Origin of the sequence: Microbispora sp. NPDC049633 (assembly GCF_040675265.1) — a bacterium.
Lineage (GTDB): Bacteria > Actinomycetota > Actinomycetes > Streptosporangiales > Streptosporangiaceae > Microbispora > Microbispora maris.
In genome coordinates this window covers 1-43,651 of record NZ_JBFAOO010000051.1, presented here as the reverse complement: position 1 = coordinate 43,651, position 43,651 = coordinate 1, and the positions used below count along the sequence as shown (strand labels likewise).

The following is a 43,651-nucleotide window of genomic DNA, read 5'->3' as shown; positions in this document are numbered from 1 at the left end:
CGCACGCCATGGGAGGTCGCCCGCGACGTGGCGCAGGGCATAGCCGAGGGCACACTCCCCATCGGTAAGGGTGCGGACTTCCTGATCCTCGAACTCAGGGACAGGTGCGACGGTCCCGAGGAGATCTTCTGGCTGATGATGCTTATCGACGACTGGGAGGCAGTCCGGGCAACTCCACCGAGCGACGATGAACTCCGCCGGCAAGCACGAAAGATCGCGGACGTCGCGACCGACCGGCTTGAGGCGTTCAAAGATCAGGACTCGTAGAGGTGGGAACCACGCCAGCCAAGGGTCTCGGATCACTCCGGGGCCCTTCGGCGTTCCCGAGGTCGGTCTCATCCCGCAGACATCGCGGGAAGCGCGGCACGACCTGGGGAAACGCGACCAACATCATCCCGCGTATATCCCGCGACTGGCGACAAGTGGCGGCTCTCGGCGGCGTACGGCTGCATACGCGATCATGGCGGGATCGCGCAGAATCCCAGGTCAGGGGCCAAAGATACTGGAGAGAGGAGCGCGCCCTGAGGGATTCGAACCCCCGACCGTCGGATTAGAAGACAGTCGCGCCGCGTCGCGTTGACCTGCGACAACTGCTCAAAATGTCCGATTCTATCCGCCCCTTGGGTAGGCATTGGGTAACGATCAAGGCTGTAGAGCCCGCGGGGGAGATCGAGAGACGCTTGAGGGTTGCGGCTTGCCCGTGAACAGCTGTCAGCGTGCATCTCATTGCTTCCAATGTGTTTTTGCAGTGTGCAAGGGAGGGCTTCAGCCGCCGGTCTGTACGTATCCATACGTCCGGGCGGCCGTTGCCCGATCGAGGCGGTAGTGTCCTACCAGGGGCGACCATCGCTTCCGAATCGTTCGAGACATCCGGATCGCCTTGCGGCTGCAACAGGAGGATGCGGTGCACACCCTAACCAGCAAGCGCGTTGCAAAGTTTGCTCGTGATTTCGGCTTTGAGGGCCCCGAATCTGAGTTGTTCGAGCGCTATGTCGCAGCGAACTACCTCTTCCAGTACCTCCGAGATGACGTGGATTCGATCGAGCGTTCCATTCTCGGCGGCGGCAGCGATGAAGGCATCGATATTGGCGCAGTGATTGTGAACGGGCAACTCGTGTTCGAGCCCGAGGAAGTCGACGAGCTGATCTCTGAGCAAACCGCAAACTCTGCCAAGGTGATCTTCATCCAAGCCAAAACGAGCGAATCGTACGACTCGAAGCTTATTGCGAAGTTCCTCCACGGGGTCGAGGCTGTCACCAAATACGGGATGAAGCCGGGAAGCATCGCACTACCTCCACGGCTCGTCGACGTTGGGAACCTGATCGACAGGATTGCCGAGAATGGCGATAAGTTTCAGGACAGCCGGATTCCTTGCGAACTTTACTACGTGACGACCAGCTCGAACGATGGCAAGAGCGTGCAAGGGGAGCTTCAGATCACCGAGGCTCTTGACCGCATCCGTGGTATCGGAGCTTACGCTGAAGGCCTTAAGCTCCGAACCCACGGCCATGAAGAGCTTGCGGCGAAGCAGAAGGAGCGCTATGGCCCGCAGAACATTCAGTTCAACTTCGAAAAGCGTCAGACGATCCCTGCCACGGAGCGAGTAAGCGAAGCGTACATCGGTCTGGTCTCAGCGATGGAGGTGATGAAGCTCCTTAAGGATGAGTCCGGTGACATTCGGCCCGGCATATTCGACGACAATGTGCGTCTAGATCTCGGCTCTCAAAATCCCGTGAACCGTCGGATCATGGACACTCTACAGTCGGGCGAGCGCGAGCATTTTCCGTTCCTGAACAACGGCTTGACAATCATCGCGACCGATCTGCGTGGCCTCGGAGATCGATTCTTTATCTCCGGCTACCAGATCGTGAACGGCGGCCAGACCAGTCACCAGTTGATCCGTTGGTCTGAATCCAACGAGATAAGGAACGCCCCGCACCTCATGGGAGACGTTTGGATCCCTGTAAAGATTGTCAGTTCCCGTGATCCCGGCGTTCGAACGAGCGTCGCGATCGCGACTAACCTTCAGACCGCGATCGGCTCGACCGATATCCAGGCGAGTTCGCAAGTCGCGAAGGATGTGGAAGAGTACTTCGCGCAGTCCGGCACAGATGGCCTCCGCTATGAACGACAGAACCGTGGCGCGGCACTTGAATTTGCACGCACACGTGTCGTCACGACACCAGAACTCAATCGCGCTGTTGCCGCAACGCTATTCGGGGAGTCATCGCGCGCGATCGGATCGCCGAAGGACCTCGAAGTCGAGGGCTCGTTCGTGTGGGGCGAATATCCTGTCGAGACCTACTACTACGCCGCGTGGATCATCTATCGGATCGACAGGTATTTTGCGCGAACGCCTGAGTCCACCGTCCTGAAGGCCGCAAAGTACCACATCGCGATGGTCGTGTCGGTTCTGGTGAACCCTGAGTTTATCGCAATGTTCGAGGCTGCCGACATTGAGGGTACGAGCAAAAAGCTCAAGAAGCCCAAAGGGCTCAAGTTCCGTGTCATGGAGAAGCCTCTGTCGGAACAAATCGAAGCGGCCATCGTTACGGCTGCCGAACTTGCAGCCGACGCGTTCAAAGCTCCGCTTTCTGAGGGGCGAAGCCTGCGCAAGGACGACGTGCGAAGCAGACGCAGCCAGGAGGTTCTTCTGGAAAAGGCTAAAGCCGCAGCCAAACCAACGTCTTAGACCTAGTGGCGGGCAGGAAAACTAAGAGCTTGCCCCCGTCGCCGACGCCATGGCTTCAGGTCGGCCGCACGCCCACGGTGCAACGAACTGAGGGCTTCTTGTCTCGCCCCTACTGTCGTAGGCGAGGGGTACTCTGCGGCATGTGACGATCACAAGCGGCACGAGTGGCCGACAGAGCAACCCCGCATGGGAGTGGGATGAGATTGTTTTGGCGTGCGATCTTGTGCGCTCATACGCATGGCGAGGACTCCGGCCCGACCATCCCAAGGTGCAGGAACTATCGAGGCTGTTGCAGCTAGGTCCCCTGCACCCGCCCGAAGTCCTTAGTAGCACGTTCCGGAACCCGGCCGGCGTGGCTCGGAAGACCTGGGACATTGCCACTCAGCACCCGGACTATACGGGTAAGCCGACGAACGGTAACAAGCTCGACAAGATGGTTCTGCAAGCCTTCATCGAGCGGCCTGCTGAGATGCATGCAGCAGCAGAAGCGATCCGGAAAGGGTTAGAGAGCGGCGCATTGCTAGACCTACCTCCCGTAGAGGAGGAAGATGGACAGGGTGCCAGCGCGCCGGAAGGTCGCTTGCTACTTCGACAGCATGTAGCCAGGGAACGTAATCCAAAACTGCGTGCAGCAAAGATTAAGTCGGTGCAGGATCGCGGTGACGCTGTTGCCTGCGAAGTATGTGTTCGATTTCGAGCACACTTACGGTCCGCGTGGAGCGGGGTACATCGAATGCCATCACATAGTTCCTCTGCATGTGTCAGGCCCCGTTACAACAAAGCTCGACGATCTGGCGTTGGTGTGCTCCAACTGTCACCGAATGATCCATCGTTCAGCTCCGTGGCTCACCCCATCTGAATTGCGTAAACTCGTGAATGTGAAGCGCAGCAGTTAGGCGCTATTTCGCGGCTCGTACTCCCTAAGGCTGCACTGGAGGATCTGGATGGGAAGATTGGAGAAGGAGCTACTAGAGGGGCGATATTATCGAACATATCTGCTAGCAAATCTGATAGACCAGATTGCTGCCAACCCGTTTGCGTACCTCAATGATCTAGAGGCGATATTTGCAGATGAGGGTATATATCCGTTTCTTGCATCATTTCAGAAGCATAGTGCATTGCATCGCTTTGCGGGAAGCGTGCTCTGGCAGTACTACTACGATCGTGTAACTCTTGTGGAAAGCGCGATACAACAGTTTCCGAACATGTCTCTCGCCGATGAGGTTATGTGGGTGTTGCCCGTAGAGGCGGCTTGTGAGGCGTATGAGATCGAGCATCCTACCTTCATTGAGTTCCGCAAGGAGACTAACTTATCTGAACTTACCCCTGCTATGTTGAGGCATTTTCGTAGTTGCGACGATCACAGATGCGGTGAGTGTGGACGCTTATCGGATGAGTATGGGGATTACTGGGATGAGTTGAATCTACGTGGATATGTAGATGAGCTTCTTGATCGGATCTCAGAAGAAGTCTTCTTCGTGATGTTCGGCAATCGCTCTTTTCTGGCCAATCTACACAAGCTGCTGGCAGGGTATGTGCAGGATGCTGCCTACAGCGAGGAGCCGGAGATTCAGAAGTTGTTTACGCATACAAAAGCTGGTTCGAGACTCAGGCGCACGCAAATCCCGGTCTGGGCTAAACGAGCTGTCGAGTTTAGGGACCGAGGTAGGTGTGTATATTGTCAGCGCCAGCTCGGGACTCTGCACACTCCTATTAATCATGCGAACTTCGATCATATTATTCCGCTTGCTAAAGGCGGCCTAAATGATGTCACCAACTTGCAATTGTTGTGCGACGATTGCAATAACGAGAAGCGACACAAAGGACTGGAACCTGGGCGTCTGTATGAGAGGTGGTATCCGGCCTAGGGGCTCTCAGGGCGTCTCTGTGGACGTCTGCTCGCCCGGCACTTCGTGATCACCAGCTGGCTGTGTCCCGGTGTGGCAGGCGTCCGGATGTGGTGGGTGCTGTCGGCGACGACTGCGAAGAGTTCGCCATGGACAAGCTTGCCGCGAGTCTCCACACTCTCCGCGCCGCACTCAGCTCCCCCATGGGGAAGCCGGCGTGGAATCACCGGGAAGCGTGACACGGGCAGGCCCAGTGCGAGAAGCTCGTTGCATGGTGCCTAAGCTGACCATGACAGCGCAACGATGGGATGAACTCACTGTCCTGCTGAAGGATACGCAGCGTCTTCAGGCCGAGTATCCCAAGGTGGCCGAGTACCTAGATATGGCGGAAAGGCTGTCGGGAACTGGCGACGTTCAGATCGACGCGGCGTTCGACTTGCGGTTCGTGCACTACATGACTGGCGGAAGCGCTGTGAGCCCGAACCCGTACTGGGACATAGTTGAGCCTTTCGTGTCGGAGTGTGAGGGTCGCCGCGTGGTGAATGGGGGTCGAGCGGAAGGAAGCGCGCGACTTGCCTATGCACAGATGATTTTGCAGGCGACCTATGCCTACGCAATCCCTTCTCCGCAGACCATCGAATGGATATGCGGTTTCTGTGCTGATCTCCCGATCCTGGAACTAGGGGCTGGTCGGGGGTACTGGGCCGATCAATTGTCGCGCTCAGGGCTGACTGTCGAGGCATACGACGTGGAGCCGCCGGACAAGAACGAGAACAGCTCATTCCCTGGAGCTGCTGGGCAGGCGGATGTATGGTACCCCGTCGGTGATCTCAACGGGTTCGCGTCTCGTAACCAGACAGCGGATTACGTTTTGTTTCTCTGCTGGCCGCCCGGCTGGGGAGACAAGATGTCATATGAGGCGCTGACGGCGTTTGAGGAAGCAGGGGGCGAAAGGCTCATCTACATCGGAGAGCCGAAGGGCGGTAAGACCGGCAACGACGCCTTTTTTGACGCTCTTTCGGCACGCTGGAGGTTGGACTCCGTAGATCCACACTTCGTTTCCTGGTGGACGGAAAGGGACGCCGCGCAGGGCTGGGTTCGGAGCTGAGGGCGTAGCAAAAAGAGGGGGTGCCACCCGTTCGGCACCCCCTCTTTTATTTGCGGCTGTTACTTCAGGGCCATGCGGAACACGAATGCCTCGTAGCGGTCCCGCGGATAGGAGACATCGGAGATCATGATGGTTCGGTCGTCGGCGGTGAAAAACCGCTGGTGAACCGTCTTGACGAGATCGCCGGGCGTAGTGCGCAGCCATTCGGCATGCAGCGGTGTCGGTAGCTGGTCAGAGATGGTCTCTTCTAGGAAGGCCGCTCCCGATACACCGACAACGTCCGCCGGCTGGTAGGTGTCAGAGATCGAGATTGGTCGCCCATCCTCAGTGGCCCGAGTGATGACGTGGGTGACTAGCTCACCCTCTGAGACGCCGAGAGCCTCTGCAAGCTCGCTGGTAGCAGGGATCTGTCGAGTCTCCCGTCCTACCTGAACGTCTCGATCGGATTCGTTCCCGAACGTGCGCTCAGCAGTCTCCATCTGCCGCTCAGGAGAGACGCGAACGAGGTTGGGTCGGTCTGCGACGAAGACGCCGCGTCGCCGTACGGACCGAACAAGCCCCTGGCTCTGGAGGAGTTCGAGGGCCTTCCGCACCACGATCTCCGAGACGCCGTTCTCTTGGGCAATCTCCTTGTAGCTCGGTAGTTGCGTGCGGGGCGGGAGCCCTCCGCTGCGGATACGCCGGGCGTACTCGCCTGCGATACGGACGTAGGCCGGTTCTGGCACTTGTCGATCAACCCCTTCGGCTGTTCTTCGCTGACGCTACCAGCGTATACGCATCATCGTATACCTAGGGGCTTGTGCGTATACGTAACTACGTATACGCTGCTCCTCGTGAGCCGCTCCACACGGGAGAGGTCACCCGGAAGCACCTCGGAAGGCGGTCCGACGGGACCGCGCGCCGACGCCGACGGAACTGCTCTGACCGACGGGCCAGACGCACCCGACGCCTGACAACTCAAGACGTGGGCCACCGCCTCCCCGGCAAAAGGCGGCCCGCGGAGGGCTGCGTCCCTGCGCATCACCGATCACATGGTTTGGCCTGGGGCGTGCAGCCTCAGGCCCCAATCTCTGCATCCCTGAGGAGTCCACCCAATGGCGAGACATGTCGCGGCAGAGGCGACGAAGCGGGGCGGTTGCCTGCTTCCGCTTCTGATGTTCGTGATCGTGGTCGGCGCGATCGTCTACGGGATCAACGACCCGGTCGGCGCTGCACACGCGGTCAAGGCCGCTTTCCGTGCCCTGGTCACTTTCATCGAAGCGCTGACCACCGATTGATCAAGCTCCGTCCGAGAGCGAGTCGCCCCTGCTCTACCGGCCCGAATACAGCAGCCAAGGAGTGCCCCGTGTCAACTACCCGTTCCGCTGACGTGCAGGTCTGCATCAAGTCGTTTGGCTACCTGCACGGCGATCCCCCCGCGGCTCATCTGACGATCGACCTGCGGCAGCACTTTAAGGACCCGCACGTCTCGCCGGAACTGCGGTACATGACCGCGCACGATGAGCCGGTCCGTACGACGGTGCTGAACACGCCCGGCATCGCCGACCTGATCGAGGCCGCGGCAACCGCTGTCACCGCGTTCCTGTCCGGCCCGAGCGCCGGCCCCGTGCTGGTGGCCGATGGCTGCGCCGGCGGGCGGCACCGTGCCCCCGTCTTCGCTCACCTTCTCGCCAACCGGCTGCGCAACAAGGGTCTGACCGTAGCCCTGCACCACCGCGACCTGGACAAGCCCATTGTCGAGCGCTGAACGCGCACCTACCGCCCCGACGGTCGTTAGGCGGGGTTCGACTCCCCGCCGGGGCACTCGGCCAACCGGCCGGCACCGTCGCAATCCGAAGGGATGAAGGACATGGACCGTGAGGGCCTGTTCCGCCTGGACAGCACCAAGGACATCAAGGACTGGATCACCAAGGCCGCCAAGTCCACCAACGGCACCGCCGACCTGCGCCACGAGGGCATCGACCTCGCCCTTGACGAGCTGGAGCGGCGCGGCGAGCTGCGCTGACGCCCAATCCACACGTCCGACGCCGGGGCGGCTCCCATCCGCCAAGACGTAGCCGCCCCGGCTCTCCTCATCACCCATCGACTGAGCCAAGGAGCGATCCCATCATGACCCACCGCCCCGCCCACCCGTCCCTGATGTCGCTTCCCCAACTCGAAGCGACCTGGGGCGTCCGTGGTGAGACGCCGCTGCCGGAATGCGCCTATGACCCCGAGCTACACACCGGCCCCCGTCTGGCGATCGAGACCGCGGACGAGCGCGCCGCCCGCGAGGCCGTCGCCCGGGAGATCTGCCAGGGGTGCCCGGCCCGGCTGTTGTGCGCCGCCTACGCCCTGAAGGTCCGCCCCTCCGCCGGCGTGTGGGCAGGCCGCAGCGCCGGGGAGATCACCGCGGATGCCGTCGAGTTCGACGCGCTGACCGCCTCGACCCGGGCGGGGGTGGCCTGATGAGCGACGCCGCTACCTTCGCCGCCGTCTTCGCCGCGTTGTTCGCCGCGCACAGCTTCGGGGACCACTGGGTGCAGACGCACAGCCAGGCATGCCGCAAGGGCGCCCCCACGGCCGCCGGGCGGCTCGCCTGTCTCCGCCACGTGGCCACCCTCACCACGACCAAGGCATTCACACTCGCCGCCGTCGCGGCCGTCACCGGTATTGCCCTCACCCCGCTGATGGTCCTGCTGGGTCTGACGGTGGACGCCGTTTCGCACTACTGGGCCGACCGCCGCGTCACCCTCGCCCGGCTCGCCGACGCGCTCGGCAAGGGCGACTTCTACCGGATGGGCGCGCCCCGCCCCGGCACCGACGACGCCCCGCACCTGGGCACCGGCGCCTACGCCCTTGACCAGTCCTGGCATGTGGCCTGGCTGTTCGTCGCCGCTCTCCTCATCGCTGCCTGACCCCCGGAAGGACCCGATCACCATGGCCAAGCTGTTCAAGACCCGCGCCGACGCCATCACCTGCAACTCCGACGAGGCCGCCCGCGCCTGGCGTGAGGCCGCCAAGGCACAGAAGCGGGGCGACGCCGCCGCCGCTCGCACGTGGAACGAGTGGGCCAAGGACTGCGACGAGACCGCCAACCGGTTCGCCGCCGGCGACTACGACGACGTGATCACCAACCCCTGACCGGAGGGACATCGGCCATGTCTCGTATCCGCGCTGCGTTCTGGGACCCCGCCGGTAAGCGGTACGGCATCCCCACCTACCCCTGGCGGATGGCCCCGGCCCATCTGCTCACGCTGCGGCAGCTCACCGCGATGGGGCTGCGCCCCGGCGGGCAAGGCGTACAGGCTCAAGTGCTGTGGCGCTCGCGCCGCTACGGCGCGCCCGGCGTCCGTGCCGCCTACCTGTACGACGTGCGTTTCGCCCTGCCGAAGCGGTCGCCGTCTCCGCGGCAGCGTGCCGCGCTGGCCAAGGCGAACGCCGCCCGCCGCACCTGCCCCGAGTGCGGCCGTGACGCCGGCTACGTCCTGCCCCGCCACCTAGGCACGTGCCTGGACTGCGCCGAAGGAGTGGCCGCATGACCCCGCGAAAGCTCGACACGAGCAAGCGGCCCGGCATCACCGTGCATGGGGCCAAGCTCCCCACCTACCAGAAGTCCGACGAGAGCTTCCTGGAAGCCGCTCGCAAACGCGGCATGACCCGATCGAGCCGCGCCGGCACCGACCGCCACCCCAAGGGAGGGCAATCGTGAGCACCACATCCCCCGTGCCCGAGCCGACGCCCGAGGACATCTCGCGCGGTCTGGCCGAGATCGAGCGGCACCTGATCGCGTCGGCGCCCACCGCCCCCGTCCCGCGGGATGCCGTCGAGCGCGTCGAGCCCGTCGGCGAGCCGTGGAGCGGGCAGACCCGGCGCGTGCAGCGGTTGCGCGCCGAGGTGGCCGAGGCGCACCAGTTGGCCGCGCTTCAGGCCGACGACGCCCCGCTGCTGCTCGACACGCCGAAGGTGCGCAAGCGGCGCAAGGCAGCGCATGAGGCCGCCCGGCTTCACGCGCTGGCCCAAGACCCCGCGATGCGCGCCTGGCAGGCCGACCGGATGCGGCGCGTGCTGGTGACCGCCGCGCTGGTGTCGCTGGCGCTCGCGCTCGGCTGGTCCACCGCCGGCGTGCAGTCCTTCGCCGCGGACGGCGCGCCGCAGTGGTCGCCCGGCTGGCTGTTCGCCTGGTTCGTGGAGCCGTTCATGTCCCTGGCGCTGCTGGTGGTCGTCGGTGCCCGCGCCTATCTCGGCACCCGCGGCACCCCGCTCAACGACCCGAAGCTGGTCAGGATCGAGTACCTGTTTTTGGGGCTGACGCTCGGCATGAACGCCTGGCCGCACCTGCCTGGCGTGGCCGACGACTTCAGCGTCTCCCGGCTGGTGCTTCACGTGCTGGGGCCGATCGTCGCGGTCGCGATCGTGACCGCCCTGCCGATCATCCTCGCCGCGTTCACCAACCTCGACCACGACCCGCACCGCGGCGGGCTTACCGGCCTTACGTACAGCGCAAACACCCACGATCCGGTAAGGGCACCCGCCCCGGAGATCGCCCACCTGATCGCCCGGGCGCGCACGCTGATCGCCACTGGCGAGCTACCTGCGAACCCCAGCGCCTACCGGCTTCAGCGCATCCTGCGGTGCGGCATGGACGACGCCCGCGCCGTCCGCGACGCGCTCGCCGACCCTTCATGACCGAACGGGCGCGTACCAGCGTGGTCACTCCGCCAAGAACGCCCACGCCGGACGCGCCCGCACCCCGCCACAACTGCACAAACGAGGTGACCTCATCATGACGCACACCCCGCACGAGCCCAACGGCCACGGCGCCACCCCGCCGGCCGACCTGCCGCCGACCGTGAACGGCCCTACCGGCGACGACGACGGCAAGGGCGCGGACATCGTCCACCTGGATGCCGCCCGCGCCGGACGCCACCCCTACCCCTCTACCACGCCCGGCGAGGACGAGAGCGAGGCCGCGCCGACGCTGGAAGGTCGAATCATCCGCGTGGACCAGCCCGGCGGCGAGCGGCGCGACTGGCTCACCGAGCTGGAAGAGCGCGCCCGGACCCGCCGGCCGATCGTGCCGCTGTGGCTGCGCTCCCGCAACGACGCCCTCGACACCCTGCGATGGGTCGGCCGGCACAGCGCCTATGTGGCGGCCTTCCAGGTCACCCGCGCCCCGCTGTACGCCGGTCGGCTGGCCGCACGCTCGCCCCGCGGCCTCGCCCGGCTGGCCGGCGGGATGGTCAAGTGGACCTTCGACCTGGAAGGCGAGCCGGTACGACTGGCCACGGTCCGCAAGGCCGACCCCGAGGCGTACCTGAAGCTGTCGCGGCAGCGGGATGCCCGCGTACGGCTGCGCGTCCCGATCACCCTCGCCGTGCTGGTGACGCTGCTGATCGTGGGCATCATCGTGGCCAACGCGCCCACGCTCGCCCAATGGGCGGCGCTCGCTGTGGCGCTTGGTGTGCTGGGCGTCGTCGGCAAGCCCGCGGACCGGCCGCTGATCGACCGCGCCGTCACGCCCACGATGGTGGAGAAGCTGACCAGCGACATCGTGATTCGGTCCCTGATGGTGCTGGGCATCTCCGGCATCACGCAGGCCATGTCGAAGAACCCCAAGGACGCGATCCGGTTCGTGGCCCCGATCACCCGCGATGGCCCCGGCTGGCGCGCCGATATCGACCTGCCCTACGGCGTGACCGTCACCGATGTGATGGACAAGCGCGACCGGCTCGCCTCCGCTTTGCGCCGCCCGCTGGGCTGTGTGTGGCCCGAAGGCGATTCCTCGATTCACGAAGGGCGGCTGATCCTGTGGGTGGGCGATAAGGACCTGTCCAAGACGATCGTGCGGTCCCCGCTGGCCAAGGCCGCCAGCCACGATGTGTTCAAGGGCATCCCGTTCGGCAACGACCCGCGAGGCCGCCTCATCACGGTGCCGCTGATCCAGCACAACGTGTTGATCGGCTCGCAGCCCGGACAGGGAAAGACCGCCTCGGTGCGCGAGCTGGCCGCCGGCATCGTGCTCGACCCCACCACCGAGGCGTGGTTCCACGAGCTGAAGGGCACCGGCGACCTGGACCCGTATGAGAAGGTCTGCCACCGCTACATCTCCGGCATCGAGGATGAGGCCATCGCGTATGCCGCCGACTCGCTCGCGCTGCTGCGTAAGGAGGTCATGCGCCGCGCCGCCGCGCTCAAGGCGCTGCCCGCGGACCTGTGCCCGGACAAGCGCGTGACCCGGCAGATCGCCGACAAGCGCAGCCTCGGCTTGCATCCGCTGGTGTGCATCATTGACGAGTGCCAGAACCTGTTCGCCCACCCCGACTACGGGCCGGCGGCCGGCGAGGATGCCGAGTTCATCATCAAGCTAGGCCGTGCCCTGGGCGTGGTGCTGATCCTGGCTACCCAGCGCCCTGACAAGCGGAGCCTGCCCACCGGGGTGTCCGCGAACGTGTCCATCCGGTTCTGTCTACGGGTCGGTGGCCAGCTCGAAAATGACATGATCTTGGGCACGTCGGCCTACCAGAGCGGCATCCGCGCCACCATGTTCGTCCCGGAGAAGGACGCCGGCACTGGCTACCTCGTGGGCGCGACGCCGATGCCGAAGGTGGCTAAGGCCGCCTATCTCGACACCCCCGCCACCCAGCGGATCGCCGACCGCGCCTACGCACTGCGGCAGGCCGCCGGCACATTGTCCGGCCACGCCGCCGGCGAGCGCCCCGAGGTCGTCACCCCGAGCTTCGACCTGCTCGCCGACATCGCCGCCGTGGTTCCCGCCTCCGAGGCGAAGGTGTGGAACGAGACGGTTGTGGACCGGCTGGCCGACCTTCGCCCCGACGCCTACGGCCCGTGGGCGGAGCTGGAAGGCGGCGCGAAGACCGGACAGCTCACGACCGCGCTCAAGCCGTACGGGATCAAGACCATGCAGGTGTGGGGGACCCCGGAGGGTGGCGGCAAGGGTGCCAACCGCATCGGCATCGCCCGCGCGGACATCATCACCGCCCTCACCGAGCGTGACAAGCGGAAGGGAACCGAGGCCGCTTCATAGGCCGCGGATCGCCTCTAGATCTAGAGGCCGCCCCATCTAGGTCTAGAGGCTTCCCTAGACCCCGAAACCCGGAACGACCAGCGACCTAGCACCTAGAGCGCCACCTGCGAAAACCCCGGAAACCCGCCCTGGAGGCCCCTGTGGCTCATCTCATCGCTCTGCTAGTCGTCTGCCCACCTATGGTCACTATCGGTTATATCGGCTTCTGCCTTGCCTCGCCCTGGGGGACCTGCGTTCGCTGCGCTCCCGGCGGCAAGAACCGCACCTGCCGCGCCTGCAACGGCACCGGAATGCGCCCCCGGATTGGCTGGCAGCTCTACACCTACGCCCGCCGGCTGCACCGCGACGGCACCCGCTGACCCTCACTCGACCCCCGCGGCGCGCCGGATCGCGCCGCCCCTCGCCCGATCCCATCGAGGTTGGAAGGAAGACCCGCTTATGTCCGGCGAGACCACGATCACGATCATCGGCAACCTGACCAACGACCCCGACCTGCGGTATACCAACACCGGCACCGCCGTGGCCGGATTCACCATCGCGACCAGTTCCCGCACCTACAACAAGCAGCTTGAGCAGTGGGAGGATGGCGAGGCGCTGTTCATGCGCTGCTCGGCATGGCGCGACCTCGCCGAGCACGTCTGCGAATCGCTGACCCGCGGAACCCGCGTCATCGCCACCGGCCGCCTGCGCATGCGCACCTACGAGACGAACGACGGCGAGCGCCGCACCGTCATCGAGATGACCGTGGACGAGATCGGCCCGTCCCTGCGCTTCGCCACCGCCAAGGTGACCAAGACCGCCCGCACCCGCGGCGGCAGCGCCGGCGGCCCCGAGCGTGACCCCTGGGCGAGCACCGCGGCCCCCGCCTCGACCGGCGCGCCCGCCGGCGGCACGTCGGGCGGCTGGGACGGCGACGAGCCGCCGTTCTAACCCGAGGACCGGCCGATGGACCCCGAGGGCATCGTGACCTACCGAGGGCGGCGCTACCGGATGTGGAACGGTCGGCTGCTGCTCGACTGGGCCAAGCCCACCGCCCGGCCCGTCCTGCGTCACCGCACCGGCTGCGTCCTGTGCTGCGACGTACGCGTGACCGCCGGCCCCGGCTCCCCGCCCCGGCACCCGCCCGGCTGCACGAACTGCGTGGCCTACCGCGGCCCGCGCCCGGACCCGTGCCGCTACTGCGGAAAGACCGCCCACTTCCGCGACGACGACGGCCAGCCCGTCCACAAGGTCTGTTTCGAACAGGCCATCACCACCGCGATCCTCACCACCCCTGAAGGGCAGATCGCCGCATGACCACCCCTGCCAGCCCCGCGGGCGCGCTGCGTGTCCTGGACACCTACTGCTGCCAGGGCGGCGCGACCCGCGGCTACCAGCTCGCAGGCTTCCACGTGACCGGCGTGGACATCGCCCCCCAGCCCCGCTACTGCGGCAGCGAGTTCTACCAGGACGACGCCATCACGTTCCTGCGCCGCCACCGCGCGTGGATCCGCGCCACGTTCACCCTGGTCCACGCCTCACCGCCGTGCCAGGCCCACACCCTGGCCCAGCGCATCCGCGGGCGCGACCACCCCGACCTGATCGCCCCCACCCGCGACGCGCTCGAAGAGATCGGCCTGCCCTACGTCATCGAGAACGTGCCCGGCGCACCGCTCCGTGATCCGGTCCTGCTGTGCGGGGCGATGCCCGCCATGGGACTGCGGACCTACCGGCACCGGCTGTTTGAGACCGGCGGCGGGCTCACCCTCGCCCAGCCCGAGCATCCCGAGCACGTCGCGCCGCTGGCCAAGATGGGCCGTCCCGCCCGCCCGCACGAGTTCCGGCACTACGTCGGCAACTTCTCCGGCGTGCAGGACGCCCGCGCCGACATGGGCATGCCCTGGGTCAACCGTGACGGGCTTCGCGAGGCCATCCCGCCCGTCTACACCCTCCACATCGGGCGCGCACTGCTCGCCACGCTCGCCGCTATCGACACAGGAGACAGGGACCGCATCGCCGCCTGACCACCCACGCGATCCCCCACTTGGTGGCCCTACCAGCCACCCCGCCAAGGCCACCAAGTGGGGGACGGCCCGTCCCGCCCTCGACCACCGCCGCCCCGTCACCCACGAGCAGAGAAGGGAGCACTCTGTGAGCCGTGACCTGATCGCCGCGGCGCTCGACTGCGCCGCCCGCGGCTGGCACGTCTTCCCCATCACCCCCCGCGGCAAGTACCCGCTGCGCGGCTTCACCGCCTGGGAACAGCACGCCACCACCGACCCCGACGTGATCGCCCGGTTCTGGGAGCGGCGGCCCTGCAACATCGGCGTCGCCTGCGGCCCCTCCCACCTGGTGGTGATCGACCTCGATCAGCCCAAGCCCAGCGAGCACCCGCCCGCCGACCACGCCAACCGTGGCCTGGCCACCGGGGAGGACGTGTTCCGCAATCTGTGCGAGCGGCACGGCCAGCCCTACCCGGCCGACACCTTCACCGTCACCACCCGCCGCGGCGGCACACACCTGTACTTCACCGCCCCACCCGGCATCACCCTGGGCAACACCAGCGGCGACAAGGGCAACGGCCTCGGCCCGCTGATCGACACCCGTGGGCGCGGCGGCTACGTCGTCGGCCCCGGCAGCTTCGTTGCCCTGCCGGACGGCACCGGCACCTACACCATCACCAACCCGGCCCCGCCCGCCCCGCTGCCCGCCTGGCTCGCCGAACGGCTCGCCACGCCACCGACCGCGGCCCCTTCGAGCACGCGCCCGCGCCTGGGTGACCTCGACCACCTCGACCATGCCCGGCTGTCCCGCTACGGCCGCGCCGCCCTGACCGGCGAAGTCGAGCGCGTCGCCGGCGCACCCGTGGGAGGCCGCAACCGGGCGCTCAACCTCGCCGCCTGGAAGCTCGGCAAGCTCATCGCCCGCAACGTCCTGCCCCGCGAGGTGGTCGAACACGCCCTGACCGAGGCCGCCAAAACGGCCAACGCCCACGGCGACCCCAACAGCCCCCGCGAGATCGCCGCCGTCATCGCCGCCGGAATCATCGCCGGCATGCGCGGATGACGGCCCGGACGAAGGGAGAACCACCCATGACCCGACCCGCTCAACGCGCCCCCGATGGGGCGACACTGCTTGACCAGTTGCGCGCCGCCCTGGCCCGGTACGTCATCCTGCCGACCCCGGAGTCTGCCGATGCCGTCGCGCTGTGGATCGCCGCCACCCACGCCCAGCCCGCATGGGCGCACGCCCCCCGCCTGGTCATCCGCGCCCCCGAAAAGCGGTGCGGCAAGTCCCGGCTGCTCGACGTGGTGGAGGCCACCTGTCACGAGCCGTTCATCACCGTCAACTCAAGCCCGGCCGCGGTCTACCGCTCCATCACCGACGACCCGCCGACGCTGCTCGTGGACGAGGCCGACACCATCTTCGGTCCCAAAGCCGACGCCAACGAAGACCTCCGCGGACTGCTGAACGCCGGCCATCAGCGCAACCGCCCCGCCAAGCGCTACGACGCCGCGACCAACCGCGTTGAGTCCATCCCCACCTTCGCCATGGCCGCGCTCGCCGGCATCGGCGCGATGCCCGACACGATCGAAGACCGCGCCGTCGTCATCCGGATGCGCCGGCGCGGCCCCGGCGAGACCGTCGCCCCCTACCGGCACAAGCGCGACCGGCCCCCGCTTCGCCAGCTCGCACACGACCTGTCCGTCTGGCTGCGTGCCAACCTGCCGACCCTGGAGAAAGCCGAACCCCCGATGCCGCTGGAAGACCGCGCCGCCGACACCTGGGAACCCCTGGTCATTGTCGCCGACCACGCCGGCGCCCACTGGCCCGACCGCGCCCGCGCCGCCGCCCTGGCCCTAACCGCCGAGGCCGACGACAACGGCCAGACCTCCACCCGCATCCGCCTGCTGGCCGACTGCCGCACCGCCTTCGGCGCTGACACCGCCCTGCCCACCGCCGTCCTGCTCGAACGGCTCAAGGCCGACCCGGAAAGCGGCTGGGCCGACTTCGGTCCCACCGGCCTGACACCTATGAAGCTCGGCACGATCCTGCGCGAATACGACATCCGCCCGGCCACGATCCGCTTCCCGGGCGGGCAGGCCAAGGGCTACCACCGCAGCGATTTCGCCGACGCCTGGGAGCGCTACTGCCCCACCGCGGAACCCCTCCCCGAGGCCGCCGTGGTCCCGATTGAGAGGGGAAGCCGTACCAGCCGTACCAGCGTCAACATCGCAGGTCAGAGCGGTACGGCTTGAATCCCTGGTACGGCTCAAGCCGTACCACTGAAAAAGCCGTACCAGCCCTGACCAGCAAAAACGAGGCTGGTACGGCTGGTACGGCTACCCCTCGCAAAACTGAGCCACACCCACGAAACAACCTTGGCACGCTCGCCGGGACCACATCACCCAGGCGTCGCCCTACTTCCCGCCGACCCTGACCCGGAAGGACACGCGACCCATGGCCACCAGCACGGGAACCAAGCCCCTCACCGTTCCCCAGGTCTGCGACGAACTCGGTATTTCCCGATCCACCTTCTATGAGTGGCGCGCCAAGCGCCGCGCACCCAAGTGCATCACTTTGCCCAACGGAAGCCTCCGCGTACGCCGTGCGGAGCTTGACCGCTGGCTCGCATCCCGAGAGGACGCCGCTTAATGGCGAGCACCACCTACGACGTGCGGATATACAAGACCGAGATCCGTAAGAACGCAGCGGGAAAAATCACCTCATACCGCGTGCGGTGGACGACAGCCGGTAAGCCATGGAAGAAGAGTTTTCAGAAGAGCGCCCAGGCGGACACCTACCGAAGCAATCTTGTAACCGCAGCGCGGGACGGCGAGGCATTCAGCCTACTGACTGGCGAGCCTGTGAGATGGGGCAGGACCGCCCAACCAGAAATGAGCTGGTACGAATTCGCCTGCCGGTTCGCCGACTTAAAATGGAAATCCGCCTCAGCCAAGTACCGGCAAGACATCGCCCGCGCCCTAACCGCCGCCACCCCAGCCCTGCTCAATAGCGATAAGCGGAAACCGGATGACCTGGTTCTCCGCACGGCCATGCGCCGGTGGGCCTTCAACACCAAACAGCGGGACCACGCTGTCGGCGACATTGCCGACGCGCTCGCCTGGCTCGCTAACAACACCGCGCCCGTGTCTGCGCTCGCTGAGGCCGCGACCGTCCGGACCATGCTCGACACCGCCGGCACTCGCTTGGATGGCAAGCAGGCAGCCACCAGCACGATTCGGCGAAACAAGACCATCTTGCAAAACGCCCTAGACTACGCCGTGGAATTGCAGCTCTTGACTGCAAATCCCATGAAGTCGCTCAAGTGGAAGCCACCCCAGGTCACCTACGAGGTGGACCGGCGAAGCGTGGTCAACCACTCCCAGGCCCGCCGCTTGCTCGCTGCGGTCGCAGATCAGAAACCGAGCGGCAAGCGCCTGGTCGCGTTCTTCGCCATCATGTACTACGCCGCTCTGCGCCCCGAGGAAGTCGTCAACCTCCGCGAAGACAACGTCATGCTCCCCGATCTCGTCTGGAACCCCGAGACCGAGCAGATGGAAGAATCCGCAGACGCTTGGGGAGAGCTCCACTTCGCCAGCGCGGCCCCCTTCGCCGGCCGCGAATGGACCGACGACGGCAGCCTCCGCGAGGAACGACCACTCAAGCATCGGGCAAACGGCCACGCCCGCACGGTCCCGTGCCCGCCCGAACTCACCACGATCCTCCGTGCTCACCTTGCTGAGTTCGGCGATGGGCGCGGGGGACGACTCTTTACGGGCGTGCACGGAGGAGAACTGCCTGGCATCACCTACAGGCGTGTGTGGAGTAAAGCCCGAGAAAACGCCCTCAGTGCGACAGAGGCACGATCACCGCTTGCTAAGCGCGTCTACGATCTCCGGCACGCCTGTGTTTCTACCTGGCTTAACGCCGGAGTGCCGGCTACCCAGGTCGCGGAATGGGCAGGCCACAGCGTAGAAGTCCTCCTGCGGATCTACGCAAAGTGCATTGTGGGGCAAGACGAATTGGCCCGTCGCCGCATCTCGGCAGCCTTGAGGGACTGACTGGCCAACTTTGATGCAGGGTCACCAGATACTCTGGTGGCCCTGCACGTGTAGTGAGAACGGTAGTCGCAGCTTCGCCTTAACTCTATCCGTGCCCATGACGTATGTGCGGACTAATCGCTCTTGCTGGAGGGCAAGCTAGGAGCTGTCTCTTCATCTAGCGTCTTTGTGAATGCAGCTACTCGTTCTTTAACTGCTTCTAGCTTCTCGTCCAATTCCTTCGGTAGGATGCCTTTCTCGAAGCTCTCTATTATCAATTTATGTCGATCGGCGGCCCAGCGGCGTGGGTAGATGAGGGGATGCTCCGGTACCTTTGGCGTTGCTTTGAACTTCGGTGTAGCGTTGAGTCCTGATAGGTGCTTAGAGAACACCGATAGATCGCGCTCGAACGCGGCTACTGCTTCTTCGCAGAATACTATCAGGCTGTGTATTTGGTTGGCGTTGACGACGAAGGTAAGGGCGCTAAGTTCGGAAGAGGTGTGAACTAGGATTGACGCATAGTCCGTGGCCTCTAGAATTATCTCGCCTCGCGTATCCAGATGACATTTGAAGAGAGGGCTGGTGGTTAGCACGACGGGGATTACTAGGGTGGGGATAAATTCTCCGGCTAGTACGCCATGCGCTGCCGACGCTGCTTGGCGTACTGCATCGAATGCCCGTGGTTGACCACCGTTTTGCCGCTTATGGTCGCTACTTTTTTCGACCACCGTGTAGGCTAGATCGGTGAAGTTGGTGAATAGAGACATGTCCTCCATTACGGCTTGAGCGCATACTGCTATCTCTATGTCTTCTTGGCGATCCGTGTAGTTCAAATTGTGGGGTACGTCGGCGGCGACGAGGCTTGCGTCATACGCTAAACCTCCCTCTGGGTCGTGTGCGAAAAAAATCCAAGGGGCTGTGGTTGCCTTGCATTCGATGGCTAGTCTTAGGTTTGCGTAATGTGTGACTATATCGCCTCCATTTCGTTTCCCAATTGTCCAATTCGCAACTATGTCGGTTTCTCTGACGGTGCCTTCGATTGGGTCGACATAGGGCATAGATACTTCGACCGATGCCTGCGATCGGTAAAGCTCGCGCGCAGCTCTCATTTCAAGCGGGTAACCGCGTTGCGCCAGCCACTCAAATATCTGGCCCTTCAAGGAGTCTGTGTCTGTCATCGTGATTCCCCTCGTAGGACCGTTCGGCTTTCGATGAGTTGCCGTAGCTCGCCTGGGGTAGGCCACGGCGGCTGTCTGTGGATCATTCTGTGGCAGTTAGAGCACAGCAAGGCCAAGTCATCAAGCTTGGTTGTCGTGGCTCCTGACGCGTGGAGTGGGACAACGTGATGGCATTCGATGTAGCCAACTCCGCGAGGGCCATAGACATGCTCGAAGTTAAATCCGCAGACCTCGCAGGCGAGTTCGTCGGCGCATGCTCGCACTGTCGCGATCTTTTTGGCACGCAGCTTGCCGTTGCGCTCCCGCGTCACGTGCTGGCGAAGCAGCAACCGCCCTTCTAGGGCGCTGATTTCCTCGTCTCCTTCCTCGTCCACGGGCGGGAGATCGAGTAGTGCACCGTTCAGGAGCCCTGTACGGATTGCCCGTGCCGCTGACCGCATCTCTCCTGGCCGCTCCATGAAAGCTTGCAGGACCTGTTTGTCTAGCCTGTTGCCGTTCGTTGTGCTGCCTGTGTAGTCCGGGTGCTGAGTGGCGATGTCCCACGTCTTCCGGGCCACCCCTGCTGGGTTGCGGAACGTCCCCTCACGCTCGGCAAGCGGGTGCAGGGGGAGCAGTTGCAGCAGCTCAGATAGCGCTAAGACCTCAGGATGTTGCGGACGTAGTCCACGCCACTCATTCGAAGCGACCAGGTCGCATGCCAGGACGATCTCATCCAACGCCCATGGTGGATTGCGCTGCCGGCTGCCGTCTTTGTCTGTGCTTGGTGTCTGCACAGGCGGCAGATTACGTGGCATGGGCGACGAGGGGCACGAGATTACCCCGTTGGCATCCGCCAGGGGACTGGCCGGCAAGACCTCTGGCGCGACTCGTGGGCACGCATTGGGCAAGAGCACCCGCAGGCAGTGATCGCCAATCGTAGACAGCCGGACAGGATGAACCCCCGCGACACCGCATCAGTGCAGGTGAGCGGGGGTTTCCGCTGTTGAAAGGGAGCGCGCCCTGAGGGATTCGAACCCCCGACCGTCGGATTAGAAGTCCGATGCTCTATCCAGCTGAGCTAAGGGCGCTCGTGCCTAATTCTGCATGATCCGGGGACCGGGTACACACCCGGTTTCCCGGACATGGGCCGGAGCGCGCCTCGTGCGGGCCTCCGAGCCTGGTGGCCGTGCCCGTCAAAGAGCCGCCCGGCCTGCGCCGATGCGCTCAGGTGCTCGCCTTGAGGAGCCGGTTCAGCGCCCGCCGCCGGCACTCGCCGTGCTGTCGCGGAGGAAGGCCAGGATGGGTTCCGCGTGCCCGCGCAGGCCGTGCGGAGCGTCGGGGAGGTGGCGGACCGTGGCGTGGGGCACCAGGCGCCGCAGGCGGCGCTCGGTGTCGCGGGAGTCGAGCAGGACGTCCCGGCCGCCGACGATCACGAACATCGGCATCGCTAGGCCGCCGAGGGCCTCGTCGCCGAACACCGGCAGCCTCTCCCTGCGCGGCCTGAAGTGCCGGGCGATCTGGGCCGCGTAGTCGAGATACGCCGCGAAGCGCGGGTCGGATGGGGCATCTCCCATGACCATGCTGAGCAGCCGCCGCCGTCCCCGCTCGCCGAACAGGAGCAGGAACAGCGCCCTGAACGCGAAGCCCGCCTTCTGCCGGCCGATGCCGCCCGGGCACAGCAGCGCGAGCCGTTCGACCCGGCCGGGGCGCCGGATCGCGTAGTCCACGGCGAGCCAGCCGCCCAGCGAGGCCCCCACCAGTGACACCCGCGACAGTCCCAGCCCGTCCAGCACGTCGTCCAGCCACAGCGCGTACGCCTCGGAGTCCAGCGGGGGACGTGAGGGAGCGCTCGGGCCCGGCTCGCCGATGAGGTCGACGGCGTAGACCCGGAAATGCGGCGCCCAGGTGGCGACGTCGCCCAGCCACATCACGCAGGTCGTGCTGGAGCCGTGCAGCAGGAGCAGCGGCGGGGCGTCCGGAGGGCCGGAGGTGATGACGGAGGTCTCGCCCTCCCGGGTCGGGATGCGCAGGCGCTCGCTCGGGACCGGCCAGCGGGTGAGGAGCTCCTGGTACCGCTCCCGCAGTTCGCGCTCGCCCTCGCCGGTGACGTAAATGTCGGTGGCAGTCATGCCCGCCTTCCTTCCCTAAGTTTCTCTATGGGAGAGTAATAGGGAATGTTGCATAACGATAGGGAGTTTCTCAACGCGTGGACGATCGTCCGGGTGGCGAGACGTTTTCCCGTACTTCGTGCCTTCGGGCGGAAATTTGATCGCCTGCGAGGCTAAAATCCAGCGCCATGTCCGTACGCGAGATCCCGCTCATCGGAGACGTCTCCGAGGGGGTCGTGCGGGTGGGGGCGACCGTGCGGCGGCCGATGCGGCCCTCGTCGCCTGCCGTCCACGCGTTGCTGCGGCATCTGGAGGCCGTGGGGTTCGACGGTGCGCCCCGGTTCCTCGGGACCGACGAGCGGGGCAGGGCGATCCTCACGTACGTCGAGGGCGTGGTGCCCGCGCATCCCCTGCCGGCGTACGCGGTGAGCGAGGAGGCGCTGACGGCGGCGGCCCGGCTGCTGCGGCGCTTCCACGACGCGGCGGCGTCGTTCACTCCGCCTCCCGGCGCGAGCTGGGAGGACGGCTCGGCGCCGGAGGGACCCGCCGAGCTCGTGGGGCACTGTGACGTCACCCCCGCCAACGTCGTCTTCCGGGAGACGACACAGGGACTGCTGCCGTACGCGCTGATCGACTTCGACCTGGCCAGGCCGACGACGCGGCTGTTCGACGTGGTCACCACGGTGCGGCACTGGGCCCCGCTCGCCGACCCGGTGGACCGCGACCCGCTGCAGGGGTCCCTGGACGCGGCGTCCCGCGTCCGGCTGTTCTGCGACGCGTACGGCCTGTCCGCACGGGACCGGCTCATGCTGGTGGAGACGGCCAGGATCCGGTTCGGCCGCTCCTACGCGCTCATGCGGGACCGGGCCCGGACGCTCGGCGGCGGCTGGGCGCGCATGTGGGCCGGCGGCGCGGGTGGGCGGATCAGGCGCGCCGCCGCCTGGCTAGACGCCAACGAGGACGCCATCCAGGGGAGCCTGCTGCCGGGCTCCTGACACGGCGTACGGCAGAATGCCCGCGTGATCCGGATCATGGACGGTGCCACGGCGGCGGGGCTGCTCGCCGGGGCCGCGATCGACGCCGCGGTGGGCGATCCCCGGCGCGGTCATCCCGTGGCGGTGTTCGGAAGCCGGGCCGCCGCCCTCGAGAAGCGCATATATCGGGACTCGCGGTTAGCCGGCGTGGCCTACACCGCCGTCTGCGTGGGCGCCGCCACGGCCACCGGGGTCATCGCGGAGCGGCTGACGCGGTCGAGCCCGGTCGCGCGGGCCGTGGTCACCGCCGCCGCGACCTGGGCGGTGCTCGGCGGCACGACGCTGGGCAGGGAGGGCGCGCTGATGGCCCACTCGCTGGAGGAGGGCGACCTGGCCGCCGCCCGCGCGCGTCTCCCGCACCTGTGCGGGCGCGACCCGTCCGGGCTGGACGCGGCGGAGCTCGCGCGGGGCACGGTCGAGTCCATCGCGGAGAACACCTCGGACGCCGTCGTCGCTCCGCTCGTGTGGGGTGCGGTCTTCGGGGTGCCCGGTCTGCTCGGCTACCGCGCGGTCAACACGCTCGACGCGATGGTGGGCCACCGGTCGCCGCGCTACGGGAGGTTCGGCTGGGCCTCCGCCCGGCTGGACGACGTGGCCAACTACCTGCCGGCCCGGCTGACCGCCCTGCTCACGGCGGGCCTCGCCGGCCTGGCCAGCGGTTCCCCGCGTCGCGCCGCGGCCGTTCTCGCACGGGACGGGCACCGCCATCCCAGCCCCAACTCCGGCCGCTGCGAGGCGGCCTTCGCCGGCGCCCTCGGCGTACGTCTCGGCGGGGCGAACGACTACGGCGGCAGGGTGGAGCACCGCCCGGAGCTGGGCGACGGCCCCCGCCCGGCCGTCTCCGACATCCGCAGGTCCGTACGGCTGGCGCGCGCGGTGTCGTACGCGTCGGTCGGCCTGGCCGTCGCCGCCCGGCTCGCTCTCAGCCGAAACCACCGAAGGGGCCGATGATGGGTGCACTCGTCCTGCTGCTGGTCTTCGCCGTCGTCTTCAGCGTCGGGGTCGCGGTGATCATCGTCGCGGTGCTGGCCCTGCGGGCGTCACGGCGGCCCGTGCCGCCACCGCGAGACCGGAATGATCCGTCCCAGGATTGGTAGGTTCGATGGCATGGGCCGAGAAAGCGGAGAGAGCGGAGAAAACCGGGTCCTGCTGGTCTTCGACGGTGACTGCGCCTTCTGCCAGACGTGCGTGAACGCCGGGCACCGGTTCCTGCCGTACATGCCCGCCGTGCGGGCCTGGCAGGGCCTCGACCTCGGCGCGGCGGGCCTGACGCGCGAGGAGGTCACGACGTCCGTGCAGCTCCTCGGGCCGGACGGGCTGCGTGCCCACGGTGCGCGCGCCGTCGCGCTGCTTCTCGCCCTGCAGCCGGTCGTGGCCTGGCGCGCCGCCGGCCGGGTGATGCTGACGCCGCCGGTGAGCTGGCTCGCCGAGGCGGGCTACCGGCTGGTCTCCCGCTACCGCCACCTGCTGCCCGGCTCCACCACCTGCGGCACGTCCTGACCTCCGCTTTGCCGAAGGTGCGAACGAAGAAGACCGGCAAGTGTCCGGAAGCGGGCATACCCCGCGCCTGACGGGAGCGCCACCATTGCGGCATGACAGCAGTGGTGGAGACCGAAGGACTGACCAAGTTCTACGGTACGAGACGGGGCCTCGAGGACCTCACCCTCGAGATCCGGCCGGGCGAGGTGTTCGGCTATCTGGGCCCCAACGGCGCCGGCAAGACGACGACGATCCGGCTGCTCCTGGACGTGATCCGGCCGACGTCCGGCCGGGCGAGCGTCCTCGGCGCCGATACCCGCGATCCGCGCGTCCGCGCCCGGATCGGCTACCTTCCGGGTGAACTGGCCCTGGAGGGCAGGGAGCGGGCCCGCGAGTACCTCCAGTTCCTCGCCGACGTACGCGGCGGGGTGAACCGCGGCAGGATCGACGAGCTGGCCGAGCGGCTGGACGCGGACCTGTCGGCCAGGATGGGCGAGCTGTCCAAGGGCAACAAGCAGAAGGTCGGCCTCATCCAGGCGTTCATGCATGAGCCCGAGCTGCTCATCCTGGACGAGCCGACGAGCGGGCTCGACCCGCTGGTGCAGCAGGAGTTCCTGGCCATGGTCCGGGAGGCGCGCACGGCGGGCCACACGATCCTGATGTCGTCGCACGTGCTCGCCGAGGTGGAGCACGTGGCCGACCGCGTGGGCATCGTGCGCGCGGGTCGTCTCGTCGCCGTCGAGGACATCGCGGCGCTGCGCGAGCGGGCCGTACGGCATGTGGAGCTCCACTTCGACGCGCCCGTACCCGCCGAGTCGTTCGAGGGTCTCCCCGGCGTACGGGACGTGGTCGTGCAGGGCGCGAGCCTGCGCTGCACGATCGACGGCAGGCCGGACGCGCTGATCAAGGCGGCGGCCCGCCACACCGTGGTCCACATGGTCAGCGCGGAGCCGGACCTCGAGGAGATCTTCCTGACCTACTACAGCGAGGAGGAGGGCCGTCATGCCCACGCTGGTGCGTAAGAGTCTCAGGGAGTATCGCCGCGCCCTCATCGGGTGGACGGTCGGGCTGTGCGCGTTCCTCACGATGTACATCTCGATCTACGCGAGCATGATGAAGGATCCCGCGACGTTCAGCGCGCAGGCGATCGCCAAGTATCCCGGCGCGTTCAGAGACCTGATGGGCGGCATGTCCGACATCGCGACCGGGCGTGGTTATCTGCAGGCGGTCGCCTACCAGATGCTCGGCCCGCTGCTGTTCACCATGTGCGCCGCGATCCTCGGCAACCGGGCCATCGCGGGCCCGGAGGAGGCCAAGACGCTGGAGCTCACGCTGACGCTGCCGGTCGACCGCAGGCGGCTGCTGCTGGAGCGCTGGGCCGCGCTGGCGCTCGGCCTGCTCGCCGTGGCACTGGTGACGCTGGCCGTCGCCACCGGGGCGTCGTCCGCCGCCGGGATGGACGTCCCGTTCGGGAGCATCCTCGCCGCGCACACGGGACTGTTTTTGCTGGTGCTGTTCTTCGGGACGCTCACGCTGGCCGTGGGCGCGGCCTTCGGGCGCAAACAGGTCGCGCTCGCCGTGGTCGGCGTGTGGGGCGTCGCCGGCTACGTCGTGGAGACCATGGGCAGGAACGTCGACGCGATCTCCTGGCTGCGCTGGATCTCGCCCGTCCACTACTACCTCGACGGCAGGCCGCTCTACCAGGGCTGGCCGTACGGTGACTACCTTGTGCTGCTGGGTGCGACGGCCGTCCTGCTCATGACGGCGCTGCTCGCCTTCGAACGGCGTGACGTAGGAGTCTGATGGACAGCGTTCTCGCTCGCGTGAGCGAGGCGACCGGGGTGCCCGCCGACTTACTCGGCGGGTTCCTGTCGGTCCTGGCCGCGTCGGCCGCCACCGGCAGGCTGCCCGGCCGCGCCGACATGGACGGCCTGCGCGAGTGCGGCGCCCTCGCCGCCGAGCGCGGCATCCCGCTGCGGGTGCTCGCCGACGCCTGCCTGCACGCCGCCGAGCTCACCGCCGGTGGGGCGTTCGGCGCCGTACGCCGGGGCGTGGCCGCCTACATCGAGGGCTATGAGGAGGCCCAGCGCGCCGCCCTCCGGCAGGAGGAGGAGGCCCGCCGCCTGTTCGTCGACGACCTGCTGCAGGGCAGGGCGGACGCCGAGCGGGCCGAGCACTTCGGCCTGCGGCTCGCCGGGGCGTACGTCGTGACCGTGGCGAGGCCGGGCGTCCCGGTGGCGCCGGGCGACCCGATGGCCGCGCGGATCGAGCAGGCGCTGGTGGCCCGGTTCGGCTCGCACAACATCCTGGTCGCCGTCCGCGACGGTCTGCTGGTGTGCGTGTCCCCGGCCGCGCTGACCGCCGCGAGCGGCGAGTTCACCCACCACGTACGCGCCGCGCTGACGGACTGGCGGGCCGGGGTGGGCCGCCCCCACCAGGGCCCCGGCGGCATCGTCACCTCCTACCGCGAGGCGGCGGGCGCCATCGACCTCGGCGAGCGCCTCGGCCTGCGGGCCCAGGTGCTGAGGGCGGCCGACCTGCTGGTCTTCCCGGTGCTGCTGCGCGACAGGGAGGCGATCGTGGACCTCGTCTCCACCGTGCTCGGGCCGCTGACCTCCGCGCGCGGCGGGCCCGAGGCGCTGCTGGAGACGCTGGAGGCCGTCTTCGCCTCCCAGGGCAACCACACGGCGGCGGCGCGCAGGCTCGGCGTCAGCACCCGGGCGATCACCTACCGGCTGGAGCGGATCCGGAGGCTGACCGGTTTCTCGCCGAGCGACCCCACCCAGCGGTTCACGCTGGAGACGGCCGTGCTCGGGGCCCGCCTCCTGGAGTGGCCGGCTCACCCTCTGGCCTGATCGGATCATCCCCCGCCACTTTCAACGTATAGGCGACGAGGGGGCTTGCGGCAAGACCCCGGTGACGCCGCAGAATCGGAGGCCGTCAGCCGGATCGCCCGGTGCGGCACACGGCCGCGGGCAGGCTCACGTTCGCCATGCCGTCACAGGGGAGTGCACATGCGCGTGCTGTTGTCCACGATCGGAACGCGGGGGGAAGTCCAGCCGATGGTGGCGCTGGCCGTGGAGCTGCGGGCCCTCGGGCATGAGGCCCGGCTGTGCGTGCCGCCCGACTTCCGCGAGTGGATCGAGCGCCTGGGATTCCCCGTCGTGCCCATCGGGCCCGAGCTGCGCGCGGTCGCGTCGGCCGCCCCACGGGTCCAGGCTCCGCCCACGCCCGAGCAACGCCGGCGGATGATCGAGGGCACGATCGCCGTCCAGTTCGCCACGATCCCCGCGGCGGCCGAGGGCTGCGACGTCATCGTGGGAGGCGGGGCCATGTCGATGGCCGCCCGCTCGGTGGCGGAGCAGCTGGGGATCGGCTACGTCTACGTGAGCTACTGCCCGGTCACGCTGCCGTCGTCGCACCATGCGCCCGTGCCCGTCTGGGGGCAGGGCCCGGCGGACGCGACGGCCGGCAACCGCGCGCTCTGGGCCGAGGACGCGCGGCGCTGGAACGGCACCGTCGGCGCCGCGCTCAACGCCCACCGGGCGTCGGCCGGCCTGGCTCCGGTCACGGACACCAGAAGACACATGTTCACCGACCGGCCCTGGCTGGCCGCCGACCCGGCGCTGGGGCCCTGGCCCGAGCCCGCGGACATCGACGTCGTGCAGACGGGCGCCTGGATCCTGCCGGAGCGGCGCCCGCTGCCACCGGAACTGGAGAAGTTCCTCGACGACGGCGAACCGCCGATCTACGTCGGCTTCGGGAGCATCCGGGCGCCCGAGGGCATCGCCGCGGCGGTGACGGACGCGGCCCGCGCACTCGGCCGCCGCGTGGTCGTGCTCCGCGGCTGGGCCGGCCTGTCCCCGGCGGACGACGGGCCCGGCTGCCTGGCGATCGACGAGGCCGACCAGCGGGCGCTGTTCCCCCGGGTCGCCGCCGTCGTCCACCACGGCGGCGCGGGCACCACGACCGCCGCCGCGCTGGCCGGGACGCCCCAGGTCGTCCTGCCGCAGCACTACGACCAGCACTACTGGGCGCGGCGGGTCGGCGAACTCGGGATCGGGACCGCGCACCCGCCCGCCGCGCCGACCGCCGAGTCGCTCACCACGGCGCTCAGCCAGGTCCTCGGTCCCGGCGTGGCGGCCCGCGCCGGAGCCGTCGCCCGCGAGGTGCGCACCGACGGCGCCGCGGCCGCCGCCCGGCGGCTGGTCGCCATGGGGGCCGAGGGGACGCTCAGGGGATGAGCAGCACCTTGCCGGTCGTCCGCCGGGCTTCCAGGTCGTCGTGGGCGCGCCGGGCCTCGGCCAGCGGGTAGCGCTGGGAGACGTGCACCTTCACCGCGCCGGAGGCGACCCAGCCGAGCAGGTCGTTCGCCCGGGACAGCAGCTCCTCGCGGGTGGCCGTGTAGTGCCCGAGGGTGGGCCGGGTCAGGAACAGCGACCCGGCCGCGTTGAGCCGCTGCGGGTCGAACGGCGGGACGGGCCCGCTGGCCGCGCCGTACAACGCCATCATGCCGCGCGGCCGCAACGACGCGAGCGATCCGTCGAACGTGGCGGCGCCGACCCCGTCGTAGACGACGTGCACCCCGGCGCCGTCGGTGAGCTCCTTCACGGCCTCGGGGAAGCCCTCGTAGCCGACGACCTCGTCGGCGCCCGCCTGCCGGGCGAGCTTCTCCTTCTCGGCGCTGGAGACCGTGCCGATCACGCGGGCGCCGCGGAGCTTGGCCATCTGCACGAGCAGCAGGCCCATGCCGCCGGCCGCGGCGTGCACGAGCACGTCGTCACCCGACCGGATCGCGTACGTGGAGTGGGTCAGGTAGTGCGCGGTCAGCCCCTGGAGCAGCACCGCCGCCGCCAGGTCCGGCGACAGCCCGTCGGGGAGCCGGATCGCCCTGTCCGCCGGGACCACGGCCCTGGTGGCGTATGAGCCCATGACGCTGGCCCAGGCGACCCGGTCGCCGGGCACGATGTCGGTCACACCGGGCCCGACGGCCGTGACCGTGCCGGCGCCCTCGTTGCCGGGCACCAGCGGCAGCGGCATCGGGTAGCGGCCCTCGCGGTGGTAGACGTCGATGAAGTTGACGCCCGTCGCCGCGACCTCGACCAGCACCTCACCGGGGCCGGGCTCGGGGTCGGGACGCTCGGCGTACTCCAGCACCGAGGAATCACCGTACGCGGGGACGACGATGGCATGCATGCGCGGCTCCTGTCTGGTCTCTCCTGAATGCCCTCAACCGGCCGGTCCCGGCGAATTGTTCCGGGCCCCGGTACGGCGGGCCTCAGAAGCCGGTGAGGGTGATCTTGCCGATCGCGGTGCCCGATTCGAGGATGCGGTGGGCCTCGCGCAGGTTGGCGGCGTTGACCGGGCCGAGGTCCAGGTTGGCGGTGGTCGTGACGACCCCGGCGTCGACGAGCCGCGCCACCCGGTCGAGGATGCGGTGCTGGTTCACCTGGTTCGGGGTCTTGAACAGCGAGTGGGTGAACATGAGCTCCCAGTGGAAGGCGATGCTCTTCGGCTTGAGCACGCCGATGTCGAGGGAGTCGTGGTCGTCGATGGCGACGATCCGGCCGAAGGGGGTGAGCGCCTCGGCGTAGGCCGCGAGGTTGCGGTCGGTGCCGGTCGTGCTGAAGACGAAGTCCACGCCGTCCGGCGCGACCTCGGCCAGCTGCTTGGCCAGCGGCGCGCGGTGGTCCACCAGGTGGTGGGCGCCCATCCGGCGGGCGAACTCCACGGTCTCCGGCCGGGAGGCCGTGCCGATCACGGTCAGCCCGGTCAGGGCGCGTGCGAGCTGCACGACGATGGAGCCGACGCCGCCCGCGGCCGCGGTCACCAGCAGCGTCCCGGTCTGGTCCGCGTCGTGGGGCAGGGCGTCGCCGCGCAGGCCCAGCCGCTCGAACAGGCCCTCCCAGGCCGTGAGGGAGGTCAGCGGCAGCGCGGCGGCCTCGGTGAAGGACAGCGTGGCGGGCTTGTGGCCGGCGATGCGCTCGTCGACGACGTGGAAGCGGGAGTTCGCGCCGGGCCGGTCGATCGCGCCGGCGTAGTAGACCTCGTCTCCGACCTCGAAGAGCTCCACCTCGCCGCCCACGGCGACCACGGTGCCGGCGGCGTCCCAGCCGAGCACCTTGGGCTCGCCGCCCGGATCGCTGTTGCGCCGGACCTTGTAGTCCACCGGGTTGACGGCGACGGCCTCCACCCGGACCAGCAGGTCGCGCGGGCCGGGCTCGGGCACCGGCAGCTCGACGTCCAGGAGGCTCTCCGGGTCGTCGACGGGAAGGCTGCGCCGGTAGGCGACGGCGCGCATGACGGCGGGTACGGCGGACAGGGTCGTGCTCGGGTGCTCACTCATGAGGTCCTCCCACATTGCAGGCGGCCGGTGCGGATCGCACGGCGGCGCGGTGACTGTGGGACGGTACCCGCCGGAGTCTGGTTACCCGCAAGGGATACGAGTACCCGATGGGAACCGTCCAGGCGGCAGGTCTAGCAGGGCAGTGTCCGTCGCGCAGTGCCTCGCCGGTGAACGTGAGCAGGCCGGCTACTCGGGCGGTGGCCGCGGGGTGCCGCCGGTCTGCCGGCGGACCTAGAACCACCCAGACCGCGCGCTCGCGAAGCCCCTGGGGGTGCTTGGTACTCCAGCCTCTGCGGGTACTCCCGCTCGTCGGCACCGGTCGGCATCGTCGGTCCGCGCCTGAGGCAGGTACAGGTCCACCATCAGCACCGCCCTATCCTGCCCGATGCGCTCCACCACAGCGACGCCACCTCAAAGATCACTAAGTGCTGCCGCCGTACTAGTTGAGAAGGCGGTTCAAGCTGCACCGGAAGAGATGGGCTCTCATGTCACAATGCGGCAGGCTGACGGCGAGCTTCGTGGTCAGCCTTCGCCGTCGGCCGGGCGCCGCTGAGCTGCCGGCCACGTGGCGGGCAGCTGCGGCACTTCGGGCAGCCCTACAGCTCCTGCCACCTTCCCTCGCCCCATAGAACGCCTCCCATCGGGATACCAGCGGCCTGATAGGTCGCGAATATCCTTGCGTCGCGGATGAAGTTGAAGTTGGTATAGATGTGGAATATGTTGACTTCGAGGTCGCAACTACCGCGTAGATCGCTGATGTCGTTGTAATACAGCGTGCCCCCAGTGACGGAGAATACGTTGAGCACGGGTCCGTACGCGTTTCCCTCGAATCTCTTCGCGATCCCCTTTGTCTCCAGCCTCACGTTCAGATGAAGCAGCAATCCCTCGACCTTGGCCAACGCCATAACGCTGTGCCTGAACGCCGATAGGTTGACGCGCTCAACGCCGCTGGGTGGCGACCATTGAGTATCGAATTTCGAGAGAATGGTTTCGAGCCATGCTTTGTCGTCGATGGCGCCGTAGAGGCCTTCGAGTTCCGGTCCGGTGGCGCGTGGATGGATCGATTGGAAATACGCCACGAACTTGTTGAACAGCGCGTCGTCGCGCGCCTCAGTGGATGCCACGGGTTTCCCTCCTGAGATCCTTACCGACGATATGCGCGCGATTCATGAGTATCATAAGGATCGTGCCTCTGCTAGAGGCGTAGGTTGACCCCGAGCTTTTCCGGCGGCCCAACGGCGCAGGCCGGTCGGTTCTGCCAATGAGATCCGCCGCCTGTTCGCCCTGTGGACCCGGCCACCCACCAACGAACGGCACGTCCGCCGCTGGTCCCTGTGGCGGAGACGTCACCAGACCCACGCTCGCCAATCCCACTACCAGCGACAACACATCAAAGATCAATGAGTGCGGCCGGAGTATTGGCCGGAGCCGGCGATCGGGCGCTGAACAGTGACCCGAAGAGACGGCCAGTGCCGCCGCCGCACATGCTCTCACTCAAGTGTGCCAAGTCGGGAGTTTGCGATGCGCATGGTGGTGCTCACTAACGTGAGCGAGCGGATCGACGAAGCCGCTCACAACCGATCCACGCCGAGCCCGGCATGAGCGGTGAACTAGTCGGAGCCGGGGAAGCGGCCTATGTTGCGCTCCACCCACGTCCGCAGGTGGGCGAGGGGGACGTTGGCGTCCCTGCCGAGCGAGGTGAGGCTGTATTCCACGCGCAGCGGCACCTCCGGATACACCTCGCGATGGACGAGGCCGTGGTCTTCCAGGCGGCGCAGCGTCTGGGTGAGCACCTTGGGACTGACGCCCTGGAGGCGGGCGCGCAGCGCGCCGAAGCGCCGGGGCCCGTCCTCCAGGGCGCCCAGGGCCAGCGCGCTCCACTTGTTGGCCAGCAGGTCGAGCATGTCGCGGCACGGGCAGGCGGCGGAGTAGACGTCCTTGGGGCCGTCGCACACGGTGTTCATGCCGTGAAGATATCCAAAAGGAACTTATGCCCCTGGGGGAACCGGTCCAGAGGCCAGCCGGCGAAGCAGCGGCAGGTCGACGCTTTCCAGCGTCGGCACGGTCGTCACGCCGCTCGCCGTGACCGGGAGGCCGACCGCGATGACGGCGCACCCGGCGGCCCGGGCCGAGGCGACGCCCGTCGGGCTGTCCTCGATCGCCACGCACGCGGCGGGGTCGACGCCGAGCCGCGCGGCGGCGGCCAGGTACGGATCGGGTGCCGGTTTGTTCCTGGCGCTGTCCCCGGCGGCCACCGACAGCCGGAAGCGGTGCCCGCCGACGGTCTCCAGCACCAGGTCCACGACCGGCCGGGGGGACGCGCTGACCAGCCCGGCCGGGACCCCGGCCGCGCGCAGGGCCTCCAGCAGCGCGACCGCGCCGGGGAGCGTGGTCACCCCGCTTCCGAGCCGGACGGTGAACGCCTCCGTCAGCATGGCCTCGACGGCCGGTGCCCCGGGACCCCCGGGACCCCCGGCGGTGTCCAGCGCGGCGGTGATGTGCAGGGCGGCGTCCTCGACCGACAGGCCGTACAACGCCTTCCGGTCGGCCTCCCCGAGAGGGGAGCCCAGGCCGCAGGCGACCTCCACGCAGGCGTCCCACCACAGGCCCTCGGTGTCCACCAGCGTGCCGTCCATGTCGAACAGGACCGCCGCCGGGCGCTCTCTAGACGACATCGGGTTCGGGGACCGCCGCCGCGGCTCCGGTCTCCGTACGGGCCGACACGAGCACGGGCCGCTCGACCAGCCCGACGCGTACGGCGGTGCCGGGCGCGAAGCGCGCGGAGTCGTGCCCGGGCACGTCGGCGAGCACCTCGGTGCCGTCGCCCAGGCGGACCCGCAGCCGGGCGGTGGAGCCGCGGAACGAGGAGACCATGACGATCCCGTCGCCCTCGCCGTCGGGGGTGACCAGCACGGCCTCGGGCCGCACGAGCACGTCCGCCCGCGCGGCGTCCGGGGACGGCCCCTCCACCGGCAGCGTCTGGCCGAGGACCGTGACCCGGTCGCCCGACACCAGGCCGGGCAGGTGGTTCATCGCCCCGACGAACTCGGCGACGAACGGGGTGGCCGGCCGGTCGTACAACGTGGCGGGGCCGGCGACCTGCTCCAGGCGGCCGTCGCGCAGCACGGCGACGCGGTCGGCCATCGACAGCGCCTCCTCCTGGTCGTGCGTCACGAAGATCGTCGTGATGCCGAGGGAGAGCTGCAGGCGGCGGATCTCCTCGCGCAGCGTGACCCGCACCTTGGCGTCGAGCGCCGACAGCGGCTCGTCCAGCAGCAGCACCCTGGGCTCCAGGGCGAGCGCGCGGGCCAGCGCCACGCGCTGCTGCTGACCGCCGGACAGCTGGTGGGGGTAGCGGTCGCCGACCGAGGGCAGGCCGACCAGCTCCAGCAGTTCCTGCGCGCGGGCGTGTCGCCTGGCGGCGGGCACCTTGCGCACCCGCATGCCGAAGCCCACGTTGTCCCGCGCGTTGAGGTTGGGGAAGAGGCTGTAGGACTGGAAGACCATGCCGGCGTCGCGCCGGTTGGCCGGCACGCGCGTGATGTCGGCGCCGTCCACCAGGACCTCGCCCTCGTCGGGCTGCTCGAAACCGGCCAGGCAGCGCAGCGCGGTGGTCTTGCCGCATCCCGACGGGCCGAGCAGCGCGATCAGCTCGCCGGGCTCCACCGTGAGGTCGAGCCCGTCCAGCGCGACCGTGCTGCCGAACCGCCGCCGCAGGCCGCGGAACTCGACCCGGGCGCCGTTCATGATCCACTCCTTTGCCTCGCGCCGGCGGACGACAGGGCGAGCAGCAGCAGCCAGGTGATCAGCAGGCTGAACACCGAGACGGCCACCGACACCTGCGCCTGTGAGCCGGAGATCCGGTAGATCCAGTTGGGGAAGGTCTCGAAGCTGAGCAACCGGGCGATGGTGAACTCCCCGAGCACCAGCGCCAGCGTGAGGAACGACGCGCTGGCCATCGCCGACCGCATGTTCGGGATGATCACCCGCAGCAGCACGTGGGGCCACGACGCCCCGAGGTTCCTGGCCGCCTCCGACAACGTGCGCACGTCGATCGCGCCCAGGCCCGCGTCGAGCGAGCGGTAGGCGAACGGCAGCGCGAGCACGACGTAGGCGAGCACGAGCACCACCGGGAAGCCGGGGTTCTGCAGCGCGATGATCGTCTGGTAGAAGGGCGTGCTCGCCAGGTAGTCCGGCCCCCACCGCAGCACCGTGCTGATCCCGGCCACGAACGTGATCGGGGGCACGACCAGCGGCAGCGTGCAGACCACCTCCAGCACCGGCCGCAGCCGCGGCGCGCCGAGCCGTACGGCCACCACGGCGGGCAGCGTCAGCAGCAGCACCAGCACGATCGTGGCGAGCCCGAGCCCGAGCGACAGCAGGAGGCTGCCGCCGAAGCCCTCGGCCGAGAAGATCTGGCCGTACGCGTCGAGCGAGAAGCCCCGGTCGGGAGCCTTCACCGTGAAGACGAACGACGCGATCAGCGGGACGAGGAAGTAGACGGCGGCGAGCACGAGGACCACGCCGCGCCACACCCGGGGACGGCGCGGCCGGCCGCCGCGCGCGGGCGCCGTTCCGGGGGCGACCTGTGCGGTCACCTGTGTGGAAACCTGGGGGGTCAGCGAAGCCATCGGGCGCTCCTTCGCTGCAGCGGGAGGTAGACGGCCATGACCAGCCCGGCGACCACGATCATGTCGAGGCTGAGGGCCAGCGCGACGTTCTCGTGCCCGATCAGGACGTTGCCGGTGAGCGCGTCTGCGATCTTCAGCGTGACCAGCGGGACGGTGGACCCGACCATGGCCTGCGCCGTGGCGTAGGCCGAGAACGCGCCGCCGAACAGCAGCACGACCCCGCCGAGCAGCGCCGGGGTCAGCACCGGGATCCCGACGTACCGCCAGAACTGCCAGGTGCTCGCGCCGTTGTTCTGCGCGGCCTCACGCCACTGCGGGCGCAGCCCGTCCAGCGCGGGCACGACCGTGAGCACCTGGAGGGGGATGGAGAAGTACAGGTAGACCAGGGTGAGACCCCAGAAGTTGTACAGGCTCCACCCGTGCTGGCCGAGGCCGAGCGTGGTGGTGACGACGCCCGAGTTGCCGAGCGTGGCGATCCAGGCGAAGGCCAGCGGCACGCCGCCGAAGTTGGCCAGCACACCGGAGGCGGTCAGCACCGCCTCGCGCAGCGCCCGGAACCTGGAGGTCACCACGGCCTGGGCGAGGAAGGTGCCGAGCACCCCGCCCAGCACCGCCACGAGCGCCGAGATCTTGACGCTCCCGAGCAGTGCGGTCAGGTACGCGCCCTGGAGCGACTCGGTGAGGTTGGCGGTGCTGAGCGAGCCCTCCTTGGTGAACGTGCCACCGAGGAGGACCAGCATCGGCACGCCGAAGACGATGACGGCGAAGACCAGCAGCGGCGCGGCCGCCCACCGGCTCTTCGATCGCGTACGGCTGTCGCGCACGGTCTCAGCCCGAGACCGCCGCGCCCCACCCGCTCGCCAGGACCTCCTTGGCCTTGTTGACCTGGTCCGGAGTGGGGAAGGAGGGGGTGCCCTCGACCTTGGGGAGCTGGTCGACCATGGCGGCGTCCGCGCTGCCGTCCTCCTGCATGGACGGCAGCAGCACCGGGCGGGCGTAGCCCTTCAGCCACAGGTTCTGGCCCTCGGCGCTGTAGAGGAACTCCTGCCACAGGCGGGCGGCGGCGGGGTGCGGCGCCCACTTGTTGATCGCCTGGGCGTAGAAGTTGGCGTACTGCCCGTCGGAGGGGATCGCGATCTTCCAGTCCACGCCCTTGGACGCGAACTCCTTGGCGTAGCTGGCCTGCAGGTAGTCCCAGTCGAGGGTGATCGGCGTCTCGCCCTTCTCGACCGTGGCGGGGGTGGCCTCCACGGGGTTGAAGTTGCCGTTCTCCTTGAGCTTCTTGAAGAAGTCGATGCCGGGCTGGATGTCGTCGAACGAGCCCTGGTTGGCGAGCGAGGCGGCGTACACGCCGGCGAAGGCGGCGCCGGCCTTGGTCGGGTCGCCGTTCAGCGCGACCATGCCCTTGTACTCGGGCTTGAGCAGGTCGGCGAACGTCTGCGGGCAGGTCTTGACCCGCTTGGCGTCGCAGCCGATGGAGATGTAGCCGCCGTAGTCGTAGTACCAGGCGCCGCCGCTCTCCTTCTGCCCGTCGGGGATCTTGTCCCAGCTCTGCACCTTGTACGGCGCGAACAGGCCCTCCTGGGCGCCGCTGAGCGCGAAGGCGCTGCCGAGGTCGAGCACGTCGGGGGCGCGGTCCTGGCCCTTGAGGGTCTTGACCGCGTTGATCTCGTCCTGGCTGGAGCCGTCGGGGTTGTCATTGGTGATCTTGATGCCGTACTTGGCCTCGAACGCCTTGATGACCTCGCCGTAGTTGGCCCAGTCCGGCGGCAGCGCGATGGTGTTGAGCCGGCCCTCCTTCTTGGCGGCCTCCACCAGCTTGTCCATGCCGCCGAAGTCCTGGGCGGAGGTCGCGGAGGCGGCCTTGGAGTCGCCCGATCCCGAGCCGCCCCCGGCGGTCGTCGGGGCGGCGCCGCAGGCCGCGATCACTGAGGTGGTTATCGTGAGCGCGGCCACGAGGCCGGCGGTACGTGTGGACAAAGGTCCCTCCCACTATGGTGCGTGGATCGAACTTAGGCGAACTTGTACAAACAAGCCAGAGCCAGTAAGTCGCATATCGATGTCAGTCGCGTGAACGGAAGGGCTCAGCACGATGGCGCGCTACGAACAGATCGCGAGTGACCTGCGGGACGCCATCGTCAGGGGGGACTATCCGATAGGCGCTCAGCTTCCCTCCGAGGCTGAGCTGGCCTTACGGTACGCCGCCGCGCGCGGGACCGTCCGCCAGGCCGTCGCCCTGCTCGCCGCCGAGGGGCTGGTCGGGTCCCGGCAGGGCGCCCGGCGCATCGTGCTCGGCAGCGAGCGCAGCCAGAGCTTCGCCGAGTTGCACAGCTTCGCGCAGTGGGCCCGCTCGATGGGCTACCGCGCCAGCGGGACCGTGCTGTCCTCCGGGCGCCGTCCGTGCTCGCCCTCCGAGGCCGTACGGCTGTCGCTCGAGCCGGGGGAGGAGGTGCTCGCCGTGCTGCGGCTGCGGCGGCTCGACGGCGAGCCGGTGCTGGTCGAGCGCACCGTCTACGCCGGCTGGATCGCCCCCGCCGTCGAGCGGCTCGACCCCGACTGCGAGTCGGTGACCCAGGAGCTCTACGAGTCGGTCGGCCTGGTCTTCGCGTACGGCGAGCACCTGATCGACGCGGTGGCGGCCGGCAGCGAGGACGCCCGGCTGCTCGGCGTGCGGCGGGGCAGTCCTCTGCTGCGCCAGCGCCGCGTCACCACCACCCAGGAGGGCCGGCCCGTCGAGTCCTCCGACGACCGTTACCGCGCCGGGAGCGTGACCTTCAGCATCCGCAACTCCACCGCCGCCAACCCCCTCGTCCGCCGCGCCGGCGACTGACCTGCCGGGCCGCCTCAGGGCACCAGGTAGGCGCTGTCGCGGGCGTCGGTGATCGCCATGTGGCCGGGCGCGTGGCCGATGGCGAACGGCGGGCGCGACCGCATCACCGCGGCCTGCGGCGTCACCCCGCAGGCCCAGAAGACCGGCAGCTCCCCGTCGCGCACCTCGACCGGGTCGCCGAAGTCGGGCGTGGCGAGGTCGGCGATGCCGAGCGCGGCGGGGTCGCCGACGTGCACCGGCGCGCCGTGCACGGCCGGGTAGCGCGAGGTGACCCGGACCGCGGCGGGCACCAGCGCGGCGGGGATCGGGCGCATCGACACCACCAGCGGCCCGGAGAGCTCGCCCGCCGGGACGCACGGCCGGTCGGTCAGGTACATCGGCACGTTGGTCCCCGCCTCGATGTGACGGACCGGGACGCCGGCCTCCAGCAACGCGGCCTCGAACGTGAAACTGCAGCCGATGAGGAATCCCACCAGGTCGTCCCGCCAGTAGGACGTCACATCCGAAACCTCGGCGACCTGCACGCCGTCCCGGTAGACGCGGTAGGCGGGCAGGTCGGTGCGCAGGTCGCCGTCGAAGATCGACGCGAACGGCTCGCCCGGCTCGGTGACGGCGAGCACCGGGCAGGGGCGCGGGTTGCGCTGCGCGAACACCAGGAAGTCGTACGCCCGGTCCCTCGGCAGCGCGATCAGGTTGGCCTGCGCCCATCCCGCCGCCCAGCCGGAGGTGGGGGTGACCAGTCCTCCCCGGAACAGCTCCCGCGCCTCGCGGGGGGTCAGACGTGCGGGGTCGAGTTCCATCAGGGCCTCCCCGGGCCGGTGGGCCGTTCGTCGCCGGCCACCCGGAAGCCGCCGGCCACCCGGAAGCCGCCGGCCACCCGGAAACGGATGCGCTGCCCAGGGCGGGCCTGCGCCGCCCGGTCCACGTCGGCGTCGCGCAGCACGGCGATGACGGGGTATCCGCCGGTCACGGGGTGATCGGCGAGGAAGAGCGTCGGCTGGCCGGACGGCGGCACCTGCAGTGCGCCGGGGACCATGCCCTCGCTCGGCAGCTCTCCTTCGCGCGCCCGTTCCAGGCGGGGCCCGCGCAAGCGCATGCCGACGCGGTCGCTGTGCGCGGTGACCTCGTACGGCTCGGCGCACAGGGCCGCCAGCGCCTCCGGCGTGAACCAGTCGTGGCGCGGCCCTGGTAGCACGCTCAGCGTGAGGACGCCGGACTCGGGCGCGGGCACCGGCGCGAGATCGGCCACGGGGAAGTCCTCCGGCGCGGGCCCGACCGGCAGCACCGATCCGGGCGAGGGACGCTCCGGGCCGAGCCCCGAAAGCAGGTCGGTGGCCCGCGACCCCAGCACCTTCGGCACGTCGATCCCGCCGCGGACCGCGAGATAGGTCCGCAGCCCGCGCGGCGGCACGCCGAGCCGGAGCGTGGCCCCGTCCGGCAGGCGCTCGACCGACGCGTGCCCGATGCCGCGCGAGCGCCCTCCCGCGTCGGTGACGGTGGCGGGGCAGGGCGCGCCGGTGAGCGCCACGAGCAGGTCGCCGGTGGCGCGCACCTCCAGCCCGCCCAGCGTGACCTCCAGGCAGGCCGCGTCCTCGGGATTGGCCAGCAGGCGGTTGGCCAGCCGCAGCGCGCCGCGGTCGGCGGCGCCGGAACGGCCGACGCCGAGATGGCTGTGCCGGCGCCGCCCGAGGTCCTGCACGGTGGTGAGCGGACCGGGAGCCAGCACCATCAGCGCACGCCGGGACTCGTTCACGACTCCTCCGTGAACCGCACCCGGACCCCCGGGCGCAGCAGGGCGGGCGGATCGGCCGCGATGTCCCACACCACGGTCTCGGTGCGCCCGATCAGCTGCCACCCGCCCGGCGACTCGCGGGGGTAGACCCCGCTGAACTCCCCGGCGAGCCCCACGGCGCCGGTGGGCACGCGTACGCGCGACTCCGGCCGCCGTGGCACGGCCAGCCGGGGATCGCCGCCGATCAGGTAACCGAAGCCGGGGGCGAACCCGCAGAAGGCGACGGTCCAGGGGGTGCCGGTGTGCGCCGCCACGACCTCGCGTTCGGTGAGCCCGGTCAGCGCGGCCACGTCGCCGAGGTCGTCGCCGTCGTACACCACCGGGATCACCACCTCCTCGGCCGTCGTACGGCGGCCTCCGGCGGGCCGTACGGCCAGGACGGCGGACTCCACCGCGGAGTGGCGCGCGGGCGGCTCGAACCGGACGAGCACCGTCCGCGCGGCGGGGACGATGTCCACGACTCCGGGAGGGGTGTCGGCCGCGAGGGCGTCGTAGAGGGCGACGACCTCCTCGAGCCGGTCGAGCTCGACCAGGACCGCGTGCTCGCCGCAGCGGTGCAGCCGTGCGTTCACGGGCTCTCCCCGGCGAACGGCGCCAGGCCGATGCCGTTCGCCCTGAGCGCGTCGCGGACCTCCACGGCCATGGCGACGGCGCCGGGGCTGTCGCCGTGCACGCAGATCGAGTCGGCCGTGACGGTGAGCGGTGTCCCGTCGATCGCCTCGATCGGCTCTCCCCTGGCCATGCGCACGCTGCGCTCGGCGACCCGGGCGGGGTCGTGCAGGACGGCGCCCGGCGTGCCGCGCGGCACCAGCGTGCCCTCCGGGGTGTAGGCGCGGTCGGCGAAGCATTCGGCGACCGTGGTGAGGCCGGCCCGGCCGGCCTGGTGCAGCCATGCCGAGCCGGGGAGGCCGAGCACGGGCAGGCCGGGGTCGTAGGCCCGCACGGCCGCGACCACCGCGGCGGCCTGCGCCTCGTGGTGCACGATCGCGTTGTAGAGCGCGCCGTGCGGCTTGACGTACCTGACCCGGGCGCCCGCCACCCGCGCGAAGGCGTCCAGCGCCCCGATCTGGTAGATGACATCGTCGGCGAGTTCGGCGGGCGGCACGTCGATGAAGCGCCGTCCGAAGCCCGCCAGGTCGCGGTAGCCGACCTGGGCGCCGATCACCACGCCGCGCGCGGCCGCGGTCTCGCAGGTGCGCCGCATGATCACCGGATCGCCCGCGTGGAAGCCGCAGGCGACGTTGGCGCTCGTGACGATCGACAGCAGCGCCTCGTCGTCGCCGAGCTTCCACTGGCCGAAGCCCTCGCCCAGGTCCGAGTTGAGGTCGATGCGCGTGGTTCGGTAGGGCACGTCAGCTCCAGAGTGCGCTGATTCCGCTGGGATAGTTCCAGCCGAGGTAGATGGTAAGCGCCCGGACGCGGGCCGCCTCCCGGCCGCCTGCCCGGAACACACCGGTTGAGCCCGCCGGCCTGACCCTGCTGATCCGAGCTGGCCGATCCGAGCTGGCCGATCTGGGCTCGCCGACCTGGGCCTGTCGTTCCGGCAGAACCGGATGACCGGCCGCCGCGTCCTACGGATATGCGGACGCGGATTCTCGCAGTGACGGCGGCGCTGGCCGTGGCGATCCTGCCGGCGGCATGCGCGTCGCCCACGCCCCGCGATCTCGAGACCTGGAACGAGTCCGACGCCGTGAGCGGCGAGCCCGCCGTGCGGGAGCGCCCGTCGCCCTCCTGCCTGACCGGGTCGCCGACGCCGGAGCCGGGCGGGGAGGACGGGCGGGCCGGAGCGTGGCGCGCGGCGTACTACGACTACCGCGACCGGCTCAGGGGCCTGGCCGTGACCCGCGAGGGGACCGTGTGGGCGGCAGGCACCCGGGTGCCCCGCGCCTGCGGGCCCGAGACGGGGACGCCGCTGCTGCTGCGCGGGGACGGCGGGCGGTGGCAGGAGGTCGCGGCCCCGCCGATGGTGCCAGAGCCGAGAGCCATGGCCGCGTCGTCCGACCGCGACGTGTGGCTGTTCGGCGGGGAGAACGCCGCGCGCTGGAACGGGCGGAAATGGACCGCGGCGCCCGGCCCGGGCGCCGACCTGAAGCGGGTGCACGCGGCGGGCCCCGGCGACGTCTGGGCGATCGTGAACGCGAACTTCCTGGACGGGGCCGGGGGAGCCGAGGGCGCCTGGGGCTCCTGGTCGGATCTGCGGCACTGGGACGGCGCCGCCTGGCGCAAGGCGCGGCCGCCGCTGGTCGCCAAGGACGTCGGCGGCCTGCCCGGCGGCGAGGTCTGGGCCGCCGGTTCCAGTCGTGGCCGGGCCGCCGTCGCCCGGTGGAACGGCTGGTCCTGGAGCATGGTCCCGCTGCCCGCGGTCCCGGTGCTGCACCGGAACCAGCTCTCCGAGCTCGTCGACCTCGCCGTGGACGAGTCGGGCCGGGTGGCGGCCGTCGGCTGGATCGCGTGGGTCTGCGGCGTCCAGGAGGAAGACGTGACCTACTGCGGCCGCACGCTGCTGCTGCGGCGGGAGAACGGACGGTGGAGTCACAGCCTGCCGTCCGAGCCCGGGCTCGACCCGCACGTGCGGCTGGAGGCCGACGGCCGGGGCGGGTTCTGGCTGTTCTACTCCAAGACCGAGTGGAACACGGCGGTCGGTCACCTGTCGGGCGGCAAGTGGACGTACGGGACGTTTCCGGCCGGGCCGCTCGGGCACACCCGGGTGGCGGCCGTCGTGAGGCAGCCGGGGACGGCCCGCGTCTGGGCGGTGGCGGCCGACGACACCGAGCGCGAGGAGCCGCCCTACCAGGGCAGTGGCGTCTGGCTCGCCGACTGAACACGCGCCCGCCGACTTGCGTTCACCCTCCTGGGAACGTATGTTCGAAGTAGCGGCGATTCTGCCCGAATCATCCGCCCGTCTTCCCCCGGGTGGCCAGAAAGCCACAGGGAGAAGGAGTCTTGAGCAGACTTTACGGCGATCCGATCGAGGTGTGGGTCCGGGACGGGCACCCTGCTCAGTTCGTCTGGCGTGACCGGCTCTACACCGTCCGCGAGATCCAGGACCACTGGGTGGTCGCCAGGGAATGGTGGAAGACCTCGGACGCCGATCCCGGCGAGCGGCGCTTCTGGCGACTGGGGGCCGCGGCCGGCAAGGAGGTCGGGACCTATGAACTGCGCTTCGACACCGCCAGCGGCGGATGGCTCCTGCTGAGGGCCTGGGACTGATGGGAACGCTCCAGCAACCCACGACGACCGGGGGACGGGCCGCTGGAGGACGGACCGGGGGACGGACGGGGGCGCGCCGGTGACGCACGCCTTCGCCCACCTGCACGTGGCGTCCGCCTTCTCGCTGCGGTACGGCACCGCGTTCCCCGCCGCCCTCGTCCGGCGGGCCGCCGAGCACGGCATGGACACGCTGGCGCTGACCGACCGCGACGGCCTCTACGGCGCGATCAAGCACGTCATCGCGTGCCACGAGCGGGGTGTCCGCCCGGTCGCCGGCGTGGATCTGGCCCTCGGTCCGGGGGGCAAGACGGACCACATGATGGGCGGGGTTCTTACGCCGTGCCGAACGGAATGACACCCCTAATCA

50 protein-coding genes, 1 tRNA gene and 1 pseudogene are annotated in these 43,651 nt (G+C 68.9%); 34 read left to right on the top strand and 18 right to left on the bottom strand.

All coding sequences use genetic code 11. The features are described 5' to 3' along the window. The 5 genes from AB0J39_RS16185 to AB0J39_RS16165 form a co-directional block, all read left to right on the top strand. The coding region (locus tag AB0J39_RS16185; protein ID WP_363464915.1) for a hypothetical protein at nt 1-267 on the top strand (267 nt) is incomplete at its 5' end. Between the two features lie 637 nt (nt 268-904). Then, a complete protein-coding gene (locus AB0J39_RS16180; protein ID WP_363464914.1) occupies nt 905-2,692 on the top strand; it encodes an AIPR family protein in 1,788 nt (595 codons plus the stop codon). A gap of 626 nt (nt 2,693-3,318) precedes the next feature. Further along, complete coding sequence (locus AB0J39_RS16175; RefSeq protein WP_363464912.1) at nt 3,319-3,588, top strand: HNH endonuclease; 270 nt, start codon at nt 3,319-3,321, stop codon at nt 3,586-3,588. A 48-nt stretch (nt 3,589-3,636) separates the two neighbouring features. Continuing rightward, nucleotides 3,637-4,560 carry an HNH endonuclease gene (locus tag AB0J39_RS16170; RefSeq protein WP_363464909.1) on the top strand — a complete coding sequence of 308 codons (924 nt, stop codon included), beginning with the start codon at nt 3,637-3,639 and terminating at the stop codon, nt 4,558-4,560. Between the two features lie 250 nt (nt 4,561-4,810). Then, entirely contained in the window at nt 4,811-5,647 is an 837-nt protein-coding gene (locus AB0J39_RS16165; protein ID WP_363464908.1) for a hypothetical protein, read from the top strand. Between the two features lie 59 nt (nt 5,648-5,706). On the opposite strand, the gene AB0J39_RS16160 is transcribed toward AB0J39_RS16165, so the two are convergent. Then, on the bottom strand, nt 5,707-6,372 hold the full coding sequence (locus AB0J39_RS16160) for a GntR family transcriptional regulator (RefSeq protein ID WP_363464905.1): 666 nt from the start codon (nt 6,370-6,372) through the stop codon (nt 5,707-5,709). A 369-nt stretch (nt 6,373-6,741) separates the two neighbouring features. Here AB0J39_RS16160 and AB0J39_RS16155 point away from each other — a divergent pair, with 369 nt between their 5' ends. The 17 genes from AB0J39_RS16155 (at nt 6,742) to AB0J39_RS16075 (ending at nt 18,718) form a co-directional block, all read left to right on the top strand. Next, nucleotides 6,742-6,924, top strand: a complete 183-nt coding sequence (locus AB0J39_RS16155; protein WP_363464903.1) for a hypothetical protein — start codon at nt 6,742-6,744, stop codon at nt 6,922-6,924. A gap of 68 nt (nt 6,925-6,992) precedes the next feature. Further along, the gene (locus AB0J39_RS16150; RefSeq protein ID WP_363464900.1) at nt 6,993-7,394 is read left to right on the top strand and encodes an RNase adapter RapZ; all 402 of its coding nucleotides are present in this window, start codon (nt 6,993-6,995) and stop codon (nt 7,392-7,394) included. Between the two features lie 102 nt (nt 7,395-7,496). Next, nucleotides 7,497-7,652 carry a hypothetical protein gene (locus AB0J39_RS16145; RefSeq protein WP_363464897.1) on the top strand — a complete coding sequence of 52 codons (156 nt, stop codon included), beginning with the start codon at nt 7,497-7,499 and terminating at the stop codon, nt 7,650-7,652. A gap of 104 nt (nt 7,653-7,756) precedes the next feature. Next, complete coding sequence (locus AB0J39_RS16140; RefSeq protein ID WP_363464895.1) at nt 7,757-8,095, top strand: WhiB family transcriptional regulator; 339 nt, start codon at nt 7,757-7,759, stop codon at nt 8,093-8,095. Next, nucleotides 8,095-8,544: a DUF3307 domain-containing protein gene (locus AB0J39_RS16135; protein ID WP_363464892.1), complete on the top strand. Its 450-nt coding sequence runs from the start codon at nt 8,095-8,097 to the stop codon at nt 8,542-8,544. The genes AB0J39_RS16140 and AB0J39_RS16135 overlap by 1 nt, the downstream gene beginning before the upstream one ends. A gap of 22 nt (nt 8,545-8,566) precedes the next feature. Further along, nucleotides 8,567-8,770, top strand: coding sequence for a hypothetical protein (locus AB0J39_RS16130; protein ID WP_363464889.1), 204 nt, complete (start codon nt 8,567-8,569; stop codon nt 8,768-8,770). A gap of 17 nt (nt 8,771-8,787) precedes the next feature. Next, nucleotides 8,788-9,168, top strand: a complete 381-nt coding sequence (locus tag AB0J39_RS16125) for an RRQRL motif-containing zinc-binding protein (protein ID WP_363464886.1) — start codon at nt 8,788-8,790, stop codon at nt 9,166-9,168. After that, complete coding sequence (locus tag AB0J39_RS16120) at nt 9,165-9,338, top strand: hypothetical protein (RefSeq protein WP_363464884.1); 174 nt, start codon at nt 9,165-9,167, stop codon at nt 9,336-9,338. The genes AB0J39_RS16125 and AB0J39_RS16120 overlap by 4 nt, the downstream gene beginning before the upstream one ends. After that, nucleotides 9,335-10,315 (top strand): hypothetical protein, encoded by a 981-nt coding sequence (locus tag AB0J39_RS16115; RefSeq protein WP_363464882.1) that lies wholly within the window; start codon nt 9,335-9,337, stop codon nt 10,313-10,315. The genes AB0J39_RS16120 and AB0J39_RS16115 overlap by 4 nt, the downstream gene beginning before the upstream one ends. Nucleotides 10,316-10,628: 313 nt before the next feature. Beyond that, nucleotides 10,629-12,674, top strand: coding sequence for a cell division protein FtsK (locus AB0J39_RS16110; RefSeq protein ID WP_363464880.1), 2,046 nt, complete (start codon nt 10,629-10,631; stop codon nt 12,672-12,674). Between the two features lie 438 nt (nt 12,675-13,112). Next, nucleotides 13,113-13,604, top strand: a complete 492-nt coding sequence (locus AB0J39_RS16105) for a single-stranded DNA-binding protein (RefSeq protein ID WP_363464877.1) — start codon at nt 13,113-13,115, stop codon at nt 13,602-13,604. Nucleotides 13,605-13,619: 15 nt separating this feature from the next. Next, the gene (locus AB0J39_RS16100; protein ID WP_363464874.1) at nt 13,620-13,970 is read left to right on the top strand and encodes a hypothetical protein; all 351 of its coding nucleotides are present in this window, start codon (nt 13,620-13,622) and stop codon (nt 13,968-13,970) included. Next, a complete protein-coding gene (locus AB0J39_RS16095; RefSeq protein ID WP_363464872.1) occupies nt 13,967-14,677 on the top strand; it encodes a DNA cytosine methyltransferase in 711 nt (236 codons plus the stop codon). The genes AB0J39_RS16100 and AB0J39_RS16095 overlap by 4 nt, the downstream gene beginning before the upstream one ends. A 127-nt stretch (nt 14,678-14,804) precedes the next feature. Further along, nucleotides 14,805-15,719, top strand: coding sequence for a bifunctional DNA primase/polymerase (locus AB0J39_RS16090; protein WP_363464871.1), 915 nt, complete (start codon nt 14,805-14,807; stop codon nt 15,717-15,719). Nucleotides 15,720-15,745: 26 nt separating this feature from the next. After that, a complete protein-coding gene (locus AB0J39_RS16085) occupies nt 15,746-16,912 on the top strand; it encodes a DUF3631 domain-containing protein (RefSeq protein WP_363464869.1) in 1,167 nt (388 codons plus the stop codon). 202 nt (nt 16,913-17,114) lie between these two features. Next, a complete protein-coding gene (locus tag AB0J39_RS16080) occupies nt 17,115-17,309 on the top strand; it encodes a helix-turn-helix domain-containing protein (RefSeq protein ID WP_363464867.1) in 195 nt (64 codons plus the stop codon). Continuing rightward, nucleotides 17,309-18,718, top strand: coding sequence for a tyrosine-type recombinase/integrase (locus tag AB0J39_RS16075; RefSeq protein ID WP_363464865.1), 1,410 nt, complete (start codon nt 17,309-17,311; stop codon nt 18,716-18,718). Before AB0J39_RS16080 ends, AB0J39_RS16075 begins: the two co-directional genes overlap by 1 nt. Before the next feature lie 113 nt (nt 18,719-18,831). On the opposite strand, the gene AB0J39_RS16070 is transcribed toward AB0J39_RS16075, so the two are convergent. The 4 genes from AB0J39_RS16070 to AB0J39_RS16055 form a co-directional block, all read right to left on the bottom strand. Further along, nucleotides 18,832-19,875, bottom strand: coding sequence for a hypothetical protein (locus AB0J39_RS16070; RefSeq protein WP_363464863.1), 1,044 nt, complete (start codon nt 19,873-19,875; stop codon nt 18,832-18,834). Next, a complete protein-coding gene (locus AB0J39_RS16065; RefSeq protein WP_363464922.1) occupies nt 19,872-20,315 on the bottom strand; it encodes an HNH endonuclease in 444 nt (147 codons plus the stop codon). The genes AB0J39_RS16070 and AB0J39_RS16065 overlap by 4 nt, the downstream gene beginning before the upstream one ends. A gap of 553 nt (nt 20,316-20,868) precedes the next feature. Further along, nucleotides 20,869-20,942 (bottom strand) — tRNA-Arg (locus AB0J39_RS16060). Nucleotides 20,943-21,104: 162 nt separating this feature from the next. Beyond that, nucleotides 21,105-21,983, bottom strand: a complete 879-nt coding sequence (locus AB0J39_RS16055; protein WP_363464860.1) for an alpha/beta fold hydrolase — start codon at nt 21,981-21,983, stop codon at nt 21,105-21,107. A 167-nt stretch (nt 21,984-22,150) separates the two neighbouring features. On the opposite strand from AB0J39_RS16055, the gene AB0J39_RS16050 reads away from it, so the two are divergent. The 8 genes from AB0J39_RS16050 (at nt 22,151) to AB0J39_RS16015 (ending at nt 28,719) form a co-directional block, all read left to right on the top strand. After that, complete coding sequence (locus AB0J39_RS16050; RefSeq protein ID WP_363464858.1) at nt 22,151-22,957, top strand: aminoglycoside phosphotransferase family protein; 807 nt, start codon at nt 22,151-22,153, stop codon at nt 22,955-22,957. A gap of 36 nt (nt 22,958-22,993) precedes the next feature. Further along, a complete protein-coding gene (locus AB0J39_RS16045) occupies nt 22,994-23,947 on the top strand; it encodes a cobalamin biosynthesis protein (protein ID WP_363464919.1) in 954 nt (317 codons plus the stop codon). Then, the gene (locus AB0J39_RS16040; RefSeq protein WP_363464856.1) at nt 23,947-24,093 is read left to right on the top strand and encodes a hypothetical protein; all 147 of its coding nucleotides are present in this window, start codon (nt 23,947-23,949) and stop codon (nt 24,091-24,093) included. The genes AB0J39_RS16045 and AB0J39_RS16040 overlap by 1 nt, the downstream gene beginning before the upstream one ends. A 10-nt stretch (nt 24,094-24,103) precedes the next feature. Continuing rightward, on the top strand, nt 24,104-24,496 hold the full coding sequence (locus AB0J39_RS16035; RefSeq protein ID WP_363464853.1) for a DCC1-like thiol-disulfide oxidoreductase family protein: 393 nt from the start codon (nt 24,104-24,106) through the stop codon (nt 24,494-24,496). Nucleotides 24,497-24,588: 92 nt separating this feature from the next. Beyond that, nucleotides 24,589-25,497 carry an ABC transporter ATP-binding protein gene (locus AB0J39_RS16030; protein WP_363464850.1) on the top strand — a complete coding sequence of 303 codons (909 nt, stop codon included), beginning with the start codon at nt 24,589-24,591 and terminating at the stop codon, nt 25,495-25,497. Next, nucleotides 25,478-26,278 (top strand): ABC transporter permease subunit, encoded by an 801-nt coding sequence (locus AB0J39_RS16025; RefSeq protein WP_363464848.1) that lies wholly within the window; start codon nt 25,478-25,480, stop codon nt 26,276-26,278. Before AB0J39_RS16030 ends, AB0J39_RS16025 begins: the two co-directional genes overlap by 20 nt. Then, the gene (locus AB0J39_RS16020; protein WP_363464847.1) at nt 26,278-27,330 is read left to right on the top strand and encodes a helix-turn-helix domain-containing protein; all 1,053 of its coding nucleotides are present in this window, start codon (nt 26,278-26,280) and stop codon (nt 27,328-27,330) included. Before AB0J39_RS16025 ends, AB0J39_RS16020 begins: the two co-directional genes overlap by 1 nt. 159 nt (nt 27,331-27,489) lie before the next feature. Further along, nucleotides 27,490-28,719, top strand: a complete 1,230-nt coding sequence (locus tag AB0J39_RS16015; RefSeq protein WP_363464845.1) for a glycosyltransferase — start codon at nt 27,490-27,492, stop codon at nt 28,717-28,719. On the opposite strand, the gene AB0J39_RS16010 is transcribed toward AB0J39_RS16015, so the two are convergent. The 9 genes from AB0J39_RS16010 to AB0J39_RS15970 all read right to left on the bottom strand — a co-directional run bounded on the left by AB0J39_RS16010 (nt 28,709) and on the right by AB0J39_RS15970 (nt 37,432). After that, entirely contained in the window at nt 28,709-29,671 is a 963-nt protein-coding gene (locus AB0J39_RS16010) for a quinone oxidoreductase (protein WP_363464842.1), read from the bottom strand. The two genes, AB0J39_RS16015 and AB0J39_RS16010, sit on opposite strands and share 11 nt — an antisense overlap. Nucleotides 29,672-29,753: 82 nt before the next feature. Next, nucleotides 29,754-30,821, bottom strand: coding sequence for a zinc-binding alcohol dehydrogenase family protein (locus AB0J39_RS16005; protein WP_363464840.1), 1,068 nt, complete (start codon nt 30,819-30,821; stop codon nt 29,754-29,756). Nucleotides 30,822-31,417: 596 nt separating this feature from the next. Continuing rightward, nucleotides 31,418-31,945: a hypothetical protein gene (locus AB0J39_RS16000; protein ID WP_363464839.1), complete on the bottom strand. Its 528-nt coding sequence runs from the start codon at nt 31,943-31,945 to the stop codon at nt 31,418-31,420. Nucleotides 31,946-32,431: 486 nt separating this feature from the next. Then, a complete protein-coding gene (locus tag AB0J39_RS15995) occupies nt 32,432-32,785 on the bottom strand; it encodes a helix-turn-helix domain-containing protein (protein WP_363464837.1) in 354 nt (117 codons plus the stop codon). Between the two features lie 24 nt (nt 32,786-32,809). Then, nucleotides 32,810-33,496: an HAD family phosphatase gene (locus tag AB0J39_RS15990; protein ID WP_363464834.1), complete on the bottom strand. Its 687-nt coding sequence runs from the start codon at nt 33,494-33,496 to the stop codon at nt 32,810-32,812. Then, complete coding sequence (locus AB0J39_RS15985) at nt 33,486-34,568, bottom strand: ABC transporter ATP-binding protein (RefSeq protein WP_363464832.1); 1,083 nt, start codon at nt 34,566-34,568, stop codon at nt 33,486-33,488. The genes AB0J39_RS15990 and AB0J39_RS15985 overlap by 11 nt, the downstream gene beginning before the upstream one ends. Next, complete coding sequence (locus tag AB0J39_RS15980; RefSeq protein ID WP_363464830.1) at nt 34,565-35,452, bottom strand: ABC transporter permease subunit; 888 nt, start codon at nt 35,450-35,452, stop codon at nt 34,565-34,567. The genes AB0J39_RS15985 and AB0J39_RS15980 overlap by 4 nt, the downstream gene beginning before the upstream one ends. Beyond that, nucleotides 35,440-36,276 (bottom strand): ABC transporter permease, encoded by an 837-nt coding sequence (locus AB0J39_RS15975; protein ID WP_363464828.1) that lies wholly within the window; start codon nt 36,274-36,276, stop codon nt 35,440-35,442. The genes AB0J39_RS15980 and AB0J39_RS15975 overlap by 13 nt, the downstream gene beginning before the upstream one ends. Before the next feature lie 4 nt (nt 36,277-36,280). After that, entirely contained in the window at nt 36,281-37,432 is a 1,152-nt protein-coding gene (locus AB0J39_RS15970; protein WP_363464825.1) for an ABC transporter substrate-binding protein, read from the bottom strand. Between the two features lie 112 nt (nt 37,433-37,544). On the opposite strand from AB0J39_RS15970, the gene AB0J39_RS15965 reads away from it, so the two are divergent. Then, a complete protein-coding gene (locus tag AB0J39_RS15965; RefSeq protein ID WP_182908688.1) occupies nt 37,545-38,282 on the top strand; it encodes a GntR family transcriptional regulator in 738 nt (245 codons plus the stop codon). A 14-nt stretch (nt 38,283-38,296) separates the two neighbouring features. On the opposite strand, the gene AB0J39_RS15960 is transcribed toward AB0J39_RS15965, so the two are convergent. The 4 genes from AB0J39_RS15960 to AB0J39_RS15945 are packed head-to-tail and all read right to left on the bottom strand — an operon-like array spanning nt 38,297 to nt 41,425. Further along, nucleotides 38,297-39,082 carry a putative hydro-lyase gene (locus AB0J39_RS15960; RefSeq protein ID WP_363464822.1) on the bottom strand — a complete coding sequence of 262 codons (786 nt, stop codon included), beginning with the start codon at nt 39,080-39,082 and terminating at the stop codon, nt 38,297-38,299. Then, complete coding sequence (locus AB0J39_RS15955; RefSeq protein ID WP_363464918.1) at nt 39,082-40,011, bottom strand: biotin-dependent carboxyltransferase family protein; 930 nt, start codon at nt 40,009-40,011, stop codon at nt 39,082-39,084. The genes AB0J39_RS15960 and AB0J39_RS15955 overlap by 1 nt, the downstream gene beginning before the upstream one ends. A 20-nt stretch (nt 40,012-40,031) precedes the next feature. Beyond that, nucleotides 40,032-40,646: an allophanate hydrolase subunit 1 gene (locus AB0J39_RS15950; protein WP_363464819.1), complete on the bottom strand. Its 615-nt coding sequence runs from the start codon at nt 40,644-40,646 to the stop codon at nt 40,032-40,034. Continuing rightward, complete coding sequence (locus AB0J39_RS15945; protein WP_363464818.1) at nt 40,643-41,425, bottom strand: 5-oxoprolinase subunit PxpA; 783 nt, start codon at nt 41,423-41,425, stop codon at nt 40,643-40,645. Before AB0J39_RS15945 ends, AB0J39_RS15950 begins: the two co-directional genes overlap by 4 nt. A gap of 228 nt (nt 41,426-41,653) precedes the next feature. Here AB0J39_RS15945 and AB0J39_RS15940 point away from each other — a divergent pair, with 228 nt between their 5' ends. From AB0J39_RS15940 to AB0J39_RS15930, 3 genes and pseudogenes are all read left to right on the top strand, one after another. Beyond that, the gene (locus AB0J39_RS15940; RefSeq protein ID WP_363464815.1) at nt 41,654-42,895 is read left to right on the top strand and encodes a hypothetical protein; all 1,242 of its coding nucleotides are present in this window, start codon (nt 41,654-41,656) and stop codon (nt 42,893-42,895) included. Nucleotides 42,896-43,017: 122 nt separating this feature from the next. Beyond that, nucleotides 43,018-43,284, top strand: coding sequence for a DUF6504 family protein (locus tag AB0J39_RS15935; RefSeq protein WP_079314666.1), 267 nt, complete (start codon nt 43,018-43,020; stop codon nt 43,282-43,284). 79 nt (nt 43,285-43,363) lie between these two features. Further along, a pseudogene (locus tag AB0J39_RS15930) lies at nt 43,364-43,582 on the top strand (PHP domain-containing protein); the annotation flags it as partial. Nucleotides 43,583-43,651: the final 69 nt, after the last annotated feature.

Bases quoted from the DNA above. Each gene is read 5' to 3' on its own strand.
- AB0J39_RS16130 (WP_363464889.1), top strand. From the start codon at position 8,567: ATGGCCAAGCTGTTCAAGACCCGCGCCGACGCCATCACCTGCAACTCC.
- AB0J39_RS16050 (WP_363464858.1), top strand. From the start codon at position 22,151: ATGTCCGTACGCGAGATCCCGCTCATCGGAGACGTCTCCGAGGGGGTC.
- AB0J39_RS16025 (WP_363464848.1), top strand. From the start codon at position 25,478: ATGCCCACGCTGGTGCGTAAGAGTCTCAGGGAGTATCGCCGCGCCCTC.
- AB0J39_RS16095 (WP_363464872.1), top strand. From the start codon at position 13,967: ATGACCACCCCTGCCAGCCCCGCGGGCGCGCTGCGTGTCCTGGACACC.
- AB0J39_RS15940 (WP_363464815.1), top strand. From the start codon at position 41,654: ATGCGGACGCGGATTCTCGCAGTGACGGCGGCGCTGGCCGTGGCGATC.
- AB0J39_RS16065 (WP_363464922.1), bottom strand. From the start codon at position 20,315: ATGCGGTCAGCGGCACGGGCAATCCGTACAGGGCTCCTGAACGGTGCA.
- AB0J39_RS16055 (WP_363464860.1), bottom strand. From the start codon at position 21,983: ATGACTGCCACCGACATTTACGTCACCGGCGAGGGCGAGCGCGAACTG.
- AB0J39_RS16140 (WP_363464895.1), top strand. From the start codon at position 7,757: ATGACCCACCGCCCCGCCCACCCGTCCCTGATGTCGCTTCCCCAACTC.
- AB0J39_RS16010 (WP_363464842.1), bottom strand. From the start codon at position 29,671: ATGCATGCCATCGTCGTCCCCGCGTACGGTGATTCCTCGGTGCTGGAG.
- AB0J39_RS16040 (WP_363464856.1), top strand. From the start codon at position 23,947: ATGGGTGCACTCGTCCTGCTGCTGGTCTTCGCCGTCGTCTTCAGCGTC.
- AB0J39_RS16170 (WP_363464909.1), top strand. From the start codon at position 3,637: ATGGGAAGATTGGAGAAGGAGCTACTAGAGGGGCGATATTATCGAACA.
- AB0J39_RS16165 (WP_363464908.1), top strand. From the start codon at position 4,811: ATGGTGCCTAAGCTGACCATGACAGCGCAACGATGGGATGAACTCACT.
- AB0J39_RS16035 (WP_363464853.1), top strand. From the start codon at position 24,104: ATGGGCCGAGAAAGCGGAGAGAGCGGAGAAAACCGGGTCCTGCTGGTC.
- AB0J39_RS16005 (WP_363464840.1), bottom strand. From the start codon at position 30,821: ATGAGTGAGCACCCGAGCACGACCCTGTCCGCCGTACCCGCCGTCATG.
- AB0J39_RS16030 (WP_363464850.1), top strand. From the start codon at position 24,589: ATGACAGCAGTGGTGGAGACCGAAGGACTGACCAAGTTCTACGGTACG.
- AB0J39_RS16120 (WP_363464884.1), top strand. From the start codon at position 9,165: ATGACCCCGCGAAAGCTCGACACGAGCAAGCGGCCCGGCATCACCGTG.
- AB0J39_RS16020 (WP_363464847.1), top strand. From the start codon at position 26,278: ATGGACAGCGTTCTCGCTCGCGTGAGCGAGGCGACCGGGGTGCCCGCC.
- AB0J39_RS16135 (WP_363464892.1), top strand. From the start codon at position 8,095: ATGAGCGACGCCGCTACCTTCGCCGCCGTCTTCGCCGCGTTGTTCGCC.
- AB0J39_RS16155 (WP_363464903.1), top strand. From the start codon at position 6,742: ATGGCGAGACATGTCGCGGCAGAGGCGACGAAGCGGGGCGGTTGCCTG.
- AB0J39_RS15980 (WP_363464830.1), bottom strand. From the start codon at position 35,452: ATGGCTTCGCTGACCCCCCAGGTTTCCACACAGGTGACCGCACAGGTC.
- AB0J39_RS15985 (WP_363464832.1), bottom strand. From the start codon at position 34,568: ATGAACGGCGCCCGGGTCGAGTTCCGCGGCCTGCGGCGGCGGTTCGGC.
- AB0J39_RS16015 (WP_363464845.1), top strand. From the start codon at position 27,490: ATGCGCGTGCTGTTGTCCACGATCGGAACGCGGGGGGAAGTCCAGCCG.
- AB0J39_RS15990 (WP_363464834.1), bottom strand. From the start codon at position 33,496: ATGTCGTCTAGAGAGCGCCCGGCGGCGGTCCTGTTCGACATGGACGGC.
- AB0J39_RS16100 (WP_363464874.1), top strand. From the start codon at position 13,620: ATGGACCCCGAGGGCATCGTGACCTACCGAGGGCGGCGCTACCGGATG.
- AB0J39_RS16145 (WP_363464897.1), top strand. From the start codon at position 7,497: ATGGACCGTGAGGGCCTGTTCCGCCTGGACAGCACCAAGGACATCAAG.
- AB0J39_RS16105 (WP_363464877.1), top strand. From the start codon at position 13,113: ATGTCCGGCGAGACCACGATCACGATCATCGGCAACCTGACCAACGAC.
- AB0J39_RS16080 (WP_363464867.1), top strand. From the start codon at position 17,115: ATGGCCACCAGCACGGGAACCAAGCCCCTCACCGTTCCCCAGGTCTGC.
- AB0J39_RS15960 (WP_363464822.1), bottom strand. From the start codon at position 39,082: ATGGAACTCGACCCCGCACGTCTGACCCCCCGCGAGGCGCGGGAGCTG.
- AB0J39_RS15955 (WP_363464918.1), bottom strand. From the start codon at position 40,011: ATGGTGCTGGCTCCCGGTCCGCTCACCACCGTGCAGGACCTCGGGCGG.
- AB0J39_RS16085 (WP_363464869.1), top strand. From the start codon at position 15,746: ATGACCCGACCCGCTCAACGCGCCCCCGATGGGGCGACACTGCTTGAC.
- AB0J39_RS16125 (WP_363464886.1), top strand. From the start codon at position 8,788: ATGTCTCGTATCCGCGCTGCGTTCTGGGACCCCGCCGGTAAGCGGTAC.
- AB0J39_RS15965 (WP_182908688.1), top strand. From the start codon at position 37,545: ATGGCGCGCTACGAACAGATCGCGAGTGACCTGCGGGACGCCATCGTC.
- AB0J39_RS15995 (WP_363464837.1), bottom strand. From the start codon at position 32,785: ATGAACACCGTGTGCGACGGCCCCAAGGACGTCTACTCCGCCGCCTGC.
- AB0J39_RS16045 (WP_363464919.1), top strand. From the start codon at position 22,994: ATGGACGGTGCCACGGCGGCGGGGCTGCTCGCCGGGGCCGCGATCGAC.
- AB0J39_RS16075 (WP_363464865.1), top strand. From the start codon at position 17,309: ATGGCGAGCACCACCTACGACGTGCGGATATACAAGACCGAGATCCGT.
- AB0J39_RS16070 (WP_363464863.1), bottom strand. From the start codon at position 19,875: ATGACAGACACAGACTCCTTGAAGGGCCAGATATTTGAGTGGCTGGCG.